52 protein-coding genes, 1 tRNA gene and 1 pseudogene are annotated in these 57,671 nt (G+C 67.3%); 35 read left to right on the top strand and 19 right to left on the bottom strand.

What is annotated here, in order from left to right; all coding sequences use genetic code 11:
- Positions 1 to 153, top strand: a pseudogene (locus tag A5645_RS27795) (DNA polymerase III subunit delta'); the annotation flags it as partial.
- A gap of 175 nt (positions 154 to 328) precedes the next feature.
- Here A5645_RS27795 and A5645_RS14865 read toward each other — a convergent pair.
- From A5645_RS14865 to A5645_RS14880, 4 genes are all read right to left on the bottom strand, one after another.
- Positions 329 to 404 (bottom strand) — tRNA-Thr (locus A5645_RS14865).
- 64 nt (positions 405 to 468) lie between these two features.
- Positions 469 to 1,632 carry a PE domain-containing protein gene (locus A5645_RS14870; RefSeq protein ID WP_065130071.1) on the bottom strand — a complete coding sequence of 388 codons (1,164 nt, stop codon included), beginning with the start codon at positions 1,630 to 1,632 and terminating at the stop codon, positions 469 to 471.
- A gap of 32 nt (positions 1,633 to 1,664) precedes the next feature.
- Positions 1,665 to 2,246 (bottom strand): PE family protein, encoded by a 582-nt coding sequence (locus tag A5645_RS14875; protein WP_065130072.1) that lies wholly within the window; start codon positions 2,244 to 2,246, stop codon positions 1,665 to 1,667.
- Between the two features lie 71 nt (positions 2,247 to 2,317).
- Complete coding sequence (locus tag A5645_RS14880) at positions 2,318 to 4,120, bottom strand: hypothetical protein (protein ID WP_065130073.1); 1,803 nt, start codon at positions 4,118 to 4,120, stop codon at positions 2,318 to 2,320.
- Here A5645_RS14880 and A5645_RS14885 point away from each other — a divergent pair.
- Positions 4,086 to 5,027: an NAD-dependent epimerase/dehydratase family protein gene (locus A5645_RS14885; RefSeq protein ID WP_065035957.1), complete on the top strand. Its 942-nt coding sequence runs from the start codon at positions 4,086 to 4,088 to the stop codon at positions 5,025 to 5,027. The two genes, A5645_RS14880 and A5645_RS14885, sit on opposite strands and share 35 nt — an antisense overlap.
- A gap of 73 nt (positions 5,028 to 5,100) precedes the next feature.
- Here A5645_RS14885 and A5645_RS14890 read toward each other — a convergent pair whose 3' ends face one another.
- Genes A5645_RS14890 through A5645_RS14905 form a run of 4 tightly spaced genes read right to left on the bottom strand, consistent with a single transcriptional unit; the run spans position 5,101 to position 7,964 of the window.
- Positions 5,101 to 5,442: a DUF2304 domain-containing protein gene (locus tag A5645_RS14890; RefSeq protein WP_036363044.1), complete on the bottom strand. Its 342-nt coding sequence runs from the start codon at positions 5,440 to 5,442 to the stop codon at positions 5,101 to 5,103.
- Between the two features lie 13 nt (positions 5,443 to 5,455).
- Positions 5,456 to 6,151, bottom strand: coding sequence for a polyprenyl-phospho-N-acetylgalactosaminyl synthase PpgS (gene ppgS / locus A5645_RS14895; RefSeq protein WP_065035935.1), 696 nt, complete (start codon positions 6,149 to 6,151; stop codon positions 5,456 to 5,458).
- A 35-nt stretch (positions 6,152 to 6,186) separates the two neighbouring features.
- The gene (locus A5645_RS14900; protein ID WP_155768030.1) at positions 6,187 to 7,479 is read right to left on the bottom strand and encodes a hypothetical protein; all 1,293 of its coding nucleotides are present in this window, start codon (positions 7,477 to 7,479) and stop codon (positions 6,187 to 6,189) included.
- On the bottom strand, positions 7,476 to 7,964 hold the full coding sequence (locus A5645_RS14905) for an inorganic diphosphatase (protein ID WP_065130075.1): 489 nt from the start codon (positions 7,962 to 7,964) through the stop codon (positions 7,476 to 7,478). The genes A5645_RS14900 and A5645_RS14905 overlap by 4 nt, the downstream gene beginning before the upstream one ends.
- An 89-nt stretch (positions 7,965 to 8,053) precedes the next feature.
- Between A5645_RS14905 and dacB the strand changes: the two genes are divergently transcribed.
- From dacB to A5645_RS14935, 6 genes are all read left to right on the top strand, one after another.
- Positions 8,054 to 9,442, top strand: coding sequence for a D-alanyl-D-alanine carboxypeptidase/D-alanyl-D-alanine endopeptidase (gene dacB / locus A5645_RS14910; protein ID WP_155768020.1), 1,389 nt, complete (start codon positions 8,054 to 8,056; stop codon positions 9,440 to 9,442).
- Positions 9,443 to 9,483: 41 nt separating this feature from the next.
- Complete coding sequence (locus A5645_RS14915; RefSeq protein WP_065130141.1) at positions 9,484 to 10,524, top strand: zinc-dependent metalloprotease; 1,041 nt, start codon at positions 9,484 to 9,486, stop codon at positions 10,522 to 10,524.
- Positions 10,503 to 11,465: a tRNA lysidine(34) synthetase TilS gene (gene tilS / locus A5645_RS14920; RefSeq protein ID WP_065130076.1), complete on the top strand. Its 963-nt coding sequence runs from the start codon at positions 10,503 to 10,505 to the stop codon at positions 11,463 to 11,465. The genes A5645_RS14915 and tilS overlap by 22 nt, the downstream gene beginning before the upstream one ends.
- Before the next feature lie 38 nt (positions 11,466 to 11,503).
- Positions 11,504 to 12,079, top strand: a complete 576-nt coding sequence (gene hpt, locus A5645_RS14925) for a hypoxanthine phosphoribosyltransferase (protein WP_065130077.1) — start codon at positions 11,504 to 11,506, stop codon at positions 12,077 to 12,079.
- Positions 12,080 to 12,766: 687 nt separating this feature from the next.
- Positions 12,767 to 13,066 carry a PE family protein gene (locus A5645_RS14930; RefSeq protein WP_065035940.1) on the top strand — a complete coding sequence of 100 codons (300 nt, stop codon included), beginning with the start codon at positions 12,767 to 12,769 and terminating at the stop codon, positions 13,064 to 13,066.
- Between the two features lie 59 nt (positions 13,067 to 13,125).
- A complete protein-coding gene (locus tag A5645_RS14935; protein ID WP_065130142.1) occupies positions 13,126 to 14,352 on the top strand; it encodes a PPE family protein in 1,227 nt (408 codons plus the stop codon).
- A gap of 90 nt (positions 14,353 to 14,442) precedes the next feature.
- Here A5645_RS14935 and A5645_RS14940 read toward each other — a convergent pair whose 3' ends face one another.
- From A5645_RS14940 to A5645_RS14960, 5 genes are all read right to left on the bottom strand, one after another.
- A complete protein-coding gene (locus A5645_RS14940; RefSeq protein ID WP_253867010.1) occupies positions 14,443 to 15,912 on the bottom strand; it encodes a serine/threonine-protein kinase in 1,470 nt (489 codons plus the stop codon).
- Between the two features lie 306 nt (positions 15,913 to 16,218).
- Entirely contained in the window at positions 16,219 to 16,416 is a 198-nt protein-coding gene (locus tag A5645_RS14945) for a three-helix bundle dimerization domain-containing protein (RefSeq protein WP_065035942.1), read from the bottom strand.
- 87 nt (positions 16,417 to 16,503) lie between these two features.
- The gene (locus A5645_RS14950) at positions 16,504 to 17,517 is read right to left on the bottom strand and encodes a zinc-binding dehydrogenase (protein ID WP_065130079.1); all 1,014 of its coding nucleotides are present in this window, start codon (positions 17,515 to 17,517) and stop codon (positions 16,504 to 16,506) included.
- A complete protein-coding gene (locus A5645_RS14955; protein ID WP_155768021.1) occupies positions 17,517 to 18,704 on the bottom strand; it encodes an LLM class flavin-dependent oxidoreductase in 1,188 nt (395 codons plus the stop codon). The genes A5645_RS14950 and A5645_RS14955 overlap by 1 nt, the downstream gene beginning before the upstream one ends.
- Complete coding sequence (locus A5645_RS14960; RefSeq protein WP_065130081.1) at positions 18,701 to 19,663, bottom strand: alpha/beta fold hydrolase; 963 nt, start codon at positions 19,661 to 19,663, stop codon at positions 18,701 to 18,703. Before A5645_RS14960 ends, A5645_RS14955 begins: the two co-directional genes overlap by 4 nt.
- Positions 19,664 to 19,746: 83 nt before the next feature.
- Here A5645_RS14960 and A5645_RS14965 point away from each other — a divergent pair, with 83 nt between their 5' ends.
- The 19 genes from A5645_RS14965 (at position 19,747) to A5645_RS15055 (ending at position 44,862) form a co-directional block, all read left to right on the top strand.
- The gene (locus tag A5645_RS14965) at positions 19,747 to 20,160 is read left to right on the top strand and encodes a VOC family protein (RefSeq protein ID WP_065130082.1); all 414 of its coding nucleotides are present in this window, start codon (positions 19,747 to 19,749) and stop codon (positions 20,158 to 20,160) included.
- A gap of 155 nt (positions 20,161 to 20,315) precedes the next feature.
- Complete coding sequence (ftsH, locus tag A5645_RS14970) at positions 20,316 to 22,523, top strand: ATP-dependent zinc metalloprotease FtsH (RefSeq protein ID WP_065130083.1); 2,208 nt, start codon at positions 20,316 to 20,318, stop codon at positions 22,521 to 22,523.
- On the top strand, positions 22,520 to 23,122 hold the full coding sequence (gene folE, locus A5645_RS14975; protein WP_065035948.1) for a GTP cyclohydrolase I FolE: 603 nt from the start codon (positions 22,520 to 22,522) through the stop codon (positions 23,120 to 23,122). The genes ftsH and folE overlap by 4 nt, the downstream gene beginning before the upstream one ends.
- A complete protein-coding gene (folP, locus tag A5645_RS14980; RefSeq protein ID WP_155768022.1) occupies positions 23,119 to 23,961 on the top strand; it encodes a dihydropteroate synthase in 843 nt (280 codons plus the stop codon). Before folE ends, folP begins: the two co-directional genes overlap by 4 nt.
- On the top strand, positions 23,954 to 24,355 hold the full coding sequence (gene folB, locus A5645_RS14985) for a dihydroneopterin aldolase (protein WP_065035950.1): 402 nt from the start codon (positions 23,954 to 23,956) through the stop codon (positions 24,353 to 24,355). The genes folP and folB overlap by 8 nt, the downstream gene beginning before the upstream one ends.
- A 117-nt stretch (positions 24,356 to 24,472) precedes the next feature.
- Positions 24,473 to 24,973, top strand: coding sequence for a 2-amino-4-hydroxy-6-hydroxymethyldihydropteridine diphosphokinase (gene folK, locus A5645_RS14990; RefSeq protein WP_065130085.1), 501 nt, complete (start codon positions 24,473 to 24,475; stop codon positions 24,971 to 24,973).
- Complete coding sequence (locus A5645_RS14995; RefSeq protein WP_065035961.1) at positions 24,973 to 25,452, top strand: DUF3180 domain-containing protein; 480 nt, start codon at positions 24,973 to 24,975, stop codon at positions 25,450 to 25,452. Before folK ends, A5645_RS14995 begins: the two co-directional genes overlap by 1 nt.
- Positions 25,453 to 25,529: 77 nt before the next feature.
- Entirely contained in the window at positions 25,530 to 26,816 is a 1,287-nt protein-coding gene (locus A5645_RS15000; protein ID WP_065130086.1) for a DUF6779 domain-containing protein, read from the top strand.
- Positions 26,817 to 26,916: 100 nt separating this feature from the next.
- A complete protein-coding gene (locus A5645_RS15005; RefSeq protein WP_065130087.1) occupies positions 26,917 to 27,828 on the top strand; it encodes a Rossmann-like and DUF2520 domain-containing protein in 912 nt (303 codons plus the stop codon).
- Positions 27,825 to 28,754, top strand: coding sequence for a pantoate--beta-alanine ligase (panC, locus tag A5645_RS15010; RefSeq protein ID WP_065130088.1), 930 nt, complete (start codon positions 27,825 to 27,827; stop codon positions 28,752 to 28,754). Before A5645_RS15005 ends, panC begins: the two co-directional genes overlap by 4 nt.
- Positions 28,754 to 29,173, top strand: coding sequence for an aspartate 1-decarboxylase (panD, locus tag A5645_RS15015; protein WP_065034584.1), 420 nt, complete (start codon positions 28,754 to 28,756; stop codon positions 29,171 to 29,173). Before panC ends, panD begins: the two co-directional genes overlap by 1 nt.
- Positions 29,174 to 29,175: 2 nt before the next feature.
- Positions 29,176 to 29,994 (top strand): type III pantothenate kinase, encoded by an 819-nt coding sequence (locus A5645_RS15020; RefSeq protein WP_065130089.1) that lies wholly within the window; start codon positions 29,176 to 29,178, stop codon positions 29,992 to 29,994.
- Between the two features lie 33 nt (positions 29,995 to 30,027).
- A complete protein-coding gene (gene lysS / locus A5645_RS15025) occupies positions 30,028 to 31,539 on the top strand; it encodes a lysine--tRNA ligase (RefSeq protein ID WP_065034574.1) in 1,512 nt (503 codons plus the stop codon).
- Positions 31,540 to 31,654: 115 nt separating this feature from the next.
- Positions 31,655 to 31,993 carry a histone-like nucleoid-structuring protein Lsr2 gene (lsr2, locus tag A5645_RS15030; RefSeq protein ID WP_036363110.1) on the top strand — a complete coding sequence of 113 codons (339 nt, stop codon included), beginning with the start codon at positions 31,655 to 31,657 and terminating at the stop codon, positions 31,991 to 31,993.
- Between the two features lie 280 nt (positions 31,994 to 32,273).
- On the top strand, positions 32,274 to 34,808 hold the full coding sequence (clpC1, locus tag A5645_RS15035; protein WP_065034573.1) for an ATP-dependent protease ATP-binding subunit ClpC: 2,535 nt from the start codon (positions 32,274 to 32,276) through the stop codon (positions 34,806 to 34,808).
- A 141-nt stretch (positions 34,809 to 34,949) separates the two neighbouring features.
- Entirely contained in the window at positions 34,950 to 35,159 is a 210-nt protein-coding gene (locus A5645_RS15040; RefSeq protein WP_065034572.1) for a CbtB domain-containing protein, read from the top strand.
- A gap of 18 nt (positions 35,160 to 35,177) precedes the next feature.
- Positions 35,178 to 35,921: a CbtA family protein gene (locus A5645_RS15045; RefSeq protein WP_065130090.1), complete on the top strand. Its 744-nt coding sequence runs from the start codon at positions 35,178 to 35,180 to the stop codon at positions 35,919 to 35,921.
- Entirely contained in the window at positions 35,918 to 36,484 is a 567-nt protein-coding gene (locus A5645_RS15050) for a histidine phosphatase family protein (protein WP_065034570.1), read from the top strand. The genes A5645_RS15045 and A5645_RS15050 overlap by 4 nt, the downstream gene beginning before the upstream one ends.
- Before the next feature lie 71 nt (positions 36,485 to 36,555).
- Positions 36,556 to 44,862 (top strand): ATP-binding protein, encoded by an 8,307-nt coding sequence (locus A5645_RS15055; RefSeq protein WP_065130143.1) that lies wholly within the window; start codon positions 36,556 to 36,558, stop codon positions 44,860 to 44,862.
- Here the strand turns inward: A5645_RS15055 and A5645_RS15060 are convergent.
- Positions 44,859 to 46,223, bottom strand: a complete 1,365-nt coding sequence (locus tag A5645_RS15060; protein WP_172830538.1) for a serine hydrolase — start codon at positions 46,221 to 46,223, stop codon at positions 44,859 to 44,861. The genes A5645_RS15055 and A5645_RS15060 overlap by 4 nt on opposite strands.
- Positions 46,201 to 46,518, bottom strand: coding sequence for a mycobilin-forming heme oxygenase MhuD (gene mhuD, locus A5645_RS15065; RefSeq protein ID WP_036363124.1), 318 nt, complete (start codon positions 46,516 to 46,518; stop codon positions 46,201 to 46,203). Before mhuD ends, A5645_RS15060 begins: the two co-directional genes overlap by 23 nt.
- 14 nt (positions 46,519 to 46,532) lie before the next feature.
- Here mhuD and A5645_RS15070 point away from each other — a divergent pair, with 14 nt between their 5' ends.
- A complete protein-coding gene (locus tag A5645_RS15070) occupies positions 46,533 to 47,306 on the top strand; it encodes an alpha/beta fold hydrolase (RefSeq protein ID WP_155768023.1) in 774 nt (257 codons plus the stop codon).
- Between the two features lie 5 nt (positions 47,307 to 47,311).
- Here the strand turns inward: A5645_RS15070 and A5645_RS15075 are convergent, their stop codons facing one another.
- Entirely contained in the window at positions 47,312 to 48,223 is a 912-nt protein-coding gene (locus tag A5645_RS15075; protein WP_065130092.1) for an HhH-GPD family protein, read from the bottom strand.
- Between A5645_RS15075 and A5645_RS15080 the strand changes: the two genes are divergently transcribed.
- Positions 48,222 to 48,839 (top strand): carbonic anhydrase, encoded by a 618-nt coding sequence (locus A5645_RS15080; RefSeq protein ID WP_065034581.1) that lies wholly within the window; start codon positions 48,222 to 48,224, stop codon positions 48,837 to 48,839. The genes A5645_RS15075 and A5645_RS15080 overlap by 2 nt on opposite strands.
- Before the next feature lie 81 nt (positions 48,840 to 48,920).
- On the top strand, positions 48,921 to 49,721 hold the full coding sequence (locus tag A5645_RS15085; RefSeq protein ID WP_155768024.1) for a hypothetical protein: 801 nt from the start codon (positions 48,921 to 48,923) through the stop codon (positions 49,719 to 49,721).
- Here A5645_RS15085 and disA read toward each other — a convergent pair whose 3' ends face one another.
- The 3 genes from disA to A5645_RS15100 are packed head-to-tail and all read right to left on the bottom strand — an operon-like array spanning position 49,722 to position 52,868.
- On the bottom strand, positions 49,722 to 50,798 hold the full coding sequence (disA, locus tag A5645_RS15090) for a DNA integrity scanning diadenylate cyclase DisA (RefSeq protein WP_155768025.1): 1,077 nt from the start codon (positions 50,796 to 50,798) through the stop codon (positions 49,722 to 49,724).
- A 30-nt stretch (positions 50,799 to 50,828) separates the two neighbouring features.
- Positions 50,829 to 52,238 (bottom strand): DNA repair protein RadA, encoded by a 1,410-nt coding sequence (gene radA / locus A5645_RS15095; protein WP_065130093.1) that lies wholly within the window; start codon positions 52,236 to 52,238, stop codon positions 50,829 to 50,831.
- Positions 52,239 to 52,298: 60 nt separating this feature from the next.
- Complete coding sequence (locus A5645_RS15100; RefSeq protein ID WP_065130094.1) at positions 52,299 to 52,868, bottom strand: copper chaperone PCu(A)C domain-containing protein; 570 nt, start codon at positions 52,866 to 52,868, stop codon at positions 52,299 to 52,301.
- A gap of 339 nt (positions 52,869 to 53,207) precedes the next feature.
- On the opposite strand from A5645_RS15100, the gene carD reads away from it, so the two are divergent.
- From carD to rlmB, 5 genes are read left to right on the top strand one after another with little or no spacing between them, the layout of a single operon-like run.
- Entirely contained in the window at positions 53,208 to 53,696 is a 489-nt protein-coding gene (gene carD, locus A5645_RS15105) for an RNA polymerase-binding transcription factor CarD (protein ID WP_036363145.1), read from the top strand.
- A gap of 18 nt (positions 53,697 to 53,714) precedes the next feature.
- Positions 53,715 to 54,404, top strand: coding sequence for a 2-C-methyl-D-erythritol 4-phosphate cytidylyltransferase (gene ispD, locus A5645_RS15110; protein ID WP_065130095.1), 690 nt, complete (start codon positions 53,715 to 53,717; stop codon positions 54,402 to 54,404).
- A complete protein-coding gene (gene ispF, locus A5645_RS15115; protein WP_155768026.1) occupies positions 54,401 to 54,880 on the top strand; it encodes a 2-C-methyl-D-erythritol 2,4-cyclodiphosphate synthase in 480 nt (159 codons plus the stop codon). The genes ispD and ispF overlap by 4 nt, the downstream gene beginning before the upstream one ends.
- A gap of 49 nt (positions 54,881 to 54,929) precedes the next feature.
- Positions 54,930 to 56,336, top strand: a complete 1,407-nt coding sequence (gene cysS / locus A5645_RS15120; RefSeq protein WP_065130096.1) for a cysteine--tRNA ligase — start codon at positions 54,930 to 54,932, stop codon at positions 56,334 to 56,336.
- Entirely contained in the window at positions 56,337 to 57,269 is a 933-nt protein-coding gene (gene rlmB, locus A5645_RS15125) for a 23S rRNA (guanosine(2251)-2'-O)-methyltransferase RlmB (protein WP_065130097.1), read from the top strand. It abuts the gene before it with no gap.
- Positions 57,270 to 57,671: the final 402 nt, after the last annotated feature.

A 57,671-nucleotide genomic window follows, 5' to 3' on the forward strand; every position in this document is an offset into this window, starting at 1 on the left:
TGCCGGCGCGATGCGGGGGGCCGCCGGTGCGATAAAGGATCTGGAGCGACCGCCGAAGTTCCCGCCAGACCAGGGCTTCGCGCGACGCTTTGGACCGTGCGCTGATCGACCTGGCCACCTATTTCCGGGATGCGCTGGTGGTCACGGCGGCGCGGGCGGCGCGGGCGCGTCGGCGAAGTACGTGGGCAGCGGCGGCCACGGCGGAGCCGGCGGCGTCCCGGGCCTGCCGCTGGGCACAGGCACCGGTGGCCTGGGCGGGCCGGGCGGCACCAAAGGCGTGATACTTGGCGAGGACGGCCTGCCCGGACCGGGCGGATGACGCGAAAGATGGAGCCGCCTAGGAGAATCGAACTCCTGACCTATTCATTACGAGTGAATCGCTCTACCGACTGAGCTAAGGCGGCGCTACCCGATTGTCGGGCGGCACGAGTCTACGGCAGCCGGCCCATCGCGCCCAACTCCGGCAACTCAGCGCAGTTCCTGCCCAATGGTCGCGACCATGGCGTCAACCGCGAACTTGGGTTTGACGTTGATCGCCAGCGCCTCCCGGCATTCCAGCACGGCCTCGATACAGCGCAGCAGCCGCTCGGGGCTGGCGTGCCCGGCCAGCGAGCTCACCCGCTCGGCCATGTCGGGATGGTTGGCCCGAACCTGGCCCGCGTCCGCCGAGACCACCAGCGCATCCCGGAAATAGGTGGCCAGGTCGATCAGCGCACGGTCCAAAGCGTCGCGCGAAGCCCTGGTCTGGCGGGACTTCTGCCGTCGCTCCAGATCCTTTATCGCACCGGCGGCCCCCCGCATCGCGCCGGCAATGCCCGCGGCGCCGCCACCGCCACCGCCGGCGCCTCCTTGGCCGCCATTGCCCAACAGAACGCCGCCCGCACCGCCGACACCACCAGCGCCGCCGGCCCCGCCCACGCCGCCTGCGTCAGCTGCGCCGCCCTGGCCACCGGCGCCCCCGAACCCACCGCCGCCGAATATCAGCGCGCCCTGCCCGCCGGCGCCACCGTTGCCGCCGGCACCGCCGAGCAGGCCGGCGCCACCTGCGCCGCCCAATCCGCCGAACCCGAGCAGCCGGCCGCCGGCCCCGCCGACACCACCGGTGCCGCCGCCAATACCGCCGGCACCGCCGGCCCCGCCGATCCCGATCAGTCCGGCGTCCCCACCGGCCCCTCCGGTGCCGCCCGGCGCACCGGTCGCGCCGTCGCCGCCGTTGCCGATCAACAACCCGCCGGCCCCGCCCGCTCCGCCCGGCGTCGTTGCGTTGGCCCCGTTGCCGATCAGCGGGCGGCCCAGCAGCGTCTGGGTCGGGGCATTGATCAGATCAAGCACCGGTTGCAGCGGCCCGGCGTTGGTCGCCTCGGCGGCCGCATACGACCCGGCGGCGCCGGTCAGCACATGCACAAACCGCTGGTGGAATGCCGCCGCCTGGGCGCTGAGCTCCTGATACTCACGCGCATACCCGGTGAACAGCGCTGTGACCGCGGCCGAGATCTCGTCGGCTCCGGCGGCCGGTAGCGCCGAGGTGGGCAGGGCCGCGACCAGGTTGGCCGAGGTCAGCGAGGACCCGATGCGGGACAGGTCCGTAGCGGCGGCGGCCACCAGATCGGGGACCGCGATCAACTCCGACACACCTCACTATCGGTGTTGCCGGCTGGGACGTTTCAGGGCGTGGCTAACCGACAGCGCCCGGCGCGCCGAAGAGCAAGCCGCCGGCACCGCCGAGACCATCCTTTCCGGGACTCCCGCTGCCGGACCCACCGGCCCCGCCGTTGCCGCCGTTGCCGATCGGCCTGAAGCGTCCCGCCGGGTGCGCCCTTGCCGCCACTGCCATACAGGAGCCCCCCGGGGCCGCCCGGTCCGCCCGGGGTGGTTGCGTCGGCGCCGTTGCCGACCAGCGGCCGGCCCAGCAGCGTCTGGGTGGGCGCATTGATTAGGTCGAGGACCGGCTGCAGGGGACCGACGTTGAGCGCTTCCGCCGCCGCATACGAGTCGGCACCTGCCGTCAGCGATCGTACGAACTGCTGATGAAACGCCTCAGCCTGAAGGGTGACCGCTCGGTATTGCTGGGCCTGCCCGGCGAACAACGCGGACACCGCCGTCGACACCTCGTCCGCACCCGCGGCCATTACCTCGGAAATAGGAAGCGCTGCAGCAAGATTCGCGACGTCGAGCGATGAGCCGATACCGAGCAGTTCCGCAGCCACCGACACCAGATATTCCGGGGCCGCGATCAGATAGGACATGTTCGTCCTCCCGCCTTCGGGAAGCCCTCAGCGTATCCCCGTTCCCGCCTCGGGGCCGGAGTTTGACCAGATCAGACCGGGGCCAAGAAGCCCACCGGCCCAGAGGCGAGGCAGACCGAGAGCGCGGTAGTGGTGGCGCGCGCCACGATGGCATCCCCGGCCCCCGGCAGCCGGGCATACACGCGGTTCAGGCCCGGATGCACGGGCACCTTGACTTCGCGGCCCTCGGACAGTGCCAGCACCATCGAACCGTCGGAATTGGCGAGGTAATTGAGTTCAATGGTCCACTCCGCCGGCAGCAACGGTCCGTCCAGAAGCAGGCGGGCCGGCTGGTCGGGCTGGACGAAATAGCCGCATTGTGGCACCGGGCCCGGCGCGATCGTCCGCACCCAGGTCACTCGGGCGTCGACCAATCGGCCTTTGCTGTCGATAACCCGCAATTGTGTTGTAGCGGAGGAGAATTCAGGGCGATCGCGGATCAGGGCGAACATGTGGCTGGCCAGGTTCTCCGGCCAGGCCACCCGTTGGAGTACCAGCGGGTCGACTTCCTGGTCCAGCAGCGGCACCGCCCTGTTGGTGTTCGCCAGGCCGGCCTGGGCGTTTTTCAGATAGGGCTCCGCCGGGTTGTCCCGCCACGAGGTGAGGAACGTAGCCGTCGAATATCCGCTGCTGATCAAAAACAGCAGTGCCCCAACGCATGTCAGCACGGTACGCAGCCGGGAGGCGTCGAGCCGGCGGGCTGACTCCCGGTTGGGTGCGATGAACGCGACCGCGGCCAGCAGCGCCAGCACCACCACCAGATCGGGGAAATACCGAAGCGTCTGGGCCAGTTCGAGGGCGGTGAACCGCGACGAGCGCATCAGATAGATGGGCACCTGGCAGGCGACGGCATAGCCCGCTGCGGTCAGCCACACCAGCCCGATCCGCTGCTTGCGTGCCAGCGAAACACCAAGCGCTGCAGCCAGAACCAGCCACCCGAGCACCATCACCGAGACCGGTGGTGTGGCCCACGGCGAGGCCGGCGCCCATCGCGCCCAGTCCCATGGCCCACCGGCCAGGCCCGGCGCTATCCCGTGCGTGATCGAACGGCGCAACAGCGCCCACGTCATCGCCAGATCCGAACTCCATCGCCGCTGATTCACCACCGACAGGTACAGCGCTACCCAGCACACCGTGATCGCCAGCGACGCCGCCCACAGCCGCGCACCCGCCCGCCAGACCGTGCGCAGCGGATTGGCGCCGCCCTGCACGTGCTGGAGCAGGCCCGCCACCGCGAACGCGACGAACGGGATTACCGCGGCCTTCTCGAAGAACAGCAGGCCGCCGAGGTAGGCCAGCACACCGGTGACGGCGTAGCGCTCGTTGCCGGTGCGGATCAGCAGCACCGCATCGGCGCACACCCAGGCCATCGCGGTCAGCATCGGCAGTGAGTTCAGCGCGGCAGCCCACCACGCGAACCCCGGCACCCCGAGCGGAGTGAACAGCGCGAACGTCAGGGGGATCAGCAGCACCGGCCGCCACCCCAGGATCACGTACAGCGCCCGTAACAACGCCAGGGATGCCAACAGCTGCAGCACCACCAGGCTGACCGCCGGCCACGTCCACACCAGGGGGGCCAACCGGATGATGGCCCCGGCCAGCAGGAAGGCGCCGGGCATCACGTGTCCGTCGTGGTCGTCGAACAGGTACGACGGTGACAGCAACCCCTGTGTCCCGGCCCGGCCGACGAGAATCAGATCGTCCCAATAGAAATAGCCACCGAACGCCAGTACCGCGCGAATCCCGAGCTGCGCCACGATCAGCGCGGCTGCCGCCAGCGCCACTCGGTATGGTGGGCCAGTGCGCGCACTGGTCACCGGGGCAGCCGGTTTCATCGGGTCGACGCTAGTCGACCGTCTTCTGGCCGACGGCCACACGGTCGTGAGCCTGGACAACTTCGCGACGGGCCGCGCGACCAACCTGGAGCACCTGGCCGGCAACACCGGGCACGTCTTCGTCGAGGCCGACATCGTGTCCGCCGACCTGGAGTCGATTTTCGACGAGCACAAGCCCGAGGTGGTCTTTCATCTGGCCGCTCAGATCGATGTGCGGCATTCGGTGGCGGACCCGCAGTTCGACGCTTCGGTGAACGTGATCGGCACCGTGCGAGTCGCCGAGGCGGCGAGGCGCGCCGGTGTCCGCAAGGTGGTACACACCTCGTCCGGGGGTTCCATCTACGGTGTTCCGCCGCAGTACCCGACACCGGAGACGGTGCCGACCGACCCCGCTTCACCCTATGCCGCGGGCAAGGTGGCCGGTGAGATCTATCTCAACACCTTCCGGCATTTGTACGGACTGGATTGCTCACACATCGCGCCGGCCAACGTGTACGGCCCGCGCCAAGACCCGCACGGCGAGGCCGGTGTGGTCGCGATCTTCGCGCAGGCGCTGCTGGAAGGTAAGCCCACGAAGGTTTTCGGGGACGGCTCCAACACCCGCGACTACGTATTCGTCGACGATGTGGTGGACGCCTTCGTGCGGGCATCCGGCGATGCGGGTGGCGGTCAGCGGTTCAACGTCGGGACCGGGGTCGAAACCTCGGACCGCCAGCTGCATTCAGCGGTGGCCGCCGCGGTCGGCGGTCCGGACGACCCGGAGTTCCACCCGCCGCGGCTGGGCGACCTGCGCCGGTCCTGCCTTGATATTGGTTTGGCGGCAACGGTTTTGGGTTGGCGGCCCCAGGTCGGTCTGGATGAGGGTGTGCGCCGGACGGTGAATTTCTTCCGGAGCCAGCGGGCCTAGTAGTTATGGCGAGCAGACGCAAAAGCACCCGCACGCACGGCGTGTCGGGTGCTTTTGCGTCTGCTCGCGCAAGCTAGCGCGGCTCGGGGACCTGCGCGCTCTCCAAGGCGATAGCCCGCGCTAGCCGCGCATAGCGCAACTCCAGGTCCTTGAACCGCATATATGTACTCAATGTGGTGAAACTGAACGCCATGATCAGGGCATACAGCATCAAATCCGTGCCGCGATTGACTCCGAACCAGTGCGCCACCACCGTCGTGTCATCCGGTCGCAGCACTGCGTAGATGCCCAGCAGCACGAACAGCACGTAGCCGACCTTGACCCACGCCCGCGCCCGCGCGCTGCGGCGCGATCGCAGCAAGAAGATCAGCAACGCGATGATCGAGCCGATCAGCAGCACCTTGATCCAGTTCATTTCCTCGTCCTTGTCAACGCCGAATCCTCCCGCGCAGGAACCCGTCGAAGATGATGTTGACGCCGTTCAGTAGCGGCTGACCCTTCGACTTGGAGTACTCGGTATAGAGCACCTCGACCGGTTCTTCGGCTACCCGCCACTGGTTTTCGGCGATCATCATGACAATCTCGGTGGCGTGGCTCATGCCGCTCATGGTGATGTTCAGCCCGTCGGCGACGGTCTTGTTGAACACCCGCAGACCGTTGTTGGTGTCGGTTAGGCCCAGCCGCCGGCCACGTCGGCTCAGGCGCGCGGCGGTCTGCAACACCATTCGCTTGAGAAACGGTGGCCGGCTGCCGACCGGCCGGCCGAATCGGGTGCCGATCACGATGTCGACGTCGCCGACCAGAAGCCGGTCCACCATCGCGGACAGGTCCTTCACCCGATGCTGGCCGTCGGCGTCGAAGGTGGCAAAGACCTTGGCGCCGGGCTGGCTGCGGGCGTACTCGATGCCGGTCTGGATGGCCGCGCCCTGTCCCAGGTTGATCGGATGGCGCACCAGGTGGGCTCCGGCCAACCGGGCGATCTCGCCGCTGCCGTCCGAGCTGCCGTCGTCCACGCAGACGACGTTGTCGAAGACCGAGCGCAGCTCGGAGATCACCTCGCCGATGACGGGGCCTTCGTTGAAGTTGGGGACGACGATCCAGACGTCGCGCGTATCAGAACCCATTGCAAGCCACAAAGTACACGTCGGACCAGGTCTGATCAGCCGTCGGCGCGTCCGCCACGCCCCAGGGCGAGCAGATGGACGGCGATTCCCACCAGCGGACCGCAGAACAGGGCCACCACGGTGCGGGTCTCCAGCGCCAGCGGCAGCATCAGCAACAACCCGGCGGCCACGGTGGCGGCAACCCACCCGAGCGAGTACGCGCGGTGCAGCGCGGCCGCGACCGCCGCCGAACCGGTGAGCGTAAGCAGGGCGATGGCCACCGCGGCGGCCGTCAGCCACGCCAACAGCGCGCTGCTGGCCTGATAGTCCGACCCGAACGCGGACCGCAGGAGCCACGGGCCCACCAGCCCGGCCAGCAGCACACCCAGCCCGCCGATCCCCGCGACCAGCAGCGCGGGGGATACCAGCGCGCGCAACCGGTGGCTGCGTTCGTCGACGAAGTGGGCGATCAGGTTGCCCTGCATCGCAAAAAGCGGCACCAGCAGCGGCGCCCGGGTCAGCGTCACGGCCAGGATGATCACGCCGCCCTCGGCACCCAGGTCGGCCGAGGTCGTCTTCAGCAACACCGGGAAACCCATCACGAGAATCGCGCTGGCGCCCGCCGCCGTGATTGAGTGGGCGGCGCCGCGCAGGAACGTCGAAGTGTTGCCCGGGGTTTGGACGCGCGCCGCGGCGCGCGCCTTCGACGAGCCGACCAGCATGATCAGCCACGCCACCGAGCCGGCGACCGTTGCCCACAGGTATCCGACGAGCCCCCAACCGGCCACGAACGTGACCGCGGCGACCGTCACGCGCATCACCGCGTCGGTCACCATCAGCGTCCCGTACTGTCCCCATCGGTCGAGCCCGGCCAGCATGCCCAGCAGGGTCGAATGCAGGCAGATGCCGGCCAATCCGACGCTGAGCAGGGCGATCGACTCCCCGCGCGCCTCGACGAACACGCGCCCGGCCCACAGTGGTGAGCTGCCCGCGATCAGGGCGGCCGAGATCAGGCCGACCATCCCCGCCACACGCAGCGGACGGATCCGGGATTCGCCCGGGGCGTCCAGGTATTGCATGGCGCGGACTTCTCTGGTGGTTTCCTGCAGCAAGCCGTTGGCGGCCCCACCGACCAGCCCGAACGCACCCCAAAACACGCCGAAAATGGAGAAGCCGCTCGGGGAGAGGTTGCGCGCGGCCAGATAGACCACCGCGTAGCCGCACAGCGCGGTCAGCGCCGTCGCGATACCGACCCGGACGACGCTGCTGCGCGCGACCGGGCCGACCGACGCCCCCGCGGCTGCCGGTGTGGCCGCGCCGTCCGTCACCGTGGCGACACTACGGTTCAGTGTCCTTCGGTCTTGAACCGCTCCACCGAACGCTGCACCTCGGCCTCGGCTTCCGCGCGGCCTACCCAGTCGGCGGCCTTGACGTACTTGCCCGGTTCGAGGTCCTTGTAATGCACGAAGAAGTGCTTGATGGCTTCCAGTTCGTACTCCGGCACGTCGCCGATGTCCTGGATGTGGTCCCACCGATTGTCACCGGCTGGAACGCACAGCACCTTGTCGTCGCCGCCGGCCTCGTCGACCATCCGGAACATGCCGACCGGGCGCGCCTCCACCAGCACGCCGGGGAACAGCGGCTGCGGCAGCAGCACCAGCGCGTCCAGCGGGTCACCGTCCTCACCGAGGGTGTCCTCGATGAAGCCGTAGTCGGTGGGGTAGGCCATCGGGGTGTAGAGGTAGCGGTCCAGGCGCACCCGGCCGGTCTCGTGGTCGACCTCGTACTTGTTGCGCTGGCCCTTTGGGATTTCGATGGTCACGTCGAATTGCACGGCTACACACTAATCCAGCGGGTGCCGCGGGGATGCTTTGCGGCCGGTTCGGCAGAATGGGACGCGACGACAGGAGTGCGACGATCTCTATGGGCCCCAAAAGCTGGCGCAAGTCCACCCACGTGCTGGTCGGGTTGGTGGTACTTGTGTTCGTCGCTGCCGTGGTGGCCGCGGCCGTGCTGTTCACCACGGGAGGTCACGGCACCAGCGGCGCGCGCTCACCGGTGCCGCCGCCGCGGCCCCCCACGGTCAAGGCGGCGGTCTCTCCCGTCGCCGACAACGCCGACACACCCAGCGCCGGCGGGGTGGCCGCGGCGCTGGCCGCCGCCGCGGCCGATCCCAACCTGGGCAGGCTGGGCGGGCGGGTCACCGACGCCCTGACCGGCAAGGAACTGTGGCGCCTTCTCGATGATCAGCCGATGATCCCGGCGTCGACCAACAAGGTCCTGACCGCCGCCGCGGCCCTGCTCACGCTGGACCGGCAGGCCCGGATCAGCACCCGGGTGGTCGCGTCCGCGCAGAACGCGCAGGGTCCCGTCGTGCTGGTGGGCGCCGGCGACCCGACGCTGTCGGCGGCGCCTCCCGGGGTGGAGACCTGGTATCACGGGGCGGCGCGGATCAGCGATTTGGTCGAACAGGTGCACCGCAGCGGCGTGACGCCGACATCTGTTCAGGTCGACATCTCTGCGTTCAGCGGTCCGACGCTGGCGCCGGGCTGGGACCCCGCAGACGTCGACAACGGTGACGTCGCGCCGATTGAGGCGGCAATGATCGACGCGGGCCGCATCCAGCCCACCACGGTCAACTCGCGGCGGTCCCGGACCCCGGCGCTGGACGCCGGACGGGAGTTGGCCATCGGGCTCGGCCTGGATCCGGGTGCGGTGACGATTGGTTCGGCCCCCTCCGGCGCCCGGCAGTTGGCCGTCGTCCAGTCGCCGCCGCTGATTCAACGGCTCTCCCAGATGATGAACGCCTCCGACAACGTGATGGCCGAGTGCATCGGCCGGGAGGTGGCGGCCGCGATCAACCGGCCGCGCAGCTTCACCGGCGCCGTCGACGCCGTCACCAGCCGGCTCAACACCGCCCACGTCGACACCAGCGGGGCCGCACTGGTGGATTCCAGCGGGCTGTCGGTGAACAACCGGCTGACCGCTCGCACGCTGGACGGCACGGTCCAGGCCGCCGCGGGACCGGACCAGTCGTCGCTGCGCGCCCTGCTGGATCTGTTACCCATCGCCGGTGGCAGCGGCACCCTCGGGGAACGTTTCCTGGATCGGTCCACCGACCAGGGCCCGGCCGGCTGGCTGCGCGCCAAGACGGGTTCGCTGACTGCGGTGAACTCGCTGGTCGGGCTTCTCACGGATGCCAGTGGCCGGGTGCTCACGTTTGCGTTCGTGTCCAACGACGCCGGCCCGAACGGTCGCAACGCACTCGATGCGCTGGCCTCCAGGTTGTGGTTCTGCGGGTGCGCGACGTGACCGACCCCTCGTCCTCGTCGCCGGGGTCCTCCGGCCTCACTATGGGTAACGCCGTCGACTGGGGGTTTGCGGCCACCGTGGGCGAGAAACTGGCCCGCGGCGGGCCGGTGACCTCCGACTACACCCGCCGCCAGGTGATGGCGCAGTTGATGACGGCGGCCGAACAGGCCGAGCCACCCGTTCGCGACGTCACCGGCCTGATCACCGAGGGCCCCGTGCCACCGGCCCGCGTCGTCGACCGCCCCGAATGGATCCGGGCGGCAGCTCAATCGATGCGCGCCATGACCAACGGCAGCGAGAAGCCGCGTGGCTTCATCACCGGGCGGCTCACCGGCGCACAGACCGGCGCCGTGCTGGCGTTCGTGTCCTCCGGCATCCTCGGGCAGTACGACCCGTTCAATTCGCTCAACGGCCAGCAGGACCAGCGCACCGGAACGCTGCTGCTGGTGTATCCGAACGTCATCGCCGTCGAGCGCCAGCTGAAGGTCGACCCGTCCGACTTCCGGTTGTGGGTGTGTCTGCACGAGGTCACCCACCGAGTGCAGTTCACCGCCAATCCGTGGATCGCGGACTATATGTCGAGCTCGCTGGGATTGCTGACCCAGGAGCCCGCCGACGACATCCGTGAGGTGGCCGGCCGGCTCGCCGAATACGTGCGGACCCGCGGCAACGGTTCGGACGACACCAATGCAAGCGGGATTCTGGGCTTGATGCGCGCGGTGCAGTCCGAGCCACAACGTAAAGCCCTCGACCAGCTGCTGGTCCTGGGCACGCTGCTCGAGGGCCATGCCGAACACGTGATGGACGCGGTCGGGCCGATGGTGGTCCCCTCGGTCGCCACCATCCGGCGCAGGTTCGACGAGCGCCGTCAGCGCAAGCAACCGCCGCTGGCGCGACTGCTGCGTGCGCTGTTGGGTGTCGAGGCGAAGCTCAGCCAGTACACCCGCGGCAAGGTGTTCGTCGACCAGGTGGTGGAGCGCGTCGGCATGAAGCGGTTCAACACCGTCTGGACGAGCCCCGAGACATTGCCGTTGCCCGCCGAGATCGACCAGCCCCAACGATGGATCGACAGGGTGCTGTAGCCCAACTGCGCAGGGCTGTAGAGGAATTCGCGCAGACACAGCTGGTCGATACGGACGCACGGTGGTGCGTGGGATTGTCCGGCGGCCCGGATTCGTTGGCGCTCACCGCCGTTGCCGCAAAGCTGCGGCCCACCACCGCGCTGATCGTGGACCACGGATTGCAGACCAGTTCGGCTCAGATCGCGGAAATGGCACGCGCGCAAGCTATTTCATTGGGCTGCGAGCAGGCGCGGGTGATTCGCGTCGAGGTCGGCGGCGGTGGCGGCCCGGAAGCCGCGGCCCGCTCCGCCCGGTACGCCGCGCTGGACCGCCATCGCGACGGCCCGGTGCTGCTGGCCCACACGCTCGACGACCAGGCCGAAACGGTGCTGCTGGGTCTGGGCCGGGGCTCGGGCGCCCGGTCCATCGCCGGTATGCGTCCCTACGATCCGCCTTGGTGTCGCCCGCTGCTCGGGGTGCGCCGGCAGCTGACCCACGCCGCGTGCGCCGAGCTCGGCCTCGACCCCTGGTGGGATCCGCACAACCGGGACCCCCGCTTCACCCGGGCCCGACTGCGCAACGAAGTGCTGCCGCTACTGGAAGAGGTCCTGGGCGGCGGCGTGGCCGAGGCACTGGCGCGCACCGCGACCGCCTTGCGCGAGGACACCGATCTGATCGACGCGATCGCCGCCGCTGCACTGCCCGAGGTCACGACGGGAGACGGGCTCGACACCGCCGCCCTGTCCGGGTTGTCCGCACCGGTGCGACGGCGGGTGATCCGGGCCTGGCTGTTAGGTGGCGGCGCGATCAACCTGACCGACAAGCAGATTCGCGGAGTGGACACGCTGGTGACCGCATGGCGGGGTCAGGGTGGGGTGGCAGTCGGCTCCACGCTGCGGGGTCGGCGCCTGGTGGCGGGTCGTCGGGCCGGCCTACTTACATTGCGCCAGGAAGCAATTTGACGGCTGCGTTGGTTCCTCACAGCTAAGCATGGCACGCTGTGCACGTGGCGGCCGAGCTGTATCCGGGGGACATCAAGTCGGTGCTGCTCACCCAGGAGCAGATTCAGGCCCGCATCGCCGAGCTCGCCGCACAGATCGGCGAGGACTACCGTGACCTGGCAACAACCACCGGCCAGGACCTGCTGTTGATCACCGTCCTCAAGGGTGCGGTGCTGTTCGTCACGGACCTGGCTCGCGCCATTCCGCTGCCAACTCAGTTCGAGTTCATGGCGGTGAGCTCCTATGGTTCCTCGACGTCCTCGTCGGGCGTGGTGCGGATTCTCAAGGACCTCGACCGCGACATCCACGACCGCGACGTGCTGATCGTCGAGGACGTGGTCGACTCCGGCCTGACGCTGTCCTGGCTGCTGCGCAACCTCACCAGCCGCCATCCGCGCTCGCTGCGGGTGTGCACGCTGCTGCGCAAGCCCGACGCGGTGGGCGCAAACGTCGACATCACCTACGTGGGCTTCGACATCCCGAATGACTTCGTCGTCGGCTACGGCCTGGATTACGACGAGCGTTACCGCGACCTGTCCTACATCGGGACGTTGGATCCGCGGGTTTACCAGTAACAGTCAGCTCGCTCCCAGACAGGCCGGCGGCGACCGCGGCGATAACTTTGCGGGTGCGGTTTGCAATCGGTGTGGCTCGGACCTTAGCCTCTAGGGTCGGACCATCGCGGTCCCGGCCGTTCACCGTCGCGTTGTCTGGCCGTTTTCCCATGATGGTTCCACGAGCAAACGACTCAAAGCGCAATTGCCGCGCCAGTGGTGGTCGTTGGTCCGGCCGTGGATCGTATCAAGCACCATTCCCGGCGGCGCCCACTGGACATCGTGTGTGAAGTATACGCAGGACCTTCGGCATATCCAGGTAACCCGTCAGCGGGTGTCCGACCCGACTTCGGACCCTCTTATGGCGGCGGGTAATCACGTTGTGTGTCAGTGCTTTTGGAAGGTAACGCAGATCACATCCCGAGGCTGCCAGCCGCCACCACGCCATAATTGGGGCCGAGAAATCAACTATTTCCGATAATTCATACAATACTCAAAACATATTTCATTCAGATAAGACTCATAGAAATAATGCAAATGGGCACCCGGAGCGTCTCAGCAAATGAACAATTGATAACTCGACAGTGAACAGGCTTGCTGAAGCCTGTGTTGCGCACGGCGGGCTGCCTAACCTGACGGAGGATGCGCGTCAGTGGCGTACCGGTTGCTGAAAGTCACTGATGCAAGTGCTCTAAGGGAGGAACACAAATGTCACTCGTGATCGCTCGGCCCGAAATCGTGGCGGGCGTCGCCGGGGAACTGCAGTCCATCAACGCAATGGCGCGCACAGGGGACGAACTTGCGGCAGCACCGACCACTGGGGTGGTTCCGGCCGCCGCCGACGTGGTGTCTCAGCTGACCGCCGCCCAGTTCGCCGCGCACGCACGTCTGTATCAGGTGATCAGCGTCCAGGCGGCAGCTGTGCAGGAGCAGCTGGCCACCACGCTTGCCGTCACCGCGGGCTCTTACGCGGACACCGAGGCGGCCAACGCCGCCAGCATCGGCTAGGTGGGGGAGTAGTAGCAGTGGATTTCGCGTTACTGCCCCCGGAGGTCAACTCCACGTTGATGTACTCCGGGCCGGGTGCCGGATCGATGCTGGCCGCGGCCACCGCATGGCAATCGCTGGCCGCTGAACTCCATGCGACGGCGGGTTCCTACCGGTCGCTGTTGTCCGGCTTGACCACCGGACCGTGGATGGGGCCCGCCGCGGCAGCGATGTCGGCTGCGGTCGCGCCGCACCTGACCTGGTTGGACAGCACCGCCCTGCTGGCCGAACAAGCCGGCGCGCAGGCCGCAGCCGCGGCCAGCGCCTACGAGGCGGCATTCTCCGGGACGGTACCGCCCGTGGAGGTCGCGGCCAATCGGGCGCTGCTGGCACAGCTGGTGGCCACCAACATCTTTGGCCAGAACACTCCGGCGATCGCCGTGGTCGAAGCCGACTACGCGGAGATGTGGGCGCAGGACGCCGGGGTGATGTACGGCTACGCCGGCTCGTCGGCGCAAGCGACGGCGCTGACTCCGTTCAGCTTGCCGCCGCAGGTGACCACCCCGACCGGTTTGGCCAACCAGGCAGCCGCCGTGGCGCAGGCTTCGGCGTCATCCGTGGCCTCGACCGTGCAGGATTTCGTCACCAACATGAACAGCTCGGTCAACAAGGCGCTAGCCGGACTTTCCGGGCTGACCAACGCGCCGCCGTTCCTCAAGGATCCACTGGCCGTGCTGGGATTAGGCAACACCACCTGGAACTCCAATGGTGACGGACTTGTGTTCCAGGGGGTCGTGGGAGACCTCATGGAGGGTTTGACCGGCTCTTCAACGTTGGACGCGAGCGTTTTCGCCGATACCTACATCAGGATGATCTCCCCGGTGCGTCTGACCTCCACGGCGATGAAGGACATTGACGGCCTGGGACACAGTTTCTTCCCCGCGGCCGCCCACGCCGCCGAAGGCGCGGCCAAGGCTGCGGAGGGAGCAGCAGCCGGTTTGGGCAATCTCGGCGGCCTGGGTGGTTTGGGCGGATTGGGCGGCGTGAGCGGGATCGGCAAGGCCGCGCAGATCGGTGGGCTGTCGGTGCCCAATGCCTGGGCAACGGCGACGCCGGGCCTTGGCCGGGTGGCGACGCTGCCGTTCAGCGGTGCCGGCGCGAACGCGGCCGTAGTGCCCGAACCCAGCCAGCACATGCTCGGCGGCATGCCTCTCACCGGCGGGCTCGGACGCGGCCTGGGTGCGGCAAACGCGCCGCGCTACGGCTTCCATCCCACAGTGATGACACGTCCACCGTTCGCGGGGTGAAGCCGCGAGGCTGCACAGGGGCTTTCGCGGTGTCGAACGGCGGGTTGACCATGGTTCACGGGCTAGCGGCCCGCACCGTCAGTTTGTGAGCTATCGCAGGTACTGCGGACAGTAGACACTGATCGCGGCGTTGACGCCGGCCGCGGCCTGGGCCGGGGTGATGCCTTGGTTGCTGTTCACGGTCGCGTCGGCGACTTCGTTGGGGCTTCCGCCGTTCTGCAGCACCGTGCACAGGTTACGACCGGTGTTGACGGCCACCGTGGGGTCAGTGACCGTGACCCCCGGGATCTCCGACACGAGATTGAGATAAGCCTGGTCGGGGCTGGGTGCAGACTGCTGCGGTGCCGGCGCGGCCGGTGCCGGCGAGGAGGGGCGCTGGGCGACCGGTATCGGTGCCTTCGGGGCCGGCGCATTGGGAACCGACGCCGGTGGCGGCGGGGCCGGTGCCGGCGCCGGCGGAGCAGATTCACCGACCACCGGGGCCACCGGCGGCGTGGGTGCTGAAGGTGGCGCGTGCTGTGCCACCGGCTGAGGTTGCGCCAGGGCGGGGGGTGCCGGCGCCTGTGCCCTCAGCTCACCCGGGCCGTTGTCATCCGGATAGCCGCTGGCGCCAAGAGCCGTCAGCGCAAGCAGGGTGGCCGCTGCCGCAAAGATGCGCCACCGCTGGGCTATTCCGCGTTCGGCGCCGGCGGCTGTGGGCGTGGGCGCCGAGATCGACGCCATCGGTGACCTGACCGCCAACGGTCTCGGCATGGTCGACGCCGAAGCTGCCGGGTGCCGGCCGGAGGTGACCGCCTCAGCGAATGCGTCCGCGAAGTCAGTGCACCGCGGGAAGCGATCCGCCGGGTCCTTGGCGAGGGCTGTGGCCAGCACCGGGTCGAATACCCGCAGCATCGGATGCGTCTCCGCCAGGGACGGCGGCGGCGCGCTCAGGTGGCGGCTGATCACCACCGCCGGATTGTTATGCGGGAACAGCGGCGACCCAGTCAGCAGATGGTAGGCGGTGGCTGCCAGAGCGTATTGGTCGGCGCGCCCATCAAGCGGTTCATCGGTCAACTGTTCCGGTGGGGCGTAGGGAACCGTGCCGATGGTCATGTTCGTCGCGGTCAAGCCGCTGGTGTCACCGATGTTCCGCGATATGCCGAAATCGCTCAACAAGATTCGTTGGTCGCCAGCCGCGGCCCTCGCGAGAAGGATGTTGGCTGGACTGACATCGCGGTGCATCAGATTGTGATGACGGTGCGCATAGTCGAGAGCGCTGGCGATCGCGGTGACTATTTGTGCCACTCGATCCGCTGGCATGCCCGCCGGATAGTGGTCGCGCAGCAAGCTCGCCGCGTCGGTTCCGTCGACGAAGTCCATAGCTATCCACAGCTGTCCGTTGAACTCGCCACGGTCGTTGATGCGCACGATGTTGGGATGCCACAGCGCGGCCGCCAAGTCCGCCTCACGAATGAATCGCTGGCGATAGTCGTCGTCGGCGGAGACCCCGCTGCCGAGGATCTTCAGGGCCTCTTGCCGCGGTAACCGCGGATGCTGGGCGAGGTAGACCTCGCCCATGCCGCCGGATCCTAGAAACCGCAGGACCTTATAACCGGCGAATACATCGTTCGCGTGCAACCCGATGCCGGGGCCTCCGTGGATCAACCGAATCACCGCACCGTTCGTAACCGAGTTCCCCGGCGCACGTCGGCGCCGGCGAAATCAGCATATAGCTCGAGTTCATCTGTTAGCTACCTTCCGTTCACCTAAACACACCGAAGGATTAACCCTCCGGAGGCTCGCCGAGGGCCCGGGCAAGGAGTGCCCTGGCAACCGACGCGGACAAGAGGTTTTTAGCGCGCCCGGATCAGTGGTTGATCGGTGCTAGGTCGCCGCCGCGAGTTCGGCGCGAGCGCGGCGCTCGATCAAGAGCGGAATGAAATCCCGAACGGTGCTCGGTTCGAATCGTGCGCGGGCGTTCCGGATCGCGCCGGCGACCTGATCCGGCGGCAGATGACCGTACATCGCGATGAGGCGACGCTCGATACGGATAATCATTTGTTCCTCAGCGATCTCCGCCACCAAGTAAGGGTCCGATATGGGGCACCCTCCGTCAACCGCAGATTCGACCGCGCCACATCCAACGGTCACTCGCTGGTTCCAGAGCCCCTACGGAGTCACCAGGATCTTGCAGTGCCGGTCCGGATCCGCCAGATCGTCAAAGGCCGCCCCCACCTGATCCAGGCCGACCTCGCCGGTGATCAACGGGCTGACGTCGATGTCGCCCTCGGCGATCGCGCGCAACGCGTCCCCGAACTCCTCGGGCGTGTAGGCGTTGACGAACTGCATATTGATCTCCTTGGCGGTGCCGAAGAACGGGTGAATCGCGTCCGGCTCCATGCATACCCCCGCGACGACAAGCCGGGTTCCGTTGCGGGCACGCCGCATTACGTCATCGATGATGCCGGGAACGCCTACCGCTTCGAACACCACGCGGGCTTTCACGGTGTCAAACGGCGAGTCCTGAGCCGGGTCCACCGTTTGATGTGCGCCCATCCTCGCCGCCAGCTCTCGCCGCTTCGGTGAGAAGTCCGATGCCACAATGGTTTCGACGCCCCGTACCTTCAGTGCGGCGATGATCGCGATTCCGATGGGTCCACAACCGATCACCAAGGCTGGCTCTTCGGCCCGTATTCTCGACTTGTTGACGGCGTGCAACCCCACCGCCATGGGTTCGGCCAAGGCGGCGTGTTTGACATCGACCCCGTCCGGGATGGGCAGCAGCAGCGGTGCGGAGAGCAACATCCGCTCGGCATAGCCTCCGAGCGCGGTGTTGCTGAAGACGATCGGTTGAACACCTTTGTCCGAGAGCAGGACCGGCAAAGAAGTGACCAGCGTTCCGGGCGGATGGGTCTCGGTGTCGGGTCCTGCCTCGAGCACCTCGGCACTGAACTCATGACCCATGAAGACGTCTCGCTCCACGTCGAGATCCATGCCGCCTCGACCGCGGGCCAACTCGTTGCTCAGCGCCACCACCTTGGCGCCGTGAGCGGCGAAATGCAGGTCGGAGCCGCAGATTCCGCAGGCGCGGACCGCAACAAGCACCTGTCCCGGGCCTGGCACGGGTTCCGGCAGGTCATCGCGGTAGACCATCCGCCCGCCACGCAACACCGACGCGCGCATCAGTTTTCGGCGCCGTCGTGCTCGGCGACGTGCTGGGTGATGGCCTGCACCACGGCCTGACCCGCGCGCCCGATCAGCTCTTCGCGCTTGTCTTTGGCCCACTCGTGGGACGCGCGGGGCGCTTCGAGTTGACCTTTGAAGTAGGGAATCACTTTGCGGGCGAACAAATCATAGGAGCGGAAGGTCGCCTGTGGCGAGGCCCAGTCGTGGCCCAGCAGCAGCAACGTGCCGAAACCGCCCGAGCGCTCCAGCAAATCCTCGATGTGCGCAATCGCGTCCTCCGGCGTGCCGATGCAGCAGTTCCCCTTGGCGGCATAGTCTTCGACGAACTCCCGGGGTGACTGCGCACCTTCAACCGTGTTGGCCAGGGGCACGAATCCGGCGGCGCCGAAATACTTGGCGAAGTCCATCAACCCGTAGGTGCAGTCCTCGATCGCCTGGTCACGGGTGTCGGCGATGTGCATGATGCTCAACACCCGCCAGTCGGTGCGGTCGGGCTCGGCCCGTCCCGCTTTGGCGGCCTGTTCGCGCACCACCTCCCAGGTGTTCTCCAGCGCGGCGTAGCCACCGGGCACCGACATCGACAGCGACAGCAGCGAGGTGCCCAACGCCCCGGCCAGCCGAGGTCCCGACGGGGAGATCATCGCGGCCGTGGATATCTCCGGATATGGCCAGGTGTAAGGACGAATGTGCAACTGTGCGTCGCGCAGGGTGAACCACTCGGTGTGGCGATCGATGCGCTCGTCGGGCGCGGCACGGAACAGCGCCAGGATCGCCTCGAGGGATTCCTGCATCATGCGTCGCTGATCGACGGGATCGATACCCATCATGTAGGCGTCCGACGGCAGCGCCCCGGGGCCAGTGCCGAACATCACGCGCCCCCGGGTGAGGTGGTCCAGCAGCACCCAGCGGTCCGCCACCATGAGCGGGTGGTGGTAGGGCAGCGAGACCACACCGGTGCCCAGCCGGATGTGCTTGGTCCGCTCTGCGGCGGCCGCGATGAAAACCTCCGGGCAGGCGATCAATTCGTAACCGCCGGAGTGGTGTTCACCAAACCATGCTTCGTCGAAGCCCAACCGGTCCAGCGCGACGACACGTTCCATGTCGTATTCCAGTGCCACCGTCGGGGACTGGCCGGTCGGGTGAAACGGCGTGATGAAGACGCCGAATCGCATTGGTGCACTCACCATTCCACTCCTCTGAGGAATTCCAACAACGCAGCGTTCACTTCGTCGGGCCGCTCCTGCTGCAACCAGTGGCCGGCGCCGTCGATCATCAGCTCGCGATACGGGCCGCTGACCACCTCTGCGGCCCGGTCTTTGCGGGTGAAGCTCAACACGGGATCGGCGGTGCCGCCGATGAACAGGCACGGCACCTCGATCGTGGCACCGTCCAGGTCCGCGGTGGTCTCCCAGTTGCGGTCCATGTTCCGGTACCAATTCAGCCCGCCGGTGAATCCGGTACGGCTGAATTCCGTGACGTAGTGGTCGAGTTCGTCCTGACTGATCCAGTCGGGGAGCCCGTCGGGCTCAGGCAGGCGGTCGATGAATCCCTCGGGTCCTGGTGCGAACATGCGCAGCGCCGCGTCCTGGTCCCCGGATAGCTGCAAACTCATCATCCCGCGCATCGTGCGGGCGGGATCACCATCGAGTTCGGCGTCGGCGACACCGGGCTCCTGGAAATACAGAATGTAGAAGAAGTTCTCACCGAACGTGCGCTTCAGGGCCACCGTGACGGGGCGTTTCGCGCGTGGCACCGGCGGGACGCTCAGTGCGGCCACCGCACCCACGCGATCGGGGTGCAGTAGCGGCGCGTTCCACACCACCATGGCGCCCCAGTCGTGGCCGATCCACGCGGCCCGTTCGGCGCCTACATCGTCGAGCAAGCCGGTGATATCGGCAGTCAGGTGGTGAATGTCGTAGGCCTCGATCTCCTCCGGTCGCGACGAGCCGCCGTAGCCGCGCTGATCCGGTGCCAACACGTGATAACCAGCCTCGGCCAGCACCGGGATCTGGTGCCGCCAGGAGTAGGCCAGCTCCGGAAACCCGTGGCACAGCACGACGACGGGCGCTCCGCGGTCGCCGGCCTCGATCACCCGTAACCGCACCCCGTTGGTGTCAACTAACCGTTCGGTAGAGGAGCCCATCGTCACACCAAATCACAACAGCAGCGGGCTGAGAAGGCTTGGCCGGTGGATATCGGCAGGGCTGCCGCGGATGATGGTTAGCCATGCGACTGGACCATGTGGTGCTGTGGACAAAAGACGTGCGGACAGCGATGGACTTCTACACCCGGGTGGTGGGCTTGGCGCCGGTGCGCTTCGACGAGTTCGAGTCCGGTACGGCGCCGTTCCCGAGCGTGCGGGTGAGCGAGGACTCGATCATCGATCTGATGGCGGCCGAAGGCGCGCAGGTCACCGAATCGATGACGAAGGTAGGGGGAAGCGCGGGCCATCGTGTCAACCACGTCTGCATCTCAATGTCGAAGTCGGAGTACGACGAATTGGATCGGCGGCTGCAGGCAGCCGGGATAGACACCAGCGCGCGGCTCGACAATTCCTTCGGTGCGCAGGGCTGGGCGCCGCAGGGTTACTACTTCCCCGATCCGGACGGCAATGTCATCGAGGCGCGCTATTACGACTGATCCCGGCAGCGAAGGTGAACCGGCCGCATGCTGGGCGGGGGTTTCGGGAACCCTCGATCGTTGTCCCGTTGGAGCCCGGCGATCGCCATGGGCGGTAACCTGGACATTTCCACTTGTGTGTATTGGGAAGGACCTGGCCGACTCGGCCGTGAGTGATGAACCGTAAAAACGTGATCCGCACGATGACGGCGGTCGCCGTACTGGTATTGCTCGGCTGGTCGTTCTTTTACTTCAGCGACGACACCCGCGGGTACAAGCCGGTCGACACCTCGGTGGCGATGGCCCAGATCAACAGCGACAACGTCAAGTCCGCGCAGATCGACGACCGCGAGCAGCAGTTGCGTCTGACCCTGAAGAAGGGCAACAACGACACCGAGAACTCCGACAAGGTCATCACCAAATACCCCACGGGCTACGGCGTCGACCTGTTCAACGCGCTGAATGCCAAGAACGCCAAGGTCGCCACGGTCGTCAACGAAGGCAGCATCGTCGGCGAACTGCTGGTGTATGTGCTGCCGCTGTTGTTGCTGGTGGGCTTGTTTGTGATGTTCTCCCGCATGCAGGGCGGCGCCCGGATGGGCTTTGGCTTCGGCAAGTCCCGCGCCAAACAGCTGTCCAAGGACATGCCCAAGACCACCTTTGCCGACGTCGCGGGCGTGGACGAGGCGGTCGAGGAGCTCTACGAGATCAAGGACTTCCTGCAGAACCCGTCCAGGTACCAGGCGCTCGGTGCCAAGATCCCCAAGGGCGTGCTGCTCTACGGCCCGCCGGGTACCGGCAAGACCCTGCTGGCCCGCGCCGTCGCGGGCGAAGCCGGGGTGCCGTTCTTCACCATCTCCGGCTCGGACTTCGTCGAGATGTTCGTCGGAGTCGGCGCCTCACGCGTCCGCGATCTTTTCGAGCAGGCAAAACAAAACAGCCCCTGCATCATCTTCGTCGACGAGATCGACGCGGTCGGGCGCCAGCGCGGCGCCGGGCTCGGCGGCGGCCACGACGAGCGCGAACAGACGCTGAACCAGCTGCTGGTCGAAATGGACGGTTTCGGCGATCGCGCCGGGGTCATCCTGATCGCCGCCACCAACCGCCCGGACATCCTGGACCCAGCGCTGCTGCGGCCGGGCCGGTTCGACCGGCAGATCCCGGTGTCGAATCCCGACCTGGCGGGTCGGCGGGCGGTGCTGCGGGTGCACTCCAAGGGCAAGCCGATCGCCGATGACGCCGACCTCGACGGGCTGGCCAAGCGAACCGTCGGCATGACCGGCGCTGATTTGGCCAACGTGGTCAACGAGGCGGCGCTGCTGACCGCCCGGGAGAACGGCACGGTGATCACCGGGCCGGCGCTGGAGGAAGCCGTCGACCGGGTCATCGGCGGCCCGCGACGCAAGGGCCGCATCATCAGCGAGCAGGAGAAGAAGATCACCGCCTATCACGAGGGCGGACACACCCTGGCGGCGTGGGCGATGCCCGATATCGACCCGGTGTACAAGGTGACCATCCTGGCCCGCGGTCGCACCGGCGGGCACGCGGTGGCCGTCCCGGAAGAGGACAAGGGCTTGCGCACCCGCTCGGAGATGATCGCCCAGCTGGTGTTCGCGATGGGGGGCCGCGCGGCCGAAGAGCTGGTGTTCCGCGAGCCCACCACGGGCGCGGTGTCCGACATCGAGCAGGCGACAAAGGTCGCCCGCGCCATGGTCACCGAATACGGCATGAGCGCTCGGCTGGGCGCGGTGAAGTACGGCACCGAACACGGCGATCCGTTCCTGGGCCGCACCATGGGCAACCAGGCCGACTACTCGCACGAGGTCGCCCGCGAAATTGACGAGGAGATCCGCAAGCTCATCGAGGCCGCGCACACCGAGGCCTGGGAGATTCTCACCGAATACCGGGACGTGCTGGACACCCTGGCCGGCGAGCTCCTGGAGAAGGAGACGCTGCACCGCCCCGAGCTGGAAGCGATCTTCGGTGACGTCGAAAAGCGGCCGAGGCTGACCATCTTCGACGACTTCGGCGGCCGGATCCCGTCGGACAAACCGCCGATCAAGACACCCGGGGAGCTGGCCATCGAGCGGGGCGAGCCGTGGCCGCAGCCGGTGCCGGAGCCGGCGTTCAAGGCCGCCATCGCGCGCGCCAGCAAGGCCGCCGAGGAAGCCAAGGGTGAGTCGCAGGGCAACGGTGACAGCGCCTCCCGCGGCCCCAACGGATCGCACGGACACACCCAGCCCGACTACGGCGCCCCGGCCGACTGGCACGCGCCGGGCTGGCCGCCGCGACCGTCGAATCAAGCGCCGAGCTATCCCGCCCCGGATACCGAGGACCAAGAATCCGACGAGCCGTCCGATCAGCGCGGCGGGAGGTTTGGATGACGCAACTGGATGCCAGGGGTACCCGGGTGCACGTGTTCGACCAGCAACGCGCTGAGGCGGCCGTCCGTGAGCTGCTGATCGCGCTCGGGGAAGACCCGGACCGGGAGGGGTTGCGCGAGACGCCGGCCAGGGTGGCCCGCGCCTACAAGGAGGTTTTCGCCGGGCTCTACACCGATCCGGCGTCGGTGCTGAACACCATGTTCGACGAAGACCACAACGAACTGGTGATCGTCAAAGAGATCCCGCTGTACTCCACCTGCGAACACCATTTGGTGTCGTTCCACGGGGTGGCCCACGTGGGATACATCCCCGGCGCGGACGGCCGGGTGACCGGGTTGTCGAAAATCGCTCGCCTGGTTGATCTTTTCGCCAAGCGACCGCAGGTGCAGGAGCGCCTGACCAGCCAGATCGCCGACGCTTTGGTGCAGCGGCTGGATCCGCTGGGGGTGATCGTGGTGGTGGAAGCCGAGCATCTGTGCATGGCGATGCGCGGCGTCCGCAAGCCGGGCGCTGTTACGACGACCTCGGCGGTGCGCGGTCAGTTCAAGACCGACGCCGCCTCCCGAGCCGAAGCGCTCGATCTCATTCTGCGTAAGTGAGTTTGGCGCCCGTGCAGGTTATGGGGGTGCTCAACGTCACGGACGACTCATTCTCTGACGGTGGCCGCTACCTGGACGCTGACGACGCCGTCCGGCACGGGCTCGCATTGGCCGCCGAAGGCGCCGACATCGTCGACGTCGGCGGGGAATCGACGCGGCCCGGCGCTGCCAGAGTGGCCCCCGATGTCGAAGCGGCTCGTGTCGTTCCGGTCATCAAAGCCCTTGCGGCGCACCACATCACCGTCAGCATCGATACCATGCACGCGGAGGTTGCGCGCGCCGCGCTGGAGAATGGCGCACAGCTGGTGAATGACGTGTCGGGTGGCCGGGCTGACCCGGCGATGGCGCCGCTGCTGGCTGAGGCGCGAGTGCCGTGGGTGCTGATGCACTGGCGTCCGGTGTCGGTCGAAAACCCGCACCGGGTACCGGATTACCGGGATGTGGTCGCCGACGTTCGCGCCGATCTGCTCGCCAGTGTGGAGGAAGCGGTGGCCGCCGGCGTCGACAGCGACAAGGTGTTGATCGACCCCGGGCTGGGATTCGCCAAGACCGGCCAACACAATTGGGCGTTGCTGCGCGCACTGCCGGAGTTGGTGGCCACGGGTTTCCCGGTCTTGATCGGCGCCTCACGCAAACGGTTCCTGGGCACGTTGCTGGCCGGACCGGACGGTGCGCCGCGCGCGGCGGACGGTCGGGAAACCGCGACGGCGGTGATTTCGGCTTTGGCTGCGCTGCACGGCGCCTGGGGTGTTCGGGTGCACGACGTGCGCGCTTCGGTCGACGCCCGCAAGGTCGTGGCGGCATGGCAGGGCGGGGAAGGGGACGGGCGCGATGGCTGATCGAATCGAGTTGCGCGGCTTGACAGTCCGTGGCCGCCACGGTGTGTTCGAACACGAGCGGCGGGACGGGCAGGACTTCGTCGTCGACATCACGGTGTGGATGGACCTCGCGGCCGCAGCCGCCAGCGACGATCTGGCCGACACCTACAACTACGCGGAACTGGCCCAGCTGGCCGTCGACATCGTCGGCGGAACACCGCGGAACCTGATCGAGACCGTCGGGGCGAACATCGCCGACGAGGTGATCAAGGACGAGCGCCTGCACGCCGTCGAGGTGACCGTGCACAAGCCGCAGGCGCCGATCCCGCACGGGTTCGACGACGTGGCGGTGGTGACGCGCCGGTCCCGGCGGGGTGGTCGGGGCTCGGTGATCCCGGCGAGCGGGGCGGTATGACGCGCGAGGAGCGGCGCCGCGCCGGCGACGATGCAGAGCGTAGCGATGAGGAGGAGCGGCGCTGATGACCCGCGCCGGCGACGATGCAGAGCGTAGCGATGAGGAGGAGCGGCGCTGATGACCCGCGTGGTGCTGTCCATCGGCTCCAACCTGGGCGACCGGATGGCCCGGCTGCAGTCGGCGGTCGACGGCCTGGGCGACACGGTGACCGCGGTGTCGCGGGTGTATGAGACCGACCCGTGGGGCGGGGTCGAACAGGAGCCGTTCCTCAATGCCGTGCTGGTCGCCGAGGATCCGGCGCGCGACGCCCACGCCTGGCTGCGCTGGGCGCAGGAATTGGAACGCGCCGCGGGGCGCGTCCGGGACGTCCGCTGGGGGCCGCGCACCCTGGATGTCGACCTGATCGCCTGCTATGACGCGCACCACGAGATCACGCTGGATGAGCCCGACCTGACGTTGCCGCATCCACGGGCGCAGGTGCGGGCATTCGTCTTGGTGCCGTGGCTGGACGCCGACCCGGCCGCCCAACTGAGCAGGCCGGTGCAGGAGCTCCTGGCCGAACTCGACCCCGAGGAACGCGCCGGAGTACGCCCGACGACGTGGACGCTGGACACCTGATGGGCCCCACCCGCAAACGCGACCTGACCGCGGTGGTCTTCGCTGCCGCCGTGCTGGGGTACCTGCTGATCACGGTGCTGTACCGGTATTTCCCGCCGATCACCGTGTGGAGCGGGGTGTCGCTGCTGCTGGTCGCCGTGGCCGAGGGTCTGTGGGCCCGAAACGTGCGGGCCAAGATCAACGAGGGCGAAATCGGTGACGCTCCCGGCTGGCTGCATCCGCTGGCGGTGGCGCGCAGCCTGATGGTCGCCAAGGCGTCGGCCTGGGTGGGCGCGGTGATGCTGGGGTGGTGGCTGGGCGTGCTGGTGTATTTCCTGCCGCGGCGGTCCTGGATGCGTGCGGCCGCGGAGGACACCGGCGGGGCGGTGGTGGCTGCCGTCAGCGCTCTGGCCCTGTTGGTAGCCGCGCTGTGGCTGCAGCATTGCTGCAAGTCGCCGCCCCAGGAACCGGGCGAGCAGGGCGAAGGAGCGGAGACCTAGCCAGTGGTCAACTCGGCGCGAGAATCGCCGCGCAGGCGCGACACGCCAACTGACCTCGCCCGGTACAGTCAGGGGCCATGACCGTTCTGTCCCGCGGCGCCCGGGTTCGGCGCGGCGGCCGCAGGCCGGGTTGGGTGCTCTTGACGACGTTGCTGGTCCTGGCAATCGGGGCCAGTTCCGCGCTGGTTTTCACCGATCGGGTGGAACTCCTCAAGCTCGCTGTGATCCTGGCGCTGTGGGCCGCCGTCGCCGGCGCCTTCGTGTCGGTGCTGTACCGCCGCCAGGCCGAGGCGGATCAGGCGCGGGCGCGCGACATGAAGCTGGTTTACGACCTGCAGCTGGATCGGGAGATCTCGGCCCGCCGCGAATACGAGCTGACCGTCGAATCGCAACTCCGCCGCGAGCTGGCCGCTGAACTGCGCGCCCAGGCCGCCGACGAGATCGCCGCGCTGCGCGCGGAATTGTCCGCGCTGCGAACCAACCTCGAGATCCTGTTCGATACCGATCTGGAACAGCGCCCGGCGCTTGAGACGCTGGGCGGGGATGCCGCACGGGCGCTGACGGACCGGGGTCGCAACGGCGCGCAGAACGGCGAGGCCCCGCCCGCCGACTGGGTGCCCAGCGATCGGGTCACGGCGGTCCGCCGCGACGAGGATCCGCTCACCCGGACCGACGAGGTTGCGATCATCGACGTCCCGGAAGAACCGCTGTTGCCGCCGCGGCAGCCGACGCCCGTCCAGGAGTACGTTCCCCCGGCGCAGCCTGAACCGCGTCATCGGCCCGCGCCGCCGCCGGCACCGCCCCCGCAGTTTCAGCCCCAGCCGCAGTTCCAGCCCCAGCCGCAGTTCCAGCCTCAACCGCCGCCCGCCCCCGAGCCGCAGCCCGAGCCGCGGCCGACCGAGTGGCAGCCGGTCACCGCTGCCGGGCAGTGGTTGCCGCCGGGATCAGCCGGCAGCCACTGGCAGCCCGAACCGCCCCCACCGCCCAGCCAGACCCAGGGCCGCAGGAGGCGTTACCGGGATGCCGACGCCGACGACACCGGCGAGACCGGCGAGACCTCTGGCGACTTCGCGGCCCAGTACGGCGGCGGTCGCCGCTCCCGCTCGCGGCACTCGGCGGAGTACCGCGACTACGGCGTGAGCAGCCTCGCCCGCGGCACCGAGTCCGTACCGGACGAGCCCCCGCCGCCGCCCCGACTTGCCCCGCCACCGGTGCCCGCGCCCCGGCACCGCAGCGCCGACGAGCTGAATCAGCAAGCCGACGAGGACGAACCGCCCAGCGGCGGCCAGACCGTCGCCGACCTGCTGGCTCGGCTGCAGGTCCAGCCCAGCGGAGGCGGCCGTCGTCGCCGCCGGGACGAGTGAACTGGGTCCCCGCCGCGTCATCGACTACAGTCATAGTGACCGTCCGGTACCCGAGAATCGGGACTGGAACGAAACGTAGAAATGTGTGAGGTCGTCTGCGATGGGGCAGTTCGACGGTTTGCGCCCGGCCAGGCTCAAGGTGGGGATCGTCTCCGCCGGTCGGGTGGGCACCGCGTTGGGAGTCGCGCTGGAGCGCGCCGACCACGTCGTCGTGGGATGTAGTGCCATCTCCCACGCGTCCCGGCAGCGGGCGCAGCGCCGCCTGCCCGACACCCCGGTACTGCCGCCGCCGGACGTGGCCGCGGGTGCGGAACTGCTGCTGTTAGCGGTTCCCGACAGTGAACTGGCCGGCCTGGTGGCCGGGCTGGCCGCCACCTCCGCGGTGCGTCCGGGCACGATCGTGGTCCACACCTCTGGCGCCAACGGCGTCTCCGTACTGGCTCCGCTGGCCGAGCAGGGCTGCATTCCGCTGGCGATCCATCCCGCGATGACGTTCACCGGCGCGGACGAGGACATCGCCCGGTTGCCCGACACCTGCTTCGGCGTTACCGCGGCCGACGACGTCGGCTATGCCATCGGCCAGTCGCTGGTGCTGGAAATGGGCGGCGAGCCGTTCTCCGTGCGCGAGGACGCCCGCGTCCTCTACCACGCGGCCCTGGCCCACGCGTCCAACCACCTGGTCACGGTGCTGGCCGACGCCCTCGAGGCGCTGCGGGCGGCCCTGCGCGGCGACGAACTGCTCGGGCAGCAGCCCATCGACAACCAGCCGGGCGGGATCGCCGAACGCATCGTGGGCCCGCTGGCCCGGGCGGCTCTGGAGAACACGCTGCAACGCGGTCAGGCCGCGCTGACCGGTCCGGTAGCTCGCGGGGACGCCGAGGCCGTCGCCGGCCATCTGCGGGCGCTCGAAGACGCCGACCCGCAACTGGCGCAGGCCTATCGAGTGAACGCGCTGCGGACTGCGCGCCGCGCCCACGCACCCGAAGAAGTGCTCGAGGTGCTGGCCCGGTGAAGCTCGGACACCCGCGCAAATTCAACCCCGGGGAACTCAATTTGTACTCGGTGCCCCGCGAAGTGAGCGACGTCACCCGTGCCCTGCGTCACACCGGCCGGCGGGTGATGCTGGTGCCCACCATGGGTGCGCTGCATGCGGGACACCTCTCCCTGGTTCGCGCCGCCAAGCGGGTGCCGGGCTCGGTGGTCGTCGTGTCGATTTTCGTCAACCCGCTGCAGTTCGGGGCCGGTGAGGATCTCGACGCCTATCCGCGCACCCTGGACGACGACCTCGCGCTGTTGCGCGAGGAGGGCGTGGACATCGTGTTCGCGCCCAGCGCCGCGGCGATGTATCCCGACGGCATGCGCACCACAGTGCAGCCCGGTCCGCTGGCCGCCGAACTCGAAGGTGCAGCCCGGCCAACACATTTCGCGGGGATGCTGACGGTGGTTTTGAAGCTGCTGCAGATCGTGCGGCCGGATCGCGCCTTCTTCGGCGAGAAGGACTACCAGCAACTGGTTCTGATTCGGCAGATGGTCGCCGACCTGAACCTCGATGTCCAAGTGGTCGGTGTGCCGACCGTGCGGGAAGCCGACGGGCTGGCGATGTCGTCGCGCAACCGCTATCTGGATCCGCGGCAGCGGGAACTGGCCGTGGCGCTCTCGGCGGCGCTGACCGCCGGTGCGCACGCCGCCGGCCACGGCGGGCAGGCTGCCCTGGACGCGGCCAGCGCGGTGCTCGATGCCACGCCCGGACTGTCGGTCGATTATCTGCAGCTGCGCGACACTGAGCTGGGTCCCGTGCCGCGCAACGGATCCGGCCGGCTGTTGATCGCCGCCCGGCTGGGCAGCACCAGACTTCTGGACAACATTGCAATCCAAATCGGTAACCTCGCCGGCACCTCCGGGCCGGACGAGTACAACCAAAATCAATGGAGGAACTGATGTTACGGACGATGCTGAAGTCGAAGATCCACCGCGCCACCGTCACCCAGGCCGACCTGCACTACGTCGGGTCGGTGACCATCGACGCCGACCTGATGGACGCCGCAGACCTGCTCGAAGGCGAACAGGTCACCATCGTCGACATCGACAACGGCGCCCGGCTGGTCACCTACGCGATCACCGGCGAACGTGGCAGCGGAGTGATCGGAATCAATGGCGCCGCAGCGCATCTGATCCATCCTGGCGACCTGGTGATCCTGATCGCCTACGGGACCATGGAGGACGCCGAAGCACGGGCCTACCAGCCCCGGATCGTGTTCGTCGACGCCCAGAACAAGCAGATCGACCTCGGCAGCGACCCCGCTTTCGTGCCCGACGGTGTCGACGAATTGCTCGACCCGCGCATCGGCGTGCGGTAGCCGTGCTGCTGGCGATCGACGTCCGCAACACCCACACCGTCGTCGGTTTGATCTCGGGGGGCAAAGAACACGCAAAAGTGGTGCAGCAGTGGCGGATACGCACCGAGTCCGAGGTCACCGCCGACGAGCTGGCCCTGACCATCGATGGGCTGATCGGGGACGATGCCGAGCGGCTGACCGGCACCGCCGCGCTGTCCACGGTGCCCTCGGTGCTGCATGAGGTGCGGATCATGCTGGATCAGTACTGGCCGTCGGTGCCGCACGTGCTGATCGAGCCCGGCGTGCGCACCGGAATCCCGCTGCTGGTCGACAACCCGAAAGAGGTCGGCGCCGACCGAATCGTGAACTGCCTGGCCGCCTTCAACAGATTCGGCAAGGCGGCCATCGTCGTGGACTTCGGATCGTCGATCTGTGTCGACGTCGTCTCGGCAAAGGGCGAATTCCTCGGCGGTGCCATCGCGCCCGGTGTGCAGGTGTCCTCCGACGCCGCGGCGGCCCGCTCGGCGGCGCTGCGCCGAGTCGAACTGGCCCGGCCCCGGTCGGTGGTGGGCAAGAACACCGTGGAATGCATGCAGGCCGGTGCCGTGTTCGGTTTCGCCGGATTGGTCGACGGTCTGGTCGAGCGCATCCGGGAGGACGTGAAGGGCTTCTCCGCCGCCGACGACGTCGCGGTCGTCGCGACCGGGCACACCGCGCCACTGCTGCTGCCCGAGTTGCACACCGTCGAGCACTACGACCAGCACCTGACCCTGCACGGGCTGCGGCTGGTCTTCGAGCGCAACCGGGATGCCCAGCGCGGCCGGCTCAAGACCGCCCACTGAGCGCGCCGAAGAGTTCATTTAAGCTGGCACGTCGTGAGTGCCGCCGATCGAGACCCTGACGAGGACCTTCCCGAGCAGTTCCGGATCCGGCGGGACAAGCGGGCTCGGCTGCTGGCCGAAGGCCACGACCCGTATCCGGTGGCCGTCCAGCGCACCCACACTTTGGCCGAGATCCGCGCCGCCTACCCTGATCTGCCGGTTGACACCGCCACCGACGATGTCGTGGGAGTGGCCGGCCGGGTCGTCTTCGCCCGCAACACCGGGAAACTGTGTTTCGCCACGCTGCAGGACGGCGACGGCACCCAACTGCAGGCCATGGTCAGTCTCGACAAGGTCGGTCAGCAATCCCTGGACGCCTGGAAAGCGGATGTCGACCTAGGCGACATCGTTTTCGTGCACGGCACCGTGATCAGCTCACGGCGCGGCGAATTGTCGGTACTGGCCGATTCCTGGCAGATGGGCGCGAAGTCACTACGGCCGCTACCGGTCGCGCACAAGGAGATGAGCGAAGAGGCGAGGGTGCGGCAGCGCTACGTCGACCTGATCGTTCGCCCGCAAGCACGTCAAGTCGCCCGGCAGCGTATTGCGGTTATCCGCGCGATTAGGAATGCACTGGAACGGCGTGGGTTCTTCGAAGTCGAAACACCGATCCTGCAGACGCTGGCCGGTGGCGCTGCGGCGCGTCCCTTCGTCACGCATTCCAATGCGCTGGACATCGACCTTTACCTGCGTATCGCCCCGGAACTGTTCCTCAAGCGCTGCATCGTCGGAGGTTTTGACAAGGTCTTCGAACTAAATCGGGTGTTCCGAAACGAAGGCACCGATTCCACGCATTCACCGGAATTCTCCATGTTGGAGACCTATCAGACCTATGCCACCTATGACGATTCGGCGGTGGTCACAAGAGAGCTTATTCAAGAGGTAGCTGACGAGGCGCTCGGGACCAGAGAACTGCCGATGCCCGATGGCAGCGTCTACAACATCGACGGAGAATGGGCAACGCTGCAGATGTATTCGTCACTCTCGGGCGCACTGGGTGAAGAGATCACACCCGAGACCACGGTCGAACGGTTGCGCTCGATCGCCGACCGACTCTCGGTCGAGATTCCTGAGGACCGCGGGTTCGGTCACGGCAAACTCGTCGAGGAACTGTGGGAACACACGGTCGGCAACAGCCTGACCGCACCGACGTTCGTCAGGGATTTTCCGGTCGAGACAACGCCTTTGACTCGCCAGCACCGCACTATCCCCGGCGTCACCGAGAAGTGGGACCTGTACGTGCGGGGAATGGAGTTGGCGACCGGATACTCGGAATTAAACGATCCGGTAGTACAACGGGATAGGTTCGCCGATCAAGCTCGGGCCGCCGCGGCCGGCGATGACGAGGCGATGCAACTCGACGAAGATTTTCTCGCGGCTCTCGAGTTCGGGATGCCCCCGTGCACCGGAACGGGAATGGGTATCGACCGCTTGTTGATGTGTTTGACCGGGCTGTCAATTAGAGAGACTGTTTTGTTCCCGATTGTTAGACCACACGCCAACTGAACTGCGCAAGATCGGCTCGGATTGAGGATTTTCCGCTGCTATGGCAGATTAGTAAGCGGGGAGTCTAAACAAACTGGACCTGTAACTGCTCAGGTAGAAACGCGAGGGTAAGCCAATGGCGAAGAAAGTCACCGTCACCTTGGTCGATGATTTCGACGGTGCCGGCGCCGCCGACGAAACGGTCGAATTCGGGCTTGACGGGGTGACCTATGAGATCGACCTTTCCAGTAAGAATGCGGCAAAACTGCGGAACGACCTGAAGCAATGGGTCGCGGCCGGTCGTCGGGTCGGCGGTAGGCGGCGCGGGCGGTCCGGCTCGGGTCGGGGCCGTGGCGCCATCGACCGCGAGCAGAGCGCCGCGATCCGGGAATGGGCGCGCCGCAACGGGCACAACGTGTCGACACGTGGGCGCATCCCGGCCGACGTCATCGACGCTTTCCACGCGGCGACGTAACCGGCGTAGATCGCGCTTACCGGCGCCCGGGCTCGGACGGCTCGGGCGCCGGTCTTTTCCCATTTCTCTCGGATTTCGCTTGAGGCGAAGCGATCGAGGGCGGGTGCGGGAAACGCATTGGGGTATTTCCTCGTTATTCTGTTGCGCTTCGGCACCGCGGCGCACTGCGAGGTTAGGAACCCTGGCAGGCCGACCATTACAGTGGTTAGAGGTGCACGCTGTCGGCCTTGTACCGACAATGAGGGAGTACCGAATGGTGAGGGAGAGCAGGTAACCGCGGATGTTCGAGAGATTTACCGACCGTGCCCGCAGGGTGGTCGTCTTGGCTCAAGAAGAGGCCAGGATGCTCAACCACAACTACATCGGCACCGAGCACATTCTGTTGGGTCTTATTCACGAAGGTGAAGGCGTCGCAGCCAAGTCGCTGGAGTCGCTGGGCATCTCCCTGGAAGGCGTGCGCAGCCAGGTCGAGGAGATCATCGGCCAGGGCCAGCAGGCCCCGTCCGGGCACATCCCGTTCACCCCGCGCGCCAAGAAGGTCCTCGAGCTGAGCCTTCGTGAGGCGCTGCAGCTGGGCCACAACTACATCGGCACCGAGCACATCCTGCTGGGCCTGATCCGCGAGGGTGAGGGCGTGGCGGCGCAGGTGCTGGTCAAGCTGGGCGCCGAGCTGACCCGGGTGCGCCAGCAGGTGATCCAGCTGCTGTCCGGCTACCAGGGCAAGGAAGCCGCGGAGGCCGGCACCGGCGGACGCGGGGGCGAGTCCGGCAGCCCGTCCACGTCGCTGGTGCTCGACCAGTTCGGCCGCAACCTGACCGCGGCCGCGATGGAGGGCAAGCTGGACCCGGTCATCGGCCGCGAGAAGGAAATCGAGCGGGTGATGCAGGTGCTGAGCCGGCGCACCAAGAACAACCCGGTGCTGATCGGCGAGCCGGGCGTCGGCAAGACCGCCGTCGTCGAGGGCCTCGCGCAGGCCATCGTGCACGGCGAGGTGCCCGAGACGCTCAAGGACAAGCAGCTCTACACCCTGGACCTGGGATCGCTGGTCGCCGGCTCCCGCTACCGCGGTGACTTCGAGGAGCGCCTGAAGAAGGTGCTCAAGGAGATCAACACGCGCGGCGACATCATCCTGTTCATCGACGAGCTGCACACGCTGGTCGGTGCGGGTGCCGCCGAGGGTGCCATCGACGCGGCCAGCATCCTGAAGCCGAAGCTGGCCCGCGGGGAGCTGCAGACAATCGGCGCCACCACGCTCGACGAGTACCGCAAGTACATCGAGAAGGACGCCGCACTGGAACGCCGCTTCCAGCCGGTCCAGGTGGGCGAGCCCACGGTGGAGCACACCATCGAGATCCTCAAGGGTCTGCGCGACCGTTACGAGGCGCACCACCGCGTGTCGATCACCGACCCCGCCCTGGTGGCGGCGGCGACGCTGGCCGACCGTTACATCAACGACCGGTTCCTGCCGGACAAGGCGATCGACCTGATCGACGAAGCCGGGGCCCGCATGCGGATCCGCCGCATGACGGCGCCGCCAGACCTGCGCGAGTTCGACGAGAAGATCGCCGATGCGCGCCGGGAGAAGGAATCGGCGATCGACGCCCAGGACTTCGAGAAGGCCGCCAGCCTGCGCGACCGCGAGAAGACACTTGTTGCGCAGCGCGCCGAGCGGGAAAAGCAGTGGCGTTCGGGCGACATGGATGTCGTCGCCGAGGTGGATGACAACGAGATCGCCGAGGTGCTGGGCAACTGGACCGGTATCCCGGTGTTCAAGCTCACCGAGGCCGAGACCACCCGGTTGCTGCGCATGGAGGACGAGCTGCACAAGCGGATCATCGGCCAGGTCGACGCCGTCAAGGCCGTCTCCAAGGCGATCCGCCGTACCCGTGCCGGGTTGAAGGACCCCAAGCGACCCTCGGGCTCGTTCATCTTCGCCGGCCCGTCCGGCGTGGGTAAGACGGAGCTGTCCAAGGCGCTGGCCAACTTCCTGTTCGGCGACGACGACGCCCTCATCCAGATCGACATGGGTGAGTTCCACGACCGCTTCACCGCGTCGCGGCTGTTTGGTGCTCCGCCGGGATACGTCGGGTACGAGGAGGGCGGGCAGCTCACCGAGAAGGTCCGCCGTAAGCCGTTCAGCGTGGTGTTGTTCGACGAGATCGAGAAGGCGCACCAGGAGATCTACAACAGCCTGTTGCAGGTTCTGGAGGATGGCCGGCTCACCGACGGGCAGGGTCGCACGGTCGACTTCAAGAACACCGTGCTGATCTTCACCTCCAACCTCGGCACCTCCGACATCTCCAAGCCGGTGGGGTTGGGCTTCACTCAAAGTGGTGGCGACAACAACTACGAGCGGATGAAGCAGAAGGTCAACGACGAGCTGAAGAAGCACTTCCGGCCGGAGTTCCTGAACCGCATCGACGACATCATCGTCTTCCACCAGCTGACTCGCGACGAGATCATCCAGATGGTCGACCTGATGATCGAGCGCGTGAGCAAGCAGCTCAAGGCCAAGGACATGTCGCTGGAGTTGACCGACAAGGCCAAGTCGCTGCTGGCCAAGCGCGGTTTCGACCCGGTGCTGGGTGCCCGGCCGTTGCGCCGCACCATCCAGCGCGAGATCGAGGACCAGCTCTCGGAGAAGATCCTCTTCGATGAGATCGGTCCCGGTCAGGTTGTGACGGTCGATGTGGACAACTGGGACGGCGAAGGTGCCGGCGAGGACGCGGTCTTCACCTTCACCGGCACTCGCAAGCCACCGGCGGAGCCAGACCTGGCGAAGGCCGGCGCCGGCGGCCCCGGCACGTCGGGATAGTCAGGCCGAGAACCCACCGGCTCAGCCGACGAGCTACGGAATCTGGTGAAATTCCAGAACGGTCGCGCCACTGTCTACAGTCAGACCCGTAGCCGTCACCAACTACCAGCGGGACGCGAAAATCCCAGAAGGAGTTTGATCGTGACGAATTCATCGACCGCCCGGGCCGGCACGGTTGACCTGTCGGCGGCCAGCGCGGCCCTGTGGCTGGCAGCCGCCACCGTGTTGGCTCTCTTGGCGATCTATTTCGTCGGCATCGAGCAAGGGGCGGTGTCACTGTTCGGCAGTGACGCGCACGTGCACGAATTCTTCCACGACGCAAGGCATCTGCTCGGGTTCCCCTGCCACTAGCCGGGCGGGCCTGAGGCAATGGAGAAGCGCCTGATCTTGCGCGGCCTGGTGGCCGGTGCGGTCGGTGCCGTGGCGGCATTCGTCTTCGCCCGCCTGGTCGCCGAGCCCGTGATCGGTCGGGCCGTCGATTTCGAGGAACGCCGCGCCGACGCCGCCCCCGGGGTGCACGAACACGGCGCGGAGTTGTTCAGTCGCGGCGTGCAGGGCAACGCCGGGCTGGGTTTCGGGGTCCTGATTTTCGGTGTCGCGATCGGTGTGCTCTTCGCGGTGTTGTTCTGCGTCGCCTACGGCCGCGTCGGAGCGGTTGCGCCGCAAGCATTTTCAATGCAGCTAGCGGCAGTCGCGTTCACCGTGCTCTATCTGGTGCCGTTTCTGAAATACCCGGCGAACCCGCCGGCGGTCGGCCAGTCCGGCACGATCGGATCCCGTACCGGGTGGTATCTGGTGCTGGTGGCGGCCTCGGGGGTGCTGGCGATCGCGGCCGCCTGGCTTGCTCGACGGCTGTCGGCGCGATTGGGCGCATGGCGCGCCGGGCTGCTCGGGGTCGGTGCGTACCTCGTGGCGGTTGCGGTGGTGGCGCTGGCGTTGCCGACGGTGCATGAGACCCCACCGAACTTCCCCGCCGATGTGCTTTACGACTTCCGCCTGGTCTCGCTCGGCACCCAGTTGGTGCTGTGGGCGGGCATCGGGCTGACCTTCGCGACGCTGGCGGCGCGGCTGCTGGGTGAGGACGCTGAGCGGGCGACGAGTTCGGCGGCGTGACCGGAGTTCTTCGGCTCACGTTGGTGTCGCACGCGATGACCGATGCGATGGCGGCCGGGCGTTTCCCGGTCGACGAACCACTCAGTGAGCTCGGACGAAAGCAGGTCGACGCGGTACGGGTGACCAGAGCACTCGGGTTGCGAGGTGAGGTCCAGCCGGTGAGCGCACCCGAACACCGCACCCAGCAGACCGCCCAGCTGTTGGGTCTGAGACCGGTTGTCGAGCCGCAATTGGCCGACCTGGACTGCGGCGGCTGGCGCGGACAGTCGCTGGCCGATCTCGGCGATGGCCAGCTGGGGCCATGGCTCACCGATCCAGCGGCCAAACCTCACGGCGGAGAGTCGGTGCTGGATCTCCGCGAACGGGTGGCGGGGTGGTTGGCGTCGCTGCAGGCGGCGACTGATCCGAGGCAGACCGTGGCCGTCACCCATCCGTCCGTCATCCGGGCGGCGATCCTGCTCGCCCTGGACGCCCCACCGGCATCGTTCTGGCGGATCGACGTGGCGCCGGTGAGCCGCACCGTGCTGCATTTCCGCGGGGCGGCCTGGACACTGCGGCTGTAAGCCTTTACCCGATCTTGACCAGCTATTGAATCGTCTTACCGAAGATGACCGATGTGAGTACGCTTCCATCGGTGGAACTGGGGGTTTTGGGACCTCTGCGGGTCTGGCAGCACGGAGCGCCCGTCACGATCCCGGGCGCCAAGCCGCGCGCCATCCTCACGTTGCTCGGGTTGCACGACGGGTCGGTGGTATCGGCCGACACGCTGATTGAGCTGCTGTGGGGTGATGACCCACCGCGCACCGCCGCCAAGGCTCTGCAGACCCACATCTCGTCGCTTCGTCGGACACTCGGCGATGGAGTGGTGGTGACCGCGGGCACGGGCTGGACGTTGCAGGGCGCCGAAGTCGACGCGGCGCGCTTTCGGGCGGCCGCCAAGATGGGACGCGAGGCCGCAACGGCCGGCGACACCAGCCAGGCGGTGGCCCGCTTCGAGGAAGCGTTGCGGCTGTGGCGTGGAATTCCGGAACTGCCCGAAGGGCGGCGCGGGCTGTCCGAGAAGACCCGCTGGATCGAGGGCCACGCCGCACTCGTCGAGGACCGCGCGGATGCGGTGCTGGCAACGGGCCGCGCCGCTGAAGTCATCGGCGATCTGGAAGCCGCGGTGGCCGATGCGCCGCTACGCGAAAGGCGTTGGGGCCAACTGATGCTGGCCCTCTACCGGTCCGGCAGGCAGGGTGAGGCGCTCGGCGCTTTCCAGCGGGCGCGGTCGCTGCTGGCGGACGAGCTTGGGATGGATCCGGGACCGGAGCTGCGCCGGCTGGAGGCAGCGATCGTCGCCCAGGACCCCTCGTTGGATCATGTTGCCGAACAACAACTCTCATCGGTCACCCGTGCGGTCACGTTCCTGCTGACCGACATCGAGGGATCAACCGCCGCCTGGGAGGCCGACGCGGAGGCGATGGCGGTGGCGCTCGCGCGGCACGACGAGCTGGTCTCACAGGTTGTCACCTCGCGCGGGGGGCGGTTGGTCAAGACCCGCGGCGAAGGTGATGCGACGTTCTCGGTGTTCGACCGGCCCTCGGCGGCCGCGGCCGCGGCCGTCGATCTACAGGAAGCGATCGGCCACGAGCCCTGGGCGTTGCCCGCACCCATGCGGGTCCGCGTCGCCCTGCATACCGGTGAGGTCGAGCTGCGCGACGGTGACTATTTCGGTCGTGCGGTGAACCGTGCCGCCCGGCTGAGGTCGCTGGCCGAGGGTGGTCAGATCTTGTGCTCGGGTGCGACCGCCGAGCTGGTCATCGACACACTGCCGGACGATGTCGAGCTAGCCGATCTGGGCATGCGTCAGTTGCGCAACCTCGCGCGTCCCGAGCACGTCTTCGAGCTGCGGCTGGGCGCCGCCGCCGACCTCATCACGGGGCCGCCGACCAGCGATGCGCCATTGCAGCGACCCGACCTTCCCGCGGTCCTGCTGGGTCCTGGCCCGTTCGTCGGGCGCGGCGCTGAACTCGAAAAGCTGCTGTTGACATGGCAGACGGCGTCGATCGGCGGAGCGTGCGCGGTCCTGATTGCCGGCGAGCCGGGCGTGGGCAAGACACGCTTGGCGGGCGAATGGTCGCAGCGGGCTTACGGCCAGGGAGCGGTGGTGCTGTACGGGCGTTGCGACGAAGACCTCGGCGCTCCCTACCAGCCGTTCGCGGAGGCCCTACGTTCGCTCGTACCGTCGCTTGGTGCCAAGCGCCTGCGGGAGTTGCGCGGCGTCGAGGCGCTACTTGCGCTGGTGCCCGGTCTGGGCGACCTCGTACCCGATCTCGCCAATCCGCCCCGTTTTGATCCCGACACCGAACGCTACGCACTCTTCGACGCCGTCGTCGCGGTGCTGGAAATTGCGTCCCGGAGCGCGCCGGTGGTCCTGGTTCTCGACGACCTGCACTGGGCGGCCAAGTCGACGCTGCTGTTGCTGCGGCATGTGCTGCGCTTCGGCGAGCGCGCCCGCCTTCAGGTCATCGGCACCTACCGCAGCACCGATCTGGACCGTGCCCACCCGTTGGCGGCGATGCTCGCCGACCTACACCGAGACGGCAGTGCCCACCGACTCGGCCTCAGCGGGCTCGATGAGCACGACGTCACCGCATACGTGGCCGAAGCCGGATACGACGACGAGGAACTGGCCCACGCGCTGGCGTCGGTGACGGGTGGCAACCCCTTCTTTCTGATCGAGGCCCTGCGCCACGTCGACGAAAGCGGCGGCGTGTGGGACCAGACGACCCTGCCCCAAGGGGTCCGCGAGGCGGTCAGCCGCAGACTTTCGCGGCTGCCCGTCGCAACCAACAAAGCTCTTGCCGCGGCCGCCGTCGTCGGCAGCCGGTTCGCCGTTGACCTGGTCGAGCAGGTGGTCGGCAGCGACCTGGTCGATGCGTTCGACGAAGCGTGCCAGGCCGGCATTCTGATCGAGGAACCCGGTGGTCACTACCGGTTCAATCACGCCCTGGTCCGCCAGTCGCTGCTGGCCGAACTGGCCTCGGTGCGGCGGATGCGGCTGCACCAGCGCATCGCCACAACTTTGGAAACCCTGCCCCACGCCGGCGACGAACTGCTGGCCGAGCTGGCTCATCACTACTTCGAATGTGCGTGGGCCGGCAATGCGGTCAAAGCCGTCGAGTATTGCCGGCGCGCCGGGGACCAGGCGATGGCCCGCCTCGCCTACGAGGGCGCCGCCGACCTCTACGATCACGCCCTGCACGCGCTCGAGGAGCTGGACGACGAACTGTCGGATCGTGATGAGCAGGCCGCCGAGCTGCTGGTGGCCCGCTGTGAAGCGCTCCTGGCCGCGGGTGACATGGTTTCGGCAGCGGACGCGATCGTGCAATTGCAAGGCGTGACGGAGGATTCGGCCCGGCTGGCGGCGTGGGCGACGTGCTTCGATGGACAGCTGTCGATGCTGATCCACCCCGAACGATTGGACGATACCGAAGCCGCGTTGGCGTCGGCCGCGCGGCAACTGGCCGAATTGGGCGATGCCGCAGGGGAAGCCAAGGCACACACGGTGCGGGCCGGCTGCCTGGCTCGCCTCGGCCGTTTCGCCGATTCCGAAATCGCGTTGGACGACGCCCTGACCGCGGCGCGACGTGCCCACGACCATCGCTGGGTCAACGCGGTGCTGGCCGGTGCGCCCCTGGCCGCCCTGTGGGGGCCGAATCCCGTTCCCCGCGCGGGTGGCCGGTGCCTCGATGTCGTGCGACTGCTGCGGATCACCAGCGACTCGCCGGCCGTCGAGGCCACCTCGACACGGTGCCAGGCGGTGCTGGAGGCGTTCCGCGGCCGTGCTGCCGCGGCCCGCCGAATGATGGATTCGGCTCGGCGCAGCGTCACCGAACTCGGTTTGCGCCACGCGTTGCTGGAAGTCGAGCATTTCGCCGGGATCGTCGAGCTGATCGCCGACGACCCCGCGGCCGCTGAGCCGCATCTGCGTCATGCTTACAACGGATTCCGTCGCATGGGCCTTGATGCCGACACCGCCGAGGCGGCGGCGATGCTGGGCCGCGCCTGCCTTGCCCTGAATCGTGATGTCGATGCTCTCGAACTATGCGCAGAGAGCGAGCGCCTGGCCGGCCATGCCTTGAAGGCCTCGATCGCATGGCGTGCGCTGCGCGCCCAATTGCTCTCGCGCGCTGGTGATTATGTACAAGCGCGGCGTGTCGCCCAGGATGCGGTTGCCCTCGCCGGGCGCACCGATGCTCTTATCGATCACGGTGATGCTTGCCTGACGCTGGCGACGGTGTGCGCCGCCGCCGGTGACGCGGCCGGTGCGCGGGCCGCCGCCGAGCGGGCGGCTGGCCTGTATGACCGCAAAGGCGCTGTGGCTCTCGCCGACAGCGCGCGGGTGGTGCTGGGACTTGAGGTTCCGGCTCTCGTGGTGGCTCCACCAAAAGCGCCGGCCGTCGATTCGGACACCGAGTGTGTACGGGCCATCAGCCGGCTCATTGTCGCGCTGAACAACGAGGCGTGGGGCGACGTCGAGCAAGTGATGGCAAGTGACATCGAAATTGAGAGTCGGCGTCGGATAGTCGGTTTCTCGCGTGCGGACCGATCGGCTCGCACCTGGGCGGAAGAGCTGAGGCGTCTTCCTGGTGAGATGGGCAGCACTCATTACCGCTACGAGGTTCTCGCCGTACGAGGTGAGCGATGTGCCCTCGTCCGCGTCGAAGTTGGAACTGCCGACGTCGACCCTGGTGCACCGCGAGACGAGATGCTGCACGTGGTGAGCCTCGACGGTGAAGGACGGCTGGCCCGGTCCGTCTGGTACGACGTGGACGACGTGGACTCTGCCCGCACTGAGCTTGACGCGGCGAACGCGCGGCTTCGACAAAGGCAGGCGTTGGCGCTGGAAAACTCCGCCAGCCGGGCAGGTGAGCGGCTGCGTGGTCTATTCGCGGCTCGCGGCTGGGCAGGCATGGCGGCGGTGGTGGCGGAGGACGTTTGGTCCGAGGACCGTCGGCGGGTGGTGAATGCCGGCCGCCGCCAGGGCAGGAAGGCCGCAATCGAGGAGTTGGCAGCGCTGGTCGATATTGGGGTCGAAAGCGTGACCGCAGAGGTCATCGCGACCCGGGGTGCCCGCCTCGCCCTGTGCCGCACGCAAACCTGGGGGCGGGACAGGCAACCCGAGGCTTTCCACACCGATGTGTTCGACGTCATCGAAGTCGATGCCGACGGGCGGGTCTTGGCGCGAGTCGTGTTTGACATCGATGATTTTGCCGCAGCGGTTGCCGAGTTGGATGCGCGTTACCTCGCGGGTGAGGCCAGTCCTCATGCGCACGCCTGGTCAGTCATAGCGCAAGGTTATGCATCACTGAACCGTCGCGAAATGCCCGAAGCACCAGAGGATTTGGTAAGTATCGATCATCGCCGCACGGCCCGGTACGCACCTGGGGAGTTAATAGCGTACGTGCGTGCCGGTTGGGAGCTCGACCAACGCATCACCACCTACCCCGAGATTGTGCATCGGCTGACTGATGTGGGGGCCGTCGTCACTCATGCTGCGCTCGGCAGCTCACGCGAAGGCTTCGACGCCGAATGGCGCGGTGTCGATCTGTTGACCGTCGAAGGCGATCAGGTCAACCGCTCCGAGGTTTTCGATGAGGCGGATTTGGAAACCGCGCTGACCCGTTTCGCCGAACTGCAGCCCCAAGTGCGGCGATTGGAGAACACGGCGAGCCGGATGGGAGAACGCTTACTGGCGCACCTCGCGGCGGGTGAGTGGGACAACCTCGCCGACCTGTTCGCCGCCGACTACTGTAACGACGATCGTCGGCCGGTGGTCAGCGAGGTCCGAATCGGTCGAGACGAGCAGATTGCGAATTTGCATGCGGTAGCCGATCTCTGGCCTGCAAATGTGGCCGCGCGCGCTCTGGCGGTGCGTGGCGAGCGGTTGGTCCTCGAACACCTCTGCTTCTCCAGCCGCGACGACGGATCATCAGCGTTTTCGACAGAAGTACTCGGAATCCTGGAACTCGACACCAACGAACAGATCGCCGCGTGTGTTTACTTCGAAGCGAATGATTTCGAAGCGGCGATCGCCGAACTCGACGCGCGTTACCTCGCCGGCGAAGCGTCTGCGTACGCCGACACCTGGGTGCCGATCATGCGGGCTTTCGCAGGGCTCAACCGGCGCGAGCTGCCCGCCACGACTGCAGATTGGGTTAACATCGACCACCGCCGGGGAGCATCTTTTGCCCCAGGCGAGATGGTTGATTTGCTCAGTGCGGCATGGAATCACGCGTCGAACGTGCATAATTATGTCGAGACCGTGCATCGGCTGAATGACTTGGGCGCGGTCATCGCCCACGCGGCGCAGGAGACATCGCACGACGGTTTTCGCGCCGAGTGGCGAGTTATCAGCGTTGTCACGCTTGAAGGTGGCGAATTCAATCGCGGGGAGGTCTTCGACGAGGCGGACCTGGACGCCGCACTGGCCCGATTCGAGGAACTGCAACGTCCGCCGCGGCGGCTGCAGAACGCTGCTAGCCAGGCCTGTGCGCGGTTCGGGGCTGCATTCACCGCGCGCGGTTGGGACTCGATCGCGGATGCGTTGGCCGACAACGTAATCACCGATGACCGCCGTCGCGTCGTTAGTGCCGGCCGCCGGTGCGGCCGAGATGCCGTCATCGCCGACCTGCGTGCGATCGCGGGGCTGGGAGCGACCAGCATCGCATCGAAGGTTCTGGCGGTTCGCGGAGATCGTCTGGTGCTGAACAAAACTCGATTCTCGGGCGGGGACGCGCCGCCGGAGCGCTACGACGCCGAGGCACTCGTGCTGGTCGAAATCGATTGCGATGACCGGATGACGGCGCACATCGCCTTCGATATCGACGACCTGGACGCAGCATTTGCCGAGCTGGACGAGCGCTACCTGGCTGGTGAGGCAGCGGCGCACGCGCAGGCGTGGACAGGTATCTTGCGTGCGCTGGCGGGTGTCAACCGACACGAGCTCGTCGGAACCACACCGGACTGGGTGAACATCGATCATCGACGGGGTACGGCCTTCCCGCCGGGTGACGTGATCGCCTACATCCAGGCCTCGTGGGAACTCACCCCGAACCGAAGGGTCTATTTCGAGGCGGTGGATCGACTCAGTGACCTTGGAGCTGTCGTCACCTGGGTAGCCGACGGAACGTCCGGAGAAGGCTTCGACGCCGAGTGGCGCGGAGTCGACATCATCACCGTCGAGGGCGAACTGGTCAGCCGGTTCGAGATGTTCGACGAGTCAGACAGGCAGTTGGCGCTGTCTCGGTTCAAGGAACTGGAGCGGCAGACGCGGCGATTGGAGAATGCTGCAAGCCGGGCCGATGAGCGGGGCTATGCGTGCTTCGCGGCGCGTGACTGGACTGGATTTGGCGAGGTCCTGGCTGACGACTACTACAGCGACGACCGGCGTCCCATTGTGAACGCGGGGATACGGCAGGGGCGTGATGTCACTATCGAAAACCTCCGGGCCAGTGCAGAACTCGGGATCACATTCACGAAGCCATCGCCGCTTGCGACTCGCGGTGAGCGCCTGGTCCTTAGTCGTGCCCAATGGCGTTGGACCGGCCAGGTCGAGGAATTCCACACCGCAGCTCTGTGCGTCGTCGAGATCAACACGGACGCGCGCATCAGCGCGCGCGTCTGGTTCGACGGCAACGACATCGATGCTGCGCGGGCGGAACTCGACGCTCGGTATCTTGCCGGCGAAGCGGCGCCCCACGCACGCACCTGGTCGACCATCGCAGAAGCGTGCGCGACGCTCAGCCGAAGCGAGCTGTTTCCGACGACCCCCGACTGGGTCAATATCGACCACCGGAGAGGGATAGCGTTTGCGGCCGGCGACCTGACGGCGTACATCCGTGCCGCATGGAACCTGTTGTCCGACGGCGCCTTCTACGTCGAGACCGTGCATCGGCTGAGTGATCTCGGAGCGGTCATCACCTGGGTCGGATACGGAATTTCTCACGACGGCGTCGACGTCGAGTTTCGCGGTACCAATCTGCTCGGCGTCGAGGGTGACCGCGTGGGCCGCTGTGAACTGTTCGATGAGGCGGAGGTCAACCTCGCGATTGCGCGGTTCGACGAACTGGAGCGGCAGACGAGCAGGCTACGGAATATGGCGAGCTCGTCGACCGAGCGCTATTGGGATCGCATGGGAGCAGAGGACTGGGCGACGGTGAGCGCGATGATGGCGGAGGACGTGTGCTCGGACGACCGACGGCGAATCGTCAACGCCGGGATCCGACACGGTAAAGACGCCGAGATCGCGGATTTGCAGGCGATAGTCGCCACCGGAACCAAGAAGGCAAGAGTGACGGTCATTGCAACGCGCGCGCAGCGTCTGGCACTCTGCCATTTCCTCCTGACGGGACGAGACACGCGACCAGAGGCGTTCCACAGCGAGATGCTGGGCATCGCCGACGTCGACGCTGCCGGCCGGCTTGTGGCACGCGTCCTGTTCGATGCCGATGACATCGACCGCGCTACCGAAGAACTCGACGCTCGCTACCTCGCCGGTGAAGCGGCCCAGTACGCGCACACTTGGTCGCTCGTCATGAGCGGGTACGCCGCGCTCAATCGGCACGAACTCCCCGAGACGACGGCTGACTGGGTGGATATCGACCATCGATCGCTGGTTGCGGTCGGAAAGGGTGCCCTGGGCCGATCACTTCGTGCCGTCTGGGACCTCGTGCCGCGGGCGACAATCCGCGTCGAGGCGGTGCATCGATTGCGCGCCGCGGGAGCGGTGGTCACCCACTTTGTTCATGCGACATCGCGCGACGGGCTGGACGCCGAGTGGCGGGAAGTAGCACTACTCACGTTCGCCGACAACAAGATCAGCCGGTGTGAAGTCTTCGACGAAGCGGACGTCGATCGCGCGCTCGCGCGTTTCGACGAACTGACGCAGCCCTAGCGGGGCGCCACCATCGCAAAGGCCTGCTGGGCGACCTTCAACATCCAGCTGGTGACCGTCGGCCCGTGATCACGCGGCCAGTTCAGCTGGAAGCTGACCACATACGGCTGTCCGGTCTTGTCGACCGCGTACCAGCTGAACGTCAAATCCCCTGGTAAGCCACCGGCTTTAGCGCCGATATACGGCCACACCTGACGATCCAGCTGAATCCCGGACACGGCCGACAGTATCTGGCGGACCGGCGCGGCCCGGCCGACGGCGTCGGCCTGCAGCGCCACATGCACTCGGCAGATATCCTGCGCGTTGCCATACCATTCGGCGCCGTAATTGGACGCGGGCGTGTGGGCCCGCGTCGGGTCCGGTTGATAAGGAGTGGAATTCGCCTGCTCCAGCAGTGCCGCCCGCTCTTGTTGCGTGGCGTGCTTCCAGCGCTCCCGCAGATCGGGCTGACCCCAGCCGACCGAAAACAGTTCATACATGGTCGGAAACGGCGTCATGCTGGCCGGGTCGTGATGACCTGCGGTTGCCAGAGCTTCTTCGATGGCCCGGGTTCCCAGCTTGCCGATCAGCAGATCGGTGGCCATGTTGTCGCTGGTGGCTATCATCTTTTCGGCCGCGGTACGAACCGAAACCTGTTCGCCGGGAGCAAGTTCCAGGCCCGACGAACCGACCGCCTTGCTTTTCTCGGTGACCGTCAACTGGTCATCCCAGGACACCGTCCCGCGCTGAATGGCTCCGGCCAGAGCGTGCAACACGTAGAGCTTGAAAATCGAAGCCAGCGGCAGAGATTCGCCGGCATTGGCACCGGCTACCGGATCACAGTTGCCGTTGTCGACCTTCGCGACCTGATACGAGTAGCGGGCACCGGTCGTGTTCAGCACCGTCTCGATGTCATGCCACGAATTGATCGGCGGCGGCGGTTGGGTCTCCAGTTCGAACCGGTCCACCTCACCCAGGTCGTTGGTGTGGATGCGAATGTCCTGGCGCGCGCCGTAGGAGGAGACGAGCTGCAACGTGGCGACGTTGGCGCCGACGTAGATCCCGCTCAACCTGAACGGGCGATCCCACCAAAGCGTCTCCATGGTGGCTTCGACCGAGTCCACCTGATCCGCCGCGGCCAGGGTGCGCACACCCACCGGCCCGATCGGCCAATCGGAGTTCAGCATGTCCATGGTCTGCTGAGCCCGCAGACCCGGCGGTGTGGTGGTGTCGATCCGGTGCCCGGCATTGGCCGCATTGGCCGATGGGGTTGGCGAGGACGAGCAACTCGGAGTAAGCGTGACGACCAGCGCGGCGGCGGCGCTCAGGGCCACCACACGGCGCCGCGCCGCACGCCGGCTACTGCGCCGAAGTGTTCCCAGCAACGTCGAGCACGACCTCGAATTCCAGGAGCGAAGCTCCGGTGGCCACCGGGTTGGCACGCTGACCAGCGTGCGCCTGAATGGCGGGCCCGCTCGCCCAAGCCTGGAAAGCCTCGTCGGACTCCCAGTGCGTCACCACGAAGTACCGGTCCTCGCCCTTGACCGGGCGCAGGAGCTGAAAGCCGAGGAACCCGGGCGAGTTCTCGACGGCGTGTGCGCGATGCGCGAACCGCTTTTCCAGCTCAGGGCCAGCGTCGGGCGGCACCTCGATTGCGTTGATTTTCACCACTGGCATGGAGCTAGGTTACCGTGCCCGGCATGCCCCCGGATCTGCTGACCCATCGCGGTGGACGCGGCAGGCCGCTGGTTCTGGTGCACGGACTGATGGGCCGCGGCACCACCTGGCCGCGCCAGTTGCCGTGGCTGACCAGGATCGGCGCGGTCTACACCTACGACGCGCCTTGGCACCGCGGGCGCGATGTCGACGATCCCTACCCGATCAGCACCGAGCGTTTCGTCGCCGACCTCGCCGATGCGGCCGGCGCCCTGGGGGTGCCGGTCACGCTGATCGGGCATTCAATGGGCGGCCTGCATTCCTGGTGTCTGGCCGCCGAGCACCCGGACCTGGTGAGCGCGCTGGTGGTGGAGGACATGGCTCCGGACTTCGTGGGGCGGACCACCGGGCCCTGGGAACCGTGGTTGCACGCCTTGCCGGTCGAATTCCATTCCCCCGAGCAGGTATTCGCGGAATTCGGGCCGGTTGCCGGTCAGTACTTCCTGGAGGCTTTCGACCGCACCGAAACCGGCTGGCGGTTGCACGGCCACCCCGCTCGATGGATCGAGATCGCGGCTGAGTGGGGCACCCGCGATTACTGGGCGCAGTGGCAGGCGGTGCGTGCGCCGACGCTGCTCATCGAGGCTGGAAACTCGGTCACCCCAGTGGGGCAAATGCGTCGTATGGCCGAAAATAGCTGCGTTACAGACTATTTGAATGCCCCGGGAGCCGGTCACCTGGTTCACGACGACGCCCCGGAGTTGTACCGTCAGGCGGTGGAGGCCTTCCTGGCGGCAACCGGAGCCTGATCGGGCTACCCTTCGCCGGCCAGCGCGAACCGGCCGTCTGCGGTCTGGGTTACCAAGCCATCGTCGAGCAGCGAGAACAGCGCCCGGTCGCGCTGGGCGGTGTCGGTCAGCCACGCGACGTCCAGTTGCGCGCGAGTGACCGGAGCGGGGTTGTCGCGCAACACATCCAGCAGTCGGCCGCGGACCTGGCGATCGGTTCCGGCGTAGCTCTGCGCACGCCGCGCCGGCCCGGTCGCCGGCGGATATCCGGCGCGTCGCCACGAGCAACCTTCTAGCGGGCACAGGCCGCAGCGCGGCGACCGGGCGGTGCACACCGTCGCACCGAGCTCCATCAATGCCACCGAGAATTCCGGTGCCGACCCGTCGGCGGGCAGCAGGGCTTCGACATCGGCGTGGTCCCGGGTGGCCGACGGGTTGCCTGCGTCGGCGCGGCCGTGCACCGCGCGGGCCACCACCCGGCGCACGTTGGTGTCCACCACGGGCACCCGCTGCCGGTACGCGAAGCAGGCGATCGCCCGTGCGGTGTAGCTCCCGATACCTGGCAGCGTCAGCAGAACTTCCACGTCGTCGGGCACCACGTCGTTGTGCTCACGCGCGATCACGATGGCGCATTCGTGCAGGCGTTTGGCTCGCCGCGGATAGCCGAGTTTGCCCCACGCTCGCAACACGTCGGCAGCGCTGGCCGCGGCCGTGGCGGACGGGGTGGGCCAGCGGCGCACCCAGTCGGTCCAGATCGGCAGCACCCGGGCCACTGGAGTCTGCTGCAGCATGAACTCGCTGACCAGGATCTGCCACGCGCTGACTCCGGGCTCCCGCCAGGGCAGCTCGCGCCGCGATCGGCGATACCAGTCCAAAAGATCTGTGACCGGTATGTGCTCCGTGCCAGTCACCGGCCGGTGCGGCAGAATGTCGGGCATGCCCAACAGCAACCCGGTATCGGCGTGGAAAGCACTCAAAGAGGGTAACGAGCGATTCGTGGCCGGCCAGCCGGCGCACCCGAGCCAGAGCGTGGAGCACCGCGCCAGCCTGGCCAACGGGCAGAAGCCGACCGCGGTTATCTTCGGCTGCTCGGACAGCCGGGTGGCTGCCGAGCTCATCTTCGACCAAGGTCTCGGGGACGTGTTTGTGGTCCGTACCGCCGGGCAGGCGATCGATTCGGCGGTGCTGGGCTCCATCGAGTACGCGGTCAGCGTGCTCAATGTCCCGTTGATCGTCGTTCTCGGCCACAACAGCTGCGGTGCCGTCAAGGCCACCATCAGTGCGATCGACGACGGTGAGATTCCGGGCGGTTTCGTGCGCGACGTGGTGGAACGCGTGGTCCCGTCGGTGCTGGCGGGCCGCCGCGACGGCCTGACCCGGGTGGACGAGTTCGAGGCGCGGCATGTGAGCGAGACACTGGCGCAATTGGTATCCCGCTCCACGGCGATCTCCGAGCGCGTCAACGAGGGCACCCTGGGCCTCGCCGGCGTCACCTACAAGCTCGCGGACGGCAAGGCCGAGTTGGTCGATCACATCGGTGACATCGGCGAATAGGCATCCCCGCGGCTCAGCAAACCCCGCGACACGCCGAGCGGGGTCAGTCGAAACGGCGTGACCTGGCCCTACCGTGTAAATGTGCTGGATCTAGAACCGCGGGGCCCGCTACCTACTGAGATTTATTGGCGGCGCAGGGGGCTTGCCCTGGGCATCGCGGTCGTCGTGATCGGGATCGCCGTCGCCACCGTCATCGCCTTCGTCAGCAGTAACGCCGGGGCCAAGCCCGCCGAGAAGCCCGCCTCTGCGCAGGGCCATCAGGGCTCGAACGCCCCGCAAGCGCCGCCGGCGCCGCAGCCGGCGGGGCAGACCGAAGCGCCCGCGCCCGGGTCGCCGCCCGGCATCGTGAACCCCGAGTCGCCTACCCCGACCGCCGCCGTGCAACCGCCGCCCGTGCTCAAGGATGGCGACGACTGCCCGGATTCGACCCTGGCGGTCAAGGGCCTGACCAACTCACCGCAGTACTACATCGGTGACCAGCCGAAATTCACCATGGTCGTCACCAACATCGGACTGGTCTCGTGCAAGCGCGACGTCGGCGCCGCGGTGCTGGCGGCCTACGTGTACTCGCTGGACAACAAGCGGCTGTGGTCCAACCTGGACTGCGCGCCGTCCAACGAAACCCTCGTGAAGACGTTCACCCCGGGCGAGCAGGTGACCACCGCGGTGACCTGGACCGGGATGGGCTCGGCACCCAAATGCCCGCTGCCGCGGCCGGCGATCGGGCCGGGCACCTACAACCTTGTCGTGCAACTGGGCAACCTGCGGTCCCTGTCGGTTCCCTTTGTGTTGAACCAGCCGCCGCAGCCGCCTGGCCCGGTGCCCGCACCTGGGCCCGCGCAAGCGCCGCCGCCGGAGGCGCCCCCCGTTCAGGGCGGCTAACTACTGGTCGGTGATGGTCGATTCGGCCAGCTGGGACAGACCCTCGCGGACGTGGCGCGCCCACATGGCGCCGATACCATCGACCGATTGCAAATCGTTGGCGCTGGCCGCCAACAGACCCTGCAGCGTTCCGAACGCCCGCACCAGCAGGTCGACATGGGCGAACTGCAAGCGGGGGATGCCGGCCATCGCGCGGTAGCCGCGCGGGCTGAGCGCCGAATCCTGCGCCTCGGCAGTAGTCGGATAACCAAGGACCTTGGCCAACGAGGTGAAGTCCAGCAACTCGGTGTCCGACAGCGCGTCCAATTCGTCCAGCGTCGCCGCGATCTGGTGTTGGGACGGCGGCTCGGGATTGGCGTGATAGTCCCGCACGATCAATTCCCGGGCGGTGTCGTTGCCGCCCAGCAGCTCTTCCAGCTGCAGGCGCAGCTGGCGCCCGTCGGTGCCCAGCTCCACCGCGTCGTAGTCGATCGCCAAGCCGATGCGGCGGACCAGTTCTAGCCGCTGCACCACCGTCAGCACGTCGCGCAGCGTGACGAAGTCTTCGATCTCGGCCCGGGACAGCTGGCGGCTGACCTCGTCCAGCCGGGTCTTGTAGCGCTCCAAGGTGGCGATCGCCTGGTTGGCCCTCGACAGGATGGTCGCGGAGTCGGTCAGGACATGGCGCTCGCCGCACACGTAGACGGTCACGATGTTCATCGAATGGCTGACCGAGATCACCGGGTAACCCGTCTGGATCGCGGCCCGCTCCGCGGAGCGGTGCCGGGTGCCCGATTCGTCGGTGGGGATGGACGGGTCCGGAACGAGCTGGACATTGGCTCGCACGATGCGGCTGCCGTCGGTGGACAGCACCACCGCGCCGTCCATCTTGCACAGCTCGCGCAGCCTGGTCGGTGCGTAGCGGACGTCGAGGGAGAAACCGCCGTCACAGATGGTCTCGACGTTCTCGTCGTGACCGAGCACGATCAGGGCGCCGGTGCGCCCGCGCAGGATGCGCTCCAGTCCGTCGCGCAGCCCGGTACCGGGAGCCAGGCGGGCGACAGCCTCACGCAGGGTCGGACGAGTCACAGCCAGCATTCTGCTATGACGGGTGGTCCGGTGGGGACCCTACTGCGAGTTATTCACGGCATGCAGAGTCGCCGGTGCCCGGGCGTGATGGTCGGCGATGTTGACCATGTGGTGCAGCGCCTCGACGATGGTGGACGCACACAGGGCCCGCAAACCGGCCGGAATCGACTTGCAGCCCGGTGGCACCAGGGCGATAGTGAAGCCCTGCCGGGCCGCTTCGGCCAGCCGGCGCTCCATGCCGTGCACCGGCCGCAAGTCGCCCGCCAGCCCCACCTCGCCGATCATCACTGCGGTGGTCGGCAGCGGCAGGTTGGTGTCCGCTGAGGCCAGGGCGACCGCGACCGCGAGATCCGACGACGGATCGGTCAGGCGCATGCCGCCCACGGTCGACAGGTAGATGTCGTTGGCGCCCAGCCCCAACCGGGCATGCTTTTCCAGCACCGCGGTGATCATCGCGGCCCTCGCGTGGTCGATGCCGCTGACCGCGCGTCGCGGCGAGCCGCCGTTGGGAGTGGCCAGCAATGCCTGCACTTCGCCGATCAGCGGCCTTTTCCCGTCCAGGGTGACCGTGATCGCGGTGCCCGGAACCGGCGCCGGCCGCTGGTCCAGGAACAGGTTGGACGGGTCGGCGACACCTTCGATTCCGTTGTCGTGCAACAGGAAACACCCGACCTCATCCGCGGCGCCGAAGCGGTTCTTGATTCCGCGGACCATCCGTAACGCGCCGTTGCGGTCGCCCTCGAAGTGCAGCACCACGTCGACGAGGTGCTCGAGTGAACGGGGCCCGGCGATGGCACCGTCCTTGGTGACGTGCCCGACCAGAATCATCGCGACGCCGTTCGCCTTGGCTGCGGCGGTCAACGCGGCCGTCACCGCCCGCACCTGGGTGACCCCACCCGCGACGCCGTCGGCCTCGCTGGTGGACATGGTCTGCACCGAGTCGACGATGACCAGCGCCGGCCGCACCGTCTCGATGTGGTGCAACACGGTGTGCAGGTCGGATTCGGCGGCCAGGTAGACATCGTCACCGGCGCAGCCGATCCGGTCGGCCCGAAGCCGGATTTGCCCGGCGGATTCCTCGCCGGAGATGTACAGAGCACGTTGGCCCTGCTGCGCCCAGCGGTGCGCGACTTCCAGCAGCAGGGTCGATTTGCCGACCCCCGGTTCGCCCGCGAGCAGCGTCACCGAGCCGGGAACCACACCGCCGCCCAGGACCCGGTCCAGCTCGTCGACACCACTGCGCCGATGCCGGCTCTTATTCGGCTCCACGGCGCTGATCGGCACCGCCGGCGACCCGGTAGCCGCCGAGCGTCTGCCGTTCCCGACAGCGGCAAGCACGGCCACCTCTTCGACGGTGCCCCAGGCGCCGCACTCGAGGCAGCGCCCCACCCACTTGGCGCTGAGATGCCGGCACTCCGAGCACCGATACTGAGATCGCGCGTTAGCCACAACCGTGACCGTATCGACAGGTACCGACAGTTCCCCGGAAGGAAACGCCGTCAGGTGAGGTCAGGCGTGGTTGGAGTGCTCGTGGGGCTGCGCAACCCCCGCCGAGATCGGCACATCCACCGTGGCCTCGCCGGCCTTTTCGAACTTGAAAGTGAAGTTGTAGGTCAGGCCGTTGGTGATCGGTTTGGTCAGGTTGATGGTCGCCTTGGCGGCGCCGGTGGACGGGGCCGGGCCCGGGGCGACGGCCTGGCCGTCGGGGGTTCCGATGAACAGCATCCCGCCGGCCGGCAGCTTTGCGTCCCCGGACACCGTCACGTTGCCGATGTCGCTGGTGATGCCGGTCAGACGGTCGCCGGTGTCGGGGTTGTTGTTCACCGCTACCAGGACCAGCTCGACCGTGCGGCCGGGCTCGATGAAGTCACCGGTCTGCTTAGCCTGGATCCGGATGTCGCGCAGCATGACGTTCTTGATGGTGACCCGGTTGCCATTGACCGCGGGCTCTTGCGCCGCGGTCTGGGAGATCTGGCCGGTTCCGCAACCACTGAGCGCCAGCACAGCCACGACGGCGGCGGCCAGCCAGGCGGTGCTGCTGGCCAGGCGGAATGGCAGGCGGATGTTCAAGCGGTTCACTCAATGCCTCCTGCTCGGGCCCATCGGATTCAACTATGCAGAGTAGTAGCACGGTGCCACGGACGGTAGCGGTGGGCTACCCGATGTCGAACCGATGTGATGCGAGGGTCGTCGTAACGTGATCCCGGGTGAAATCCGGGGTTGCCGGAGGGCTATTCTTAGGGGCGCTTTCGGGCTCGTGCCCAAGGGTCTGAACGCACGAGAAGCCATCACCCCCTGCATGTCTGGGCTCGCCTGTCAACCCCCATTCTGGGCGTCATGTGCCTCTGACCTGCACCGTTGATCCGCACGCGTCGGGCCCGCGTGTTAGACTGAATTAACGAAAGGGGCTCGAATCAGATGATCTTCAAGGTCGGTGACACCGTTGTCTACCCACATCACGGTGCTGCGTTAGTCGAGGCGATTGAGACTCGAACCATCAAAGGGGAGCAAAAAGAGTATCTCGTCTTGAAAGTTGCGCAGGGTGACCTGACCGTTCGAGTGCCCGCTGACAACGCCGAGTACGTCGGCGTCCGCGATGTCGTCGGCCAGGAAGGCCTCGACAAGGTTTTCCAGGTTTTGCGCGCTCCGCACACCGAAGAGCCCACCAACTGGTCGCGTCGGTACAAGGCCAACTTGGAGAAGCTCGCCTCGGGTGACGTGAACAAGGTTGCCGAGGTCGTGCGCGACCTGTGGCGTCGGGACCAGGAGCGCGGTCTGTCCGCGGGCGAGAAGCGCATGCTGGCCAAGGCACGTCAGATCCTGGTCGGTGAGCTGGCGCTGGCGGAGAGCACGGACGACGCCAAGGCGTCGACCATCCTGGACGAGGTGCTGGCCGCCGCCTCCTGAATAGCCCGAGACGCTTAGGTGGGCGCGGGTAGCGGCAATGTAGTCGCGGTGGTCCCGGCCGCAGGCTCGGGTCGGCGATTGGCTGCCGGCGTTCCCAAGGCGTTCTATCAACTCGAAGGGCACTCGCTGGTCGAGCGGGCCGTGACGGGTCTGCGTGAGTCCGGTGTGGTCGACACCGTCGTTGTCGCCGTACCGCCGGATCGCACCGACGAAGCCAAGCTGATCCTGGGTCACATCGCCACCATCGTGGCCGGCGGTGGCAGCCGTTCGGAATCGGTGAGCAAGGCGCTGGCCGCGGTCACCGAGTCGGCGGCGGGTGCGCCCGAGTTCGTGCTGGTCCACGACGCCGCCCGCGCGCTGACACCTCCGGCCCTGATCGTGCGGGTGGTCGAGGCGTTGCGGGCCGGTCACAAAGCCGTCGTGCCTGGTGTCGCGGTGTCGGACACCGTCAAGGCCGTCGACGCCAACGGGGTGGTGCTGGGCACCCCGGAGCGGGCGGGCCTGCGGGCGGTGCAGACCCCGCAGGGCTTTGCCACCGACATGCTGCTGCGCGCGTACCGACGCGCCGGGACCGCCGAGTTCACCGACGACGCGTCGCTGGTGGAGCAGATCGGTGGCCAGGTTCAGGTGGTCGACGGTGATCCCTTGGCGTTCAAGATCACGACTCAACTGGACCTGGTGCTGGCCAAAGCTATAGTTCGCCAGTGATGGAGCTGCCCCGCGTCGGCATGGGTGTCGATGTGCATCCGATCGAACCCGGCCGGCCGTGCTGGTTGGTGGGTCTGCTGTTCCCCAGCGCCGACGGCTGTGCCGGGCATTCCGACGGCGACGTTGCCGTCCACGCGCTGTGTGACGCCGTGTTGTCCGCGGCCGGGCTCGGTGACATCGGCGGCGTTTTCGGCGTCGACGATCCGCGCTGGGAGGCCGTCAGCGGGGCCGACATGCTGCGACACGTTGTCGGGCTCCTCACTGAACAGGGCTTCCGCGTGGGAAACGCCGCGGTACAGGTCATCGGCAATAGGCCGAAGATCGGCTGGCGGCGCTACGAGGCGCAGGCGGTACTTTCCCGATTGCTCAACGCGCCGGTCTCGGTGGCGGCAACCACCACCGACGGCCTGGGCCTGACCGGTCGGGGGGAGGGCCTGGCCGCCATCGCCACGGCGCTGGTGGTTTCGCTGCGATAGCACCCGCGAGGGACAGTGCCGACTGACCGAGGCAGTAAGCTGGCACGTCGTGACCGATCGTGCCCGCCTGCGGCTACATGACACGGCGACGGGTGTCGTCCGTGACTTCGTGCCGCTGCGCGCCGGGCACGTTTCCATCTATCAGTGCGGTGCCACCCCGCAGGGGCTGCCGCACATCGGCCATGTCCGCAGCGGCGTGGCCTTCGACATCCTCCGCCGCTGGTTGATCGCCCGCGGCCACGACGTGGCGTTCATCCGCAACGTCACCGACATCGAAGACAAGATCCTGGCCAAGGCGGCTGCGGCCGGCCGACCGTGGTGGGAATGGGCCGCGACCCACGAACGCGCCTTTACGGCCGCCTACGACGCACTGGACGTGCTGCCGCCGTCCGCTGAGCCCCGCGCCACCGGCCACATCACCCAGATGATCGACTTAATGGAACGGCTGATCGAAAAAGGGCACGCCTATGCCGCCGCGGGCGACGTCTACTTCGATGTGCTCAGCTATCCGGACTACGGCCAGCTGTCCGGGCATCGGATCGACGACGTCCACCAGGGCGAGGGCGTGGCGACCGGCAAGCGGGACCAGCGCGACTTCACGCTGTGGAAGGGCGAGAAGCCCGGTGAACCGTCCTGGCCGTCGCCGTGGGGCCGCGGGCGGCCGGGCTGGCACATCGAATGCTCGGCCATGGCCCGCACCTACCTGGGGCCCGAGTTCGACATCCACTGCGGCGGAATGGATCTGATTTTCCCGCACCACGAGAACGAGATTGCGCAGAGTCGCGCTGCCGGCGACGGGTTCGCCCAGTTATGGCTGCACAACGGCTGGGTGACGATGGGCGGCGAGAAGATGAGCAAGTCGCTGGGCAACGTCGTGTCCATCCCGGCGATGCTGCAACGGGTCCGGCCCGCCGAACTCCGGTACTACCTCGGGAGCGCGCACTACCGGTCGATGCTGGAGTTCTCCGAGGCCGCGTTGCAGGACGCGGTCAAGGCTTATGTCGGTGTCGAAGAGTTCCTGCATCGGGTGCGCCGCCGGGTGGGTGCCGTGTACCCCGGGGAGTGGACACCGCGCTTCGCCGAGGCGCTCGACGACGACCTGTCGGTGCCCGTCGCGCTGGCCGAGATCCACCAGGCCCGGGCCGACGGCAACCGGGCCCTCGACGCCGGCGACCACGAGGCCGCGCTACAAAGTGCCGGCTCCATCCGCGCCATGATGGGGATCCTGGGCTGCGACCCGCTGGACGAGCGGTGGGAGACCCGCGACGAGACATCGGCCGCGCTGGCGGCCGTGGATGTGTTGGTGCAAGCGGAGATTCAGAACCGGGAGAAGGCTCGTGAGCAGCGCAACTGGGCGCTGGCCGACGAGATCCGGGACCGGTTGAAGCAGGCCGGCATCGAAGTCACCGACACTGCCGACGGCCCGCAGTGGACTTTGGGCGGCGACGGCAAGTAGATGGCCGGAAACTCTCAGCGCCGGGGGGCGATACGCAAAGCAGGCACCAAGAAGGGGGCCAAGGTCGGCTCGGGCGGCCAACGCCGGCGCGGCCTGGAAGGGCGCGGTCCCACTCCGCCAGCGCACCTGCGTCCCAATCATCCGGCTGCCAAGCGGGCCGGTGCACAGCAGCCGCGCCGGCCGACCAAGCGGGTCGAGGAAGCCGAGACCGTACTCGGGCGCAACCCTGTGCTGGAGTGCCTGCGCGCCGGTGTCCCGGCCACCGCTTTGTATGTTGCGCTCGGTGTCGAGGCCGACGAGCGGCTCACCGAATCCGTTGCGCGCGCCGCTGATTCGGGTATCGCCATCCTCGAGGTGCCGCGCAGCGATCTGGACCGGATGACGGCCAATCACCTGCATCAGGGGATCGCGCTACAGGTTCCCCCGTACAACTACGCGCACCCCGACGATTTGGTTGCCACCGCCATCGAATCGCCACCGGCGCTGCTGGTTGCGCTGGACAACATCTCCGACCCGCGCAACCTGGGGGCGATCGTGCGATCGGTGGCGGCGTTCGGTGGCCACGGTGTGGTGATCCCGCAGCGCCGCTCCGCCTCGGTGACCGCCGTGGCATGGCGTACCAGCGCCGGGGCCGCGGCCCGGATCCCGGTGGCGCGGGCCACGAATTTGACTCGGACACTGAAGGATTGGGCTGACCGCGGGCTTCAGGTGATCGGATTGGACGCCGGCGGCGACACCGCGCTGGACGATCTCGACGGCACCGACCCGCTGGTGATGGTGGTCGGCTCGGAGGGCAAGGGCTTGTCGCGGCTGGTGCGCGAGAACTGTGACCACGTGGTGTCCATCCCGATGGCCGGGAGGACCGAGTCGCTGAACGCCGCGGTGGCCGCGGGCGTGGTGCTGGCCGAGATCGCCCGCCAGCGGCGCCATTAGTTGCGCGAGCAGACGCAAAAGTCCCCGACACGCCGGGTCGTGAGGCGCCTTTGCGTCTGCTCGGCATTGGTGAGCGCCTCCCTCTCTACGTTCCTGCAAGTCCCTCGCACGCATAGGGCGATCTCATGGGCAGCGCCAATACACCCGCCTTCCGTCTACTAGCGGATCGGTCTGATCCGTGCGGAACTCGCTGACGGTAGGGCGGAGCAAGCCGATGGGACAGGCCGGCACGACCAGCAGATCCTATGAGCGTTCACAGGAACCGGACCATTGATAGCGAAATCAAAGAATTCGGACGGGGCAACACGATACCCCTGGACCCGGTACCTTCCGGGACATTTCCGCACTTCACATCCGTGCAAGCTGGCTTTCTGTTAAACGCATCCTGAACAAAAATGTGCG

Origin of the sequence: Mycobacterium asiaticum (assembly GCF_001673635.1) — a bacterium.
Lineage (GTDB): Bacteria > Actinomycetota > Actinomycetes > Mycobacteriales > Mycobacteriaceae > Mycobacterium > Mycobacterium asiaticum_C.

Bases quoted from the DNA above. Each gene is read 5' to 3' on its own strand.
- folK (WP_065130085.1), top strand. From the start codon at position 24,473: ATGACCCGCGTGGTGCTGTCCATCGGCTCCAACCTGGGCGACCGGATG.
- dacB (WP_155768020.1), top strand. From the start codon at position 8,054: ATGGGCCCCAAAAGCTGGCGCAAGTCCACCCACGTGCTGGTCGGGTTG.
- clpC1 (WP_065034573.1), top strand. From the start codon at position 32,274: ATGTTCGAGAGATTTACCGACCGTGCCCGCAGGGTGGTCGTCTTGGCT.
- A5645_RS14890 (WP_036363044.1), bottom strand. From the start codon at position 5,442: ATGAACTGGATCAAGGTGCTGCTGATCGGCTCGATCATCGCGTTGCTG.
- A5645_RS14935 (WP_065130142.1), top strand. From the start codon at position 13,126: ATGTACTCCGGGCCGGGTGCCGGATCGATGCTGGCCGCGGCCACCGCA.
- rlmB (WP_065130097.1), top strand. From the start codon at position 56,337: ATGGCCGGAAACTCTCAGCGCCGGGGGGCGATACGCAAAGCAGGCACC.
- A5645_RS15005 (WP_065130087.1), top strand. From the start codon at position 26,917: ATGGGGCAGTTCGACGGTTTGCGCCCGGCCAGGCTCAAGGTGGGGATC.
- ftsH (WP_065130083.1), top strand. From the start codon at position 20,316: ATGAACCGTAAAAACGTGATCCGCACGATGACGGCGGTCGCCGTACTG.
- A5645_RS14940 (WP_253867010.1), bottom strand. From the start codon at position 15,912: ATGGGCGAGGTCTACCTCGCCCAGCATCCGCGGTTACCGCGGCAAGAG.
- A5645_RS15000 (WP_065130086.1), top strand. From the start codon at position 25,530: ATGACCGTTCTGTCCCGCGGCGCCCGGGTTCGGCGCGGCGGCCGCAGG.
- ppgS (WP_065035935.1), bottom strand. From the start codon at position 6,151: ATGGGTTCTGATACGCGCGACGTCTGGATCGTCGTCCCCAACTTCAAC.
- A5645_RS15080 (WP_065034581.1), top strand. From the start codon at position 48,222: ATGCCCAACAGCAACCCGGTATCGGCGTGGAAAGCACTCAAAGAGGGT.
- A5645_RS15075 (WP_065130092.1), bottom strand. From the start codon at position 48,223: ATGCCCGACATTCTGCCGCACCGGCCGGTGACTGGCACGGAGCACATA.
- A5645_RS14875 (WP_065130072.1), bottom strand. From the start codon at position 2,246: ATGTCCTATCTGATCGCGGCCCCGGAATATCTGGTGTCGGTGGCTGCG.
- A5645_RS14915 (WP_065130141.1), top strand. From the start codon at position 9,484: ATGGGTAACGCCGTCGACTGGGGGTTTGCGGCCACCGTGGGCGAGAAA.
- disA (WP_155768025.1), bottom strand. From the start codon at position 50,798: ATGCTGGCTGTGACTCGTCCGACCCTGCGTGAGGCTGTCGCCCGCCTG.
- A5645_RS14950 (WP_065130079.1), bottom strand. From the start codon at position 17,517: ATGCGCGCGTCGGTGTTGCGTGGCGGGCGGATGGTCTACCGCGATGAC.
- folB (WP_065035950.1), top strand. From the start codon at position 23,954: ATGGCTGATCGAATCGAGTTGCGCGGCTTGACAGTCCGTGGCCGCCAC.
- lsr2 (WP_036363110.1), top strand. From the start codon at position 31,655: ATGGCGAAGAAAGTCACCGTCACCTTGGTCGATGATTTCGACGGTGCC.
- carD (WP_036363145.1), top strand. From the start codon at position 53,208: ATGATCTTCAAGGTCGGTGACACCGTTGTCTACCCACATCACGGTGCT.
- folE (WP_065035948.1), top strand. From the start codon at position 22,520: ATGACGCAACTGGATGCCAGGGGTACCCGGGTGCACGTGTTCGACCAG.
- A5645_RS14930 (WP_065035940.1), top strand. From the start codon at position 12,767: ATGTCACTCGTGATCGCTCGGCCCGAAATCGTGGCGGGCGTCGCCGGG.
- A5645_RS15045 (WP_065130090.1), top strand. From the start codon at position 35,178: ATGGAGAAGCGCCTGATCTTGCGCGGCCTGGTGGCCGGTGCGGTCGGT.
- A5645_RS14995 (WP_065035961.1), top strand. From the start codon at position 24,973: ATGGGCCCCACCCGCAAACGCGACCTGACCGCGGTGGTCTTCGCTGCC.
- tilS (WP_065130076.1), top strand. From the start codon at position 10,503: ATGGATCGACAGGGTGCTGTAGCCCAACTGCGCAGGGCTGTAGAGGAA.
- A5645_RS14965 (WP_065130082.1), top strand. From the start codon at position 19,747: ATGCGACTGGACCATGTGGTGCTGTGGACAAAAGACGTGCGGACAGCG.
- panD (WP_065034584.1), top strand. From the start codon at position 28,754: ATGTTACGGACGATGCTGAAGTCGAAGATCCACCGCGCCACCGTCACC.
- mhuD (WP_036363124.1), bottom strand. From the start codon at position 46,518: ATGCCAGTGGTGAAAATCAACGCAATCGAGGTGCCGCCCGACGCTGGC.
- A5645_RS14960 (WP_065130081.1), bottom strand. From the start codon at position 19,663: ATGGGCTCCTCTACCGAACGGTTAGTTGACACCAACGGGGTGCGGTTA.
- A5645_RS14880 (WP_065130073.1), bottom strand. From the start codon at position 4,120: ATGAAACCGGCTGCCCCGGTGACCAGTGCGCGCACTGGCCCACCATAC.